56 protein-coding genes (2 of these 56 cut by a window edge) are annotated in these 56073 nt (G+C 69.3%); 28 read left to right on the plus strand and 28 right to left on the minus strand.

The features are described 5' to 3' along the window. From ASF71_RS01160 to pepF, 4 genes are all read left to right on the plus strand, one after another. A protein-coding gene (locus tag ASF71_RS01160; protein ID WP_056293634.1) for a hypothetical protein crosses the window boundary here: on the plus strand, positions 1-807 show its 3' portion. The gene continues 165 nt to the left of window position 1, outside the view; the window shows 807 of its 972 coding nt (coding positions 166-972); its start codon lies beyond the left edge, outside the window; the stop codon is at positions 805-807. 34 nt (positions 808-841) lie between these two features. Then, complete coding sequence (locus tag ASF71_RS01165) at positions 842-1528, plus strand: outer membrane lipoprotein carrier protein LolA (RefSeq protein ID WP_056293637.1); 687 nt, start codon at positions 842-844, stop codon at positions 1526-1528. A gap of 109 nt (positions 1529-1637) precedes the next feature. Beyond that, positions 1638-2687, plus strand: a complete 1050-nt coding sequence (argC, locus tag ASF71_RS01170) for an N-acetyl-gamma-glutamyl-phosphate reductase (protein ID WP_082505289.1) — start codon at positions 1638-1640, stop codon at positions 2685-2687. 347 nt (positions 2688-3034) lie between these two features. Next, the gene (pepF, locus tag ASF71_RS01175) at positions 3035-4852 is read left to right on the plus strand and encodes an oligoendopeptidase F (RefSeq protein ID WP_056293640.1); all 1818 of its coding nucleotides are present in this window, start codon (positions 3035-3037) and stop codon (positions 4850-4852) included. Between the two features lie 49 nt (positions 4853-4901). Here the strand turns inward: pepF and ASF71_RS01180 are convergent, their stop codons facing one another. The 4 genes from ASF71_RS01180 to ASF71_RS01195 form a co-directional block, all read right to left on the minus strand. After that, positions 4902-5294, minus strand: coding sequence for a hypothetical protein (locus ASF71_RS01180; protein ID WP_056293643.1), 393 nt, complete (start codon positions 5292-5294; stop codon positions 4902-4904). 109 nt (positions 5295-5403) lie between these two features. Beyond that, entirely contained in the window at positions 5404-5865 is a 462-nt protein-coding gene (locus ASF71_RS01185) for a YbjN domain-containing protein (protein WP_056293649.1), read from the minus strand. Between the two features lie 142 nt (positions 5866-6007). Then, entirely contained in the window at positions 6008-6358 is a 351-nt protein-coding gene (locus tag ASF71_RS01190; RefSeq protein ID WP_082505291.1) for a septal ring lytic transglycosylase RlpA family protein, read from the minus strand. Then, positions 6355-7416, minus strand: a complete 1062-nt coding sequence (locus tag ASF71_RS01195) for a Xaa-Pro peptidase family protein (RefSeq protein ID WP_056293650.1) — start codon at positions 7414-7416, stop codon at positions 6355-6357. The genes ASF71_RS01190 and ASF71_RS01195 overlap by 4 nt, the downstream gene beginning before the upstream one ends. A 173-nt stretch (positions 7417-7589) precedes the next feature. Between ASF71_RS01195 and sucC the strand changes: the two genes are divergently transcribed. The 3 genes from sucC to ASF71_RS01210 all read left to right on the plus strand — a co-directional run bounded on the left by sucC (position 7590) and on the right by ASF71_RS01210 (position 10351). Beyond that, entirely contained in the window at positions 7590-8747 is a 1158-nt protein-coding gene (gene sucC / locus ASF71_RS01200; protein ID WP_056293652.1) for an ADP-forming succinate--CoA ligase subunit beta, read from the plus strand. Position 8748: 1 nt separating this feature from the next. After that, complete coding sequence (gene sucD, locus ASF71_RS01205; RefSeq protein WP_056293654.1) at positions 8749-9654, plus strand: succinate--CoA ligase subunit alpha; 906 nt, start codon at positions 8749-8751, stop codon at positions 9652-9654. Between the two features lie 127 nt (positions 9655-9781). After that, complete coding sequence (locus tag ASF71_RS01210) at positions 9782-10351, plus strand: hypothetical protein (RefSeq protein ID WP_056293656.1); 570 nt, start codon at positions 9782-9784, stop codon at positions 10349-10351. A 19-nt stretch (positions 10352-10370) separates the two neighbouring features. On the opposite strand, the gene bshA is transcribed toward ASF71_RS01210, so the two are convergent. Next, positions 10371-11525 carry an N-acetyl-alpha-D-glucosaminyl L-malate synthase BshA gene (bshA, locus tag ASF71_RS01215; protein ID WP_056293657.1) on the minus strand — a complete coding sequence of 385 codons (1155 nt, stop codon included), beginning with the start codon at positions 11523-11525 and terminating at the stop codon, positions 10371-10373. Positions 11526-11618: 93 nt separating this feature from the next. Between bshA and ASF71_RS01220 the strand changes: the two genes are divergently transcribed. Next, positions 11619-12455 carry a DegV family protein gene (locus tag ASF71_RS01220; protein WP_056293660.1) on the plus strand — a complete coding sequence of 279 codons (837 nt, stop codon included), beginning with the start codon at positions 11619-11621 and terminating at the stop codon, positions 12453-12455. 20 nt (positions 12456-12475) lie between these two features. Here ASF71_RS01220 and ASF71_RS01225 read toward each other — a convergent pair whose 3' ends face one another. From ASF71_RS01225 to ASF71_RS01245, 5 genes are read right to left on the minus strand one after another with little or no spacing between them, the layout of a single operon-like run. Then, positions 12476-13693, minus strand: a complete 1218-nt coding sequence (locus tag ASF71_RS01225) for a Gfo/Idh/MocA family protein (RefSeq protein WP_056293661.1) — start codon at positions 13691-13693, stop codon at positions 12476-12478. Beyond that, complete coding sequence (locus ASF71_RS01230; RefSeq protein WP_056295010.1) at positions 13693-14730, minus strand: dipeptide epimerase; 1038 nt, start codon at positions 14728-14730, stop codon at positions 13693-13695. Before ASF71_RS01230 ends, ASF71_RS01225 begins: the two co-directional genes overlap by 1 nt. Continuing rightward, positions 14727-15614 (minus strand): C40 family peptidase, encoded by an 888-nt coding sequence (locus tag ASF71_RS01235; protein ID WP_056295014.1) that lies wholly within the window; start codon positions 15612-15614, stop codon positions 14727-14729. Before ASF71_RS01235 ends, ASF71_RS01230 begins: the two co-directional genes overlap by 4 nt. A gap of 43 nt (positions 15615-15657) precedes the next feature. After that, positions 15658-16683, minus strand: a complete 1026-nt coding sequence (locus ASF71_RS01240; RefSeq protein WP_056293663.1) for a dipeptidase — start codon at positions 16681-16683, stop codon at positions 15658-15660. Further along, positions 16680-17357: an HAD family phosphatase gene (locus ASF71_RS01245; protein WP_056293665.1), complete on the minus strand. Its 678-nt coding sequence runs from the start codon at positions 17355-17357 to the stop codon at positions 16680-16682. Before ASF71_RS01245 ends, ASF71_RS01240 begins: the two co-directional genes overlap by 4 nt. 144 nt (positions 17358-17501) lie before the next feature. Between ASF71_RS01245 and ASF71_RS01250 the strand changes: the two genes are divergently transcribed. From ASF71_RS01250 to ASF71_RS01260, 3 genes are read left to right on the plus strand one after another with little or no spacing between them, the layout of a single operon-like run. Continuing rightward, on the plus strand, positions 17502-18269 hold the full coding sequence (locus ASF71_RS01250) for an alpha/beta fold hydrolase (protein WP_056293668.1): 768 nt from the start codon (positions 17502-17504) through the stop codon (positions 18267-18269). Next, on the plus strand, positions 18266-19084 hold the full coding sequence (locus ASF71_RS01255; RefSeq protein ID WP_056293671.1) for an alpha/beta fold hydrolase: 819 nt from the start codon (positions 18266-18268) through the stop codon (positions 19082-19084). The genes ASF71_RS01250 and ASF71_RS01255 overlap by 4 nt, the downstream gene beginning before the upstream one ends. A gap of 59 nt (positions 19085-19143) precedes the next feature. Further along, positions 19144-20316 carry an aminotransferase class V-fold PLP-dependent enzyme gene (locus ASF71_RS01260; RefSeq protein WP_056293673.1) on the plus strand — a complete coding sequence of 391 codons (1173 nt, stop codon included), beginning with the start codon at positions 19144-19146 and terminating at the stop codon, positions 20314-20316. Positions 20317-20374: 58 nt separating this feature from the next. Here ASF71_RS01260 and ASF71_RS01265 read toward each other — a convergent pair whose 3' ends face one another. Beyond that, entirely contained in the window at positions 20375-21079 is a 705-nt protein-coding gene (locus ASF71_RS01265) for a metallophosphoesterase (RefSeq protein ID WP_056293675.1), read from the minus strand. An 84-nt stretch (positions 21080-21163) separates the two neighbouring features. Here ASF71_RS01265 and lnt point away from each other — a divergent pair, with 84 nt between their 5' ends. Continuing rightward, positions 21164-22636 (plus strand): apolipoprotein N-acyltransferase, encoded by a 1473-nt coding sequence (lnt, locus tag ASF71_RS01270; protein ID WP_056295018.1) that lies wholly within the window; start codon positions 21164-21166, stop codon positions 22634-22636. Here the strand turns inward: lnt and ASF71_RS01275 are convergent. Both ASF71_RS01275 and ASF71_RS01280 read right to left on the minus strand, forming a co-directional pair. Beyond that, positions 22629-23615 (minus strand): tyrosine-type recombinase/integrase, encoded by a 987-nt coding sequence (locus ASF71_RS01275; protein WP_056293682.1) that lies wholly within the window; start codon positions 23613-23615, stop codon positions 22629-22631. The genes lnt and ASF71_RS01275 overlap by 8 nt on opposite strands. Positions 23616-23659: 44 nt before the next feature. Further along, positions 23660-24643, minus strand: a complete 984-nt coding sequence (locus tag ASF71_RS01280) for a diacylglycerol kinase family protein (RefSeq protein WP_369814941.1) — start codon at positions 24641-24643, stop codon at positions 23660-23662. A gap of 38 nt (positions 24644-24681) precedes the next feature. On the opposite strand from ASF71_RS01280, the gene ASF71_RS01285 reads away from it, so the two are divergent. The 4 genes from ASF71_RS01285 (at position 24682) to uvrC (ending at position 30190) form a co-directional block, all read left to right on the plus strand. Then, entirely contained in the window at positions 24682-25053 is a 372-nt protein-coding gene (locus ASF71_RS01285; protein ID WP_056293684.1) for an IPT/TIG domain-containing protein, read from the plus strand. Between the two features lie 101 nt (positions 25054-25154). Beyond that, positions 25155-26450 (plus strand): histidine--tRNA ligase, encoded by a 1296-nt coding sequence (hisS, locus tag ASF71_RS01290; protein WP_056293687.1) that lies wholly within the window; start codon positions 25155-25157, stop codon positions 26448-26450. Beyond that, positions 26447-28180 carry an aspartate--tRNA ligase gene (gene aspS / locus ASF71_RS01295; RefSeq protein WP_056293690.1) on the plus strand — a complete coding sequence of 578 codons (1734 nt, stop codon included), beginning with the start codon at positions 26447-26449 and terminating at the stop codon, positions 28178-28180. Before hisS ends, aspS begins: the two co-directional genes overlap by 4 nt. Before the next feature lie 162 nt (positions 28181-28342). After that, entirely contained in the window at positions 28343-30190 is a 1848-nt protein-coding gene (gene uvrC, locus ASF71_RS01300; RefSeq protein ID WP_056293693.1) for an excinuclease ABC subunit UvrC, read from the plus strand. Positions 30191-30260: 70 nt separating this feature from the next. Here the strand turns inward: uvrC and ASF71_RS23400 are convergent, their stop codons facing one another. Together ASF71_RS23400 and ASF71_RS01305 are read right to left on the minus strand one after the other, a co-directional pair. Further along, a complete protein-coding gene (locus tag ASF71_RS23400) occupies positions 30261-30416 on the minus strand; it encodes a hypothetical protein (RefSeq protein ID WP_156372544.1) in 156 nt (51 codons plus the stop codon). A 147-nt stretch (positions 30417-30563) separates the two neighbouring features. After that, a complete protein-coding gene (locus tag ASF71_RS01305) occupies positions 30564-31814 on the minus strand; it encodes an MFS transporter (protein WP_082505297.1) in 1251 nt (416 codons plus the stop codon). Positions 31815-31992: 178 nt separating this feature from the next. On the opposite strand from ASF71_RS01305, the gene ASF71_RS01310 reads away from it, so the two are divergent. Next, positions 31993-32697 carry a phosphatase PAP2 family protein gene (locus tag ASF71_RS01310; protein WP_056293699.1) on the plus strand — a complete coding sequence of 235 codons (705 nt, stop codon included), beginning with the start codon at positions 31993-31995 and terminating at the stop codon, positions 32695-32697. Positions 32698-32849: 152 nt separating this feature from the next. Here the strand turns inward: ASF71_RS01310 and ASF71_RS01315 are convergent, their stop codons facing one another. Continuing rightward, positions 32850-34262: an aspartate kinase gene (locus ASF71_RS01315; RefSeq protein ID WP_056293702.1), complete on the minus strand. Its 1413-nt coding sequence runs from the start codon at positions 34260-34262 to the stop codon at positions 32850-32852. A gap of 166 nt (positions 34263-34428) precedes the next feature. Here ASF71_RS01315 and ASF71_RS01320 point away from each other — a divergent pair, with 166 nt between their 5' ends. Both ASF71_RS01320 and ASF71_RS01325 read left to right on the plus strand, forming a co-directional pair. Continuing rightward, entirely contained in the window at positions 34429-36159 is a 1731-nt protein-coding gene (locus ASF71_RS01320) for an ABC transporter substrate-binding protein (RefSeq protein WP_082505299.1), read from the plus strand. A gap of 75 nt (positions 36160-36234) precedes the next feature. Further along, a complete protein-coding gene (locus ASF71_RS01325) occupies positions 36235-36795 on the plus strand; it encodes a YceI family protein (protein WP_056293705.1) in 561 nt (186 codons plus the stop codon). A 48-nt stretch (positions 36796-36843) separates the two neighbouring features. On the opposite strand, the gene pdxT is transcribed toward ASF71_RS01325, so the two are convergent. From pdxT to fsa, 5 genes are all read right to left on the minus strand, one after another. Further along, on the minus strand, positions 36844-37428 hold the full coding sequence (gene pdxT / locus ASF71_RS01330) for a pyridoxal 5'-phosphate synthase glutaminase subunit PdxT (protein WP_056293709.1): 585 nt from the start codon (positions 37426-37428) through the stop codon (positions 36844-36846). Positions 37429-37454: 26 nt separating this feature from the next. Then, on the minus strand, positions 37455-38345 hold the full coding sequence (gene pdxS / locus ASF71_RS01335) for a pyridoxal 5'-phosphate synthase lyase subunit PdxS (RefSeq protein ID WP_056293711.1): 891 nt from the start codon (positions 38343-38345) through the stop codon (positions 37455-37457). Positions 38346-38407: 62 nt separating this feature from the next. After that, positions 38408-38794, minus strand: a complete 387-nt coding sequence (locus ASF71_RS01340) for a response regulator (RefSeq protein ID WP_235514073.1) — start codon at positions 38792-38794, stop codon at positions 38408-38410. Then, positions 38787-40040 (minus strand): transcription termination factor Rho, encoded by a 1254-nt coding sequence (gene rho, locus ASF71_RS01345; protein ID WP_255354701.1) that lies wholly within the window; start codon positions 40038-40040, stop codon positions 38787-38789. The genes ASF71_RS01340 and rho overlap by 8 nt, the downstream gene beginning before the upstream one ends. A 20-nt stretch (positions 40041-40060) precedes the next feature. After that, positions 40061-40786 carry a fructose-6-phosphate aldolase gene (gene fsa / locus ASF71_RS01350; protein WP_056293717.1) on the minus strand — a complete coding sequence of 242 codons (726 nt, stop codon included), beginning with the start codon at positions 40784-40786 and terminating at the stop codon, positions 40061-40063. Between the two features lie 618 nt (positions 40787-41404). On the opposite strand from fsa, the gene ileS reads away from it, so the two are divergent. The 9 genes from ileS to ASF71_RS01395 all read left to right on the plus strand — a co-directional run bounded on the left by ileS (position 41405) and on the right by ASF71_RS01395 (position 50133). After that, positions 41405-44614 (plus strand): isoleucine--tRNA ligase, encoded by a 3210-nt coding sequence (ileS, locus tag ASF71_RS01355; RefSeq protein WP_056293719.1) that lies wholly within the window; start codon positions 41405-41407, stop codon positions 44612-44614. Positions 44615-44828: 214 nt separating this feature from the next. Then, positions 44829-45821: a type I glyceraldehyde-3-phosphate dehydrogenase gene (gap, locus tag ASF71_RS01360; RefSeq protein WP_056293721.1), complete on the plus strand. Its 993-nt coding sequence runs from the start codon at positions 44829-44831 to the stop codon at positions 45819-45821. A 143-nt stretch (positions 45822-45964) separates the two neighbouring features. Beyond that, entirely contained in the window at positions 45965-47134 is a 1170-nt protein-coding gene (gene pgk / locus ASF71_RS01365; RefSeq protein WP_056293725.1) for a phosphoglycerate kinase, read from the plus strand. Then, entirely contained in the window at positions 47131-47862 is a 732-nt protein-coding gene (gene tpiA / locus ASF71_RS01370) for a triose-phosphate isomerase (RefSeq protein ID WP_082505301.1), read from the plus strand. The genes pgk and tpiA overlap by 4 nt, the downstream gene beginning before the upstream one ends. A gap of 182 nt (positions 47863-48044) precedes the next feature. Then, positions 48045-48674 (plus strand): YggS family pyridoxal phosphate enzyme, encoded by a 630-nt coding sequence (locus ASF71_RS01375; RefSeq protein WP_056293727.1) that lies wholly within the window; start codon positions 48045-48047, stop codon positions 48672-48674. Next, entirely contained in the window at positions 48671-49381 is a 711-nt protein-coding gene (locus ASF71_RS01380) for a DivIVA domain-containing protein (RefSeq protein ID WP_056293729.1), read from the plus strand. Before ASF71_RS01375 ends, ASF71_RS01380 begins: the two co-directional genes overlap by 4 nt. A gap of 86 nt (positions 49382-49467) precedes the next feature. Then, the gene (locus ASF71_RS01385) at positions 49468-49686 is read left to right on the plus strand and encodes a hypothetical protein (protein WP_056293730.1); all 219 of its coding nucleotides are present in this window, start codon (positions 49468-49470) and stop codon (positions 49684-49686) included. 13 nt (positions 49687-49699) lie between these two features. Beyond that, positions 49700-49927, plus strand: coding sequence for a hypothetical protein (locus ASF71_RS01390; RefSeq protein WP_156372545.1), 228 nt, complete (start codon positions 49700-49702; stop codon positions 49925-49927). Continuing rightward, on the plus strand, positions 49924-50133 hold the full coding sequence (locus ASF71_RS01395) for a hypothetical protein (RefSeq protein WP_156372546.1): 210 nt from the start codon (positions 49924-49926) through the stop codon (positions 50131-50133). The genes ASF71_RS01390 and ASF71_RS01395 overlap by 4 nt, the downstream gene beginning before the upstream one ends. 64 nt (positions 50134-50197) lie before the next feature. Here ASF71_RS01395 and ASF71_RS01400 read toward each other — a convergent pair whose 3' ends face one another. The 7 genes from ASF71_RS01400 to ASF71_RS01430 all read right to left on the minus strand — a co-directional run. Beyond that, positions 50198-52006, minus strand: coding sequence for a diguanylate cyclase (locus tag ASF71_RS01400; RefSeq protein WP_056293739.1), 1809 nt, complete (start codon positions 52004-52006; stop codon positions 50198-50200). A 90-nt stretch (positions 52007-52096) separates the two neighbouring features. Then, on the minus strand, positions 52097-52495 hold the full coding sequence (locus ASF71_RS01405; protein WP_156372547.1) for a hypothetical protein: 399 nt from the start codon (positions 52493-52495) through the stop codon (positions 52097-52099). Positions 52496-52610: 115 nt separating this feature from the next. Beyond that, positions 52611-52823 (minus strand): hypothetical protein, encoded by a 213-nt coding sequence (locus ASF71_RS01410; RefSeq protein WP_056293747.1) that lies wholly within the window; start codon positions 52821-52823, stop codon positions 52611-52613. A 146-nt stretch (positions 52824-52969) separates the two neighbouring features. Then, positions 52970-54229 carry a phosphoribosylamine--glycine ligase gene (gene purD / locus ASF71_RS01415; RefSeq protein ID WP_056293749.1) on the minus strand — a complete coding sequence of 420 codons (1260 nt, stop codon included), beginning with the start codon at positions 54227-54229 and terminating at the stop codon, positions 52970-52972. Further along, complete coding sequence (locus ASF71_RS01420; RefSeq protein WP_056293752.1) at positions 54229-55155, minus strand: MBL fold metallo-hydrolase; 927 nt, start codon at positions 55153-55155, stop codon at positions 54229-54231. The genes purD and ASF71_RS01420 overlap by 1 nt, the downstream gene beginning before the upstream one ends. Continuing rightward, positions 55152-55325 (minus strand): hypothetical protein, encoded by a 174-nt coding sequence (locus tag ASF71_RS24645; protein WP_200939644.1) that lies wholly within the window; start codon positions 55323-55325, stop codon positions 55152-55154. The genes ASF71_RS01420 and ASF71_RS24645 overlap by 4 nt, the downstream gene beginning before the upstream one ends. A gap of 46 nt (positions 55326-55371) precedes the next feature. Beyond that, positions 55372-56073 carry the 3' portion of an alpha/beta hydrolase gene (locus ASF71_RS01430; RefSeq protein ID WP_056295038.1) on the minus strand. Its footprint extends 237 nt past the window's final position, so the window shows 702 of its 939 coding nt (coding positions 238-939); its start codon lies off the right edge, out of view — the gene reads right to left on this strand; the stop codon is at positions 55372-55374.

A 56073-nucleotide genomic window follows, 5' to 3' on the forward strand; every position in this document is an offset into this window, starting at 1 on the left:
ACCCGGGGCGCGGACCTGAGCTACGCGCGCGGTCTCGCCCTGCCTCCCCTGGGCGCGGCGTCGGCCGAACTGCGCGCGGCCCTCGCCTGGAGCGGCGGCGTGCGCCTCGGGGCTACCGCGACTGGTACCGCCGGCCCGGTCGCCCTGAATCTGGGGCTGGCGGGCTGGACGACCGCCGCCACCACCCTCGACCCCCTGGCCGCTTGGACGCTGGCCCCTGCCGACCTGCACGCCCGGGGCCTGAGCGCCGACCTGGGCGCGCGCTACCGTCTGAGCCGCGCCTTGGTGGCGACCGCCGACGGGCACCTCGGCGCGCAGCCGCAGCTCGTGCTGGGGGTCGAGAATCGCCGCGACCTGACCCGTACCCTGCCCCCCACCGAGGGCGACGACCCCGCCGCGCCCCCCGAGACCGAGACCACCGGCACTCTCACGCTGCGCGGCGGTGTGCGCACCGGCCAGGAGGTGCTGGGACTCACGGCAGGCGTAGCCTACGCGACCCCGGCGGGTACGGTGCTGGCCCTCGACGCCCAGGCTGGTCCCGCGCGTGGCGGGCGCAGGGGGCTGGGCCTGGTTGCCAGCGTCACTGCGCCGGACCTGCTGGGCGAGGGCAGCCGCGTGCAGGCCTACGCCGCCTACGAACCCTGGCGCCTGACCGCCGCGCCGCTGCGCCTGGGGGCCCAGGCCTCGTTGCCCCTCGGCCCCGGCACCGCCACTTTGGATCTCAGCGGCGGGCGCGACCCTGCCGGGGTGGCCGGATTCGGCGTGCGCGTCGGCTACCAGTTTCCGCTGGGCGGCAGCGGCGAATAGCTCAAGCCGGCATCAGCCGCCCGGCCGCCTTCTCATGAGAGCGGAAGCGATACTGCGAGGTGTGAAGACGCTTCTCCCCCTGACCCTGATCCTCTCGCTGGCCGGCGTCGCGGGTGCCCAGAGCGCCCAGGACATCCTGACCCGCGTGGACAACGCCCAGAAATCCGCCAAAGACGTCTCCTTCCGCATCAGCGGCACTGCCGCCCTGGAATCGGCCGCGCAGAAGGTGGATTTCACCGTGCGCGCCATTCCCGCTCAGAACCTTGCCCGGCTCCAGTTCGCTGCCCCTGACGCCCTGGCCGACAACGTGGTCGTGGCCGACAAGAACGAGGTACGTCAGTACCTCTTCCTGACCAATCAGGTGACGGTCACGCCCCTGAACAAGGCCTCGCAGGGCGCCGGGCTGGGCGGTCTGGACTTCACGCAGTTCAGCAACACGGCTTCGCTCCTCAAGGGCTACGACGTCAAACTCCTGGGCACGAGCGGCGCGGCCGGCAGCCGGGTCTATCAGCTCGAAGCCACGCCCCGCACAGGTGGCAGCACCGACCGCACCCGCGTCTGGATCACCGAGGCTGGCTGGCGTCCCACCCGCGTGCAGCTCGTGAGCACGGCCGGCAAGACGGTCGCCGACCTGACCATCAGCGCCTACAAGACCAACTCGGGCCTGAGCGCTGCCACCCTGCGCAACCTGCCTAAGGACGCCCAAGTCATCCGGCAGTAATTTCGGCTCTCCCGCCTTTCAAACGGCTCGCTCAGGTGGCGGGCCGTTTTCATTCGCTAGTTACACAATGCCTTTCCAGTCCGGCCCAGTTCGTGCTTTCCTGGGCAGGATGACTCCTTCCGAACGTCTGAGCGTCGCCATCGTGGGCGGCAGCGGCTATGCGGGCGGCGAGTTCCTGCGCCTTGCCCTGAGCCACCCTCACCTCGAAGTCACCCAGGTCACGAGCGAGCGCTCGGCCGGGTTGCCCGTCTCGATGGTGCATCCCAACCTGCGTGGGCGCACCAATCTCAAGTTCCGCAAGGCTGCCGAACTGGACGCTGCCGACATCGTCGTGCTGGCGCTGCCGCACAACTCGGCCGCCAAGCGCATCACGGAATTCACCGAAAAGGGCCGCATCGTCGTGGACCTCAGCGCCGATTTCCGCCTCAAGGACCCGGAGGTCTACCGCGCGACCTACGGCGAGGCCCACCCGGCGCCCGAGCAGCTGGGCGAGTGGGTATACGGCAACCCTGAACTGCACCGCGAGGACCTGCGCGGCGCGACCCGCATCGCCTGCGCCGGATGCTTCGCCACGAGCGTGATCCTGGCGCTCTACCCCCTGCTCAAGCTGGGCGTACTGCTGCCCAAGGACATCATCGCCACCGGGCTGGTGGGCAGCAGCGCGGCCGGAGCCAGCGCCAGCGAGGCCTCGCACCACCCCGAGCGCGCGGGCAGCCTGCGCGTCTACAAGCCGGTCGGCCACCGCCACACGGCCGAGGCCAGCCAGGAACTGCCGGGCAGGTTCCCGCTGCACCTGACTGCCATCAGCACGCCCCGCGTGCGCGGCATCCTGACCACCGCCCAGGCCTGGCTGCCGGACGGCTACAGCGAGCGCGACATCTGGAGCGCGTACCGCGAAGTGTACGCGGCCGAGCCGTTCATCCGCATCGTGAAGGCGGCGCGCGGCATCCACCGCTACCCCGACCCCATGCTGCTCGACGGCACGAACTACTGCGATATCGGCTTCGAACTCGACACCGAGACCGGCCGCGTCGTCCTGATGAGCGCCATCGACAATCTGGTCAAGGGTACGGCCGGGCACGCCGTCCAGTCCCTGAACATCGCCTGCGGTTGGGAGGAAACCGCAGGTCTGGACTTCGCGGGCCTGCACCCGGCGTAAGTCAGGGGTAGAGAATAGGGAGTGGAACGTGGGGCAGGCGAGGTTGTGGCTTGTGGAGGAGGAGAGTGGGCAGCTCCCGCACCTCAATCGACCGAGTTCCCACGAAGGCCGTCGTGCGCGCTGCGCACGGGCCATTCCAACAGGGCCGAGATTGGCCCCGAACTGAGCCGTCACGTCGCAAGGCTGTGCAAAGCTTCTGACTTTCGGGACGACTCTTGCCGAGCGCAGCGCCCAGCTCCCCCTCGCCCTGGGAGGGTGGGCTGGGGGGAGGGAAAGTAGAACCCACCCGCCTCGCCTTCCGGGAAACTTCACCGCCCCCTGGGGCGGCGGGTGCTAGCCTGCCGCGCATGACCAACAACCAAAAAGGGGCGCTGCCCGCCCGCGCCGACGCGCCGCGCGAGCAGACCTGGGACATCGAGGCCCTCTATCCCAGTGTGGCGGCCTGGGAAGCCGAGGCCCAGGCCATGCCCGCCGCCATCGACGCCCTGGCCGCCTACGCGGGCACGCTGGGCAACAGTCCCGAGGCGCTGCTGCTGTACCTCAAGGTCAGCGACGACCTCGAACTGCGGCTGGCACGCTTCTTCTCGTATGCCAGCATGGGTGCGAGTGTGGACGGCCGCGACGCCGAGGCCGCCGCCCGCCGCGACCGTGCGAGCAGCGTTGCCGCGCGCTACGGCAGCGTCTCGGCGTTCATGAAGCCCGAACTGCTTTCGCTTGACGAGGCGAAGTTGCGCGGCTGGCTCGATACCCCCGAGTTCCGGGACCACAAGGTGCGCCTGGAGCGCGTGCTGCGCGGCAAGCCCCACGTCCGCTCGGCTGAGGTCGAGGAACTGCTCGGCGCGGTACAGGCCCCCTTTTCCAGTGAACGCGGCATCCACCCGGCGCTCGCCAACATGGACCTGCGCTTCGGAACGGCCGGTGGCGAGGCCGTCACCCAGGGCAACGTGGACCGCCTGACCTCCGCCCCGGAGCGCGAAGTGCGCCGCGAGGCCTGGGAGAACTACGCCGACGCCCACCTCGCCGTGCGGCACTCGCAGGCGGCGATGTACGCGACCAACGTGCGTCAGAACGTCTTTCTGGCCCGCGCCCGCCACTACCCCGACGCGATCACGGCGACCCTGGCGCCCGACCGTATCCCGACTGAGGTCGTGACGACGCTGCTCGACACCTACCGCGCCAACACGCCGACCTGGCACCGCTACTGGCGCGTGCGCCGCGAGTGGCTGGGCCTGCCTGAGCTGCGCGAGTACGACGTGAAGGCCGCCCTGGTCCCCCCCCGCGAGGTGAGCTACGCCCAGGCCGTGGGGTGGATCGCTGACGGTATGGCCCCGCTGGGCGAGGACTACGTGCGCGACATGGTCTCGGGCCTGACCACCGAGCGCTGGGTGGACTACGCCGAGAACGAGGGCAAGCGCCAGGGCGCCTACAGCAACGGCGGCGGGCGGGTCAAGCCGTACATCTTCATGACCTGGAACGGCACCGTGGGCAGCTACAGCACCCTGGCCCATGAGATCGGTCACTCGATGCACTCGCTCCTGAGCACCCGCGAGCACCCCTACAGCGTGCCGCGCTATACGCTGTTCCATGCCGAGGTTGCCAGCAATTTCAACCAGGCGATGGTGCGCTCTCACCTTATGAAAGAGGCCCGCGCCGCCGGCGACGTGGAGTTCGAGGTCGCCCTGATCGAGGAAGCGTTGGGCAACTTCCACCGCTACTTCTTCATCATGCCCACGCTGGCCGCTTTCGAGTTGGAGGCCTACCGCCGCGTCGAGGCGGGTGGTACTCTCTCGGCTCCCGACCTCATCGCCCTGACGGCCGACCTGCTCTCGCAGGGCTACGGCGACGGTGTGACGATGGACCGCGAACGCAGCGGCATCCTGTGGGCGCAGTTCTCCACCCACCTGTACGCCAACTTCTACGCCTACCAGTACGCCACCGGCATCAGCGCGGCGCACCAGCTTCTTGAACAGTTCACGGCCGCGCCCGATACGGCCCGCGAGACCTACCTGCGCTTCCTGAAGTCCGGCGGCAGCCTCGACCCCATCGACGCGCTGCGCGAAGCCGGCGTGGACATGCTCTCGCCCGAGCCGGTGCAGGCGACCTTCCGCACTCTGGCCGGCTACGTGGACCGCCTCGAAGAGCTGCTGCTGAAGCGCAGGAACTAGAGACGGCAGAAGGACGGCGCACAGGCAATAAACGGCCGGTGCGCCGCCTTCAGGCCAGGCCGTCGTTGGGCCGGTCCTCGGCGCGCACGGCGAAGACCTGATGCGACCAGAATGTGAACCCGCCCAGTAGGTGGCGGTGGGTGTGCAGGCACAGCGCCGTGTACCCCGCCCGCCGTGCCTCGGTCGTCAGCGCCTGCCCCACGCCTCGCCGCCGCGACGGAACAGCGTCCGACCCCGGCGTTATGTTCCAAGTCGTACACCCCTGCACCGCCGCGAGCCGGTCATCGTAGGGCTGCAGCGTGATGCTTCCGATCACCTTGGTTTTCCCTTCGAAGGCCGCCAGTAGCAGCGCCCGGACCTCCCCCTGCGAGAAGGTGCGTACTCCGGGAAGTTCGGCAGGGGCGGGCGGGCGGATCGTCAGGTCGAGTGTAGGATTGGGCATTAGAAGCACCTTGGCTAGAAAGAGAACTCAAAATTCACAATTTAGATTAATCGTGAAACTATTCACTTGAAGTAGGTAAGAAAAGAGAGGCCGAAGCCCCCCTTTTCATTCAGGCCTGGGGCTGCTGGAGCTGCGGGCCGGGCACGTAGCCTTCGAGGGTGGCGTAGTCGTCCTGGAAGTGCATCAGCACGCCGCCAAACAGCGTGTCGAAGGTTTCCTGGGGCATCTCGGCCAGGGTGGGGTAGAAGCCCACGTATTCCAGCCAGACGTTGCCGTCGCCGTCGATGCTGCGGGCGAAGGCGCGCTCGCGGTTGCGGTCGTTGAGCATCATGGCGATCTCTTCGCGGCGCTCCACGTACTGCTTCTGGGTCACGCAGGTGATTTCCAGGCGGCTGGTGTTGTTCGGGCCGTCGTTGACCGACACCAGAACGGCGGCGTCGCCCATCTCGAAGCGCCATCCCATGCGGATGAAGCGCTGGCCGTTGTTCTCTTCCATATCCAGCTGGACTTCCTTTTCCTTCAGGTACTTGGCCAGCGTGTCCAGCGTCAGCAGTGCAGTTTCCATCGTCATCTAGAACTTCCTCCTCGGTGGGGCAAGACACACCAGTGCAATCGACTTTGTGGCTGAAACCCGAACGATTCTACCACTCCTGCCCTCACTGCCGCGCCGCGTGTGGCCCGGTGAGGGCTTCCGGCCCGGTCACCGGCTCCGTTCAGGGCCGGCGAATCACCGTGACGGTGACCGGCGCGACACCCTGGCGGGTGATGCCCAGCTGCGAGGCGGCTGTCCGGGATAGGTCGATCACGCGCCGGCTATTGCCGAAGGGGCCGCGGTCGTTGATCTTGACGACCACGCTGCGCCCGGTCGTGCGGTGGGTGACGCGCACCCAGGTGCCGAAGGGCAGCGTGCGGTGCGCGGCCGTCATGCGGGTCGCGCGGTCGTAGCGGCCGCCGTAATACACCGCCTGGCCGTGCTGGCGGTAGCTCGCCGCGTCGGCGACCGGGGCGGCTCCCAGTGTCAGCGCCAGGGCCAGCAGCCCTTTGCGCAGCAGGCCGGTCCTCACAGGGCCTCGATGGGCGAGCGGCTGAGCACTTCATGCCCGTCGTCGGTGACGAGCAGCAGGTCCTCGATGCGGACACCGCCCAGCCCCGGCACGTAGGCGCCCGGCTCGATGGTGACGATCATGCCCGCCTCCAGTACGTCCTCGCTCATGGCGCGCAGGCCGGGGCGTTCGTGAACCTCCAGGCCGACTCCGTGCCCCAGCGAGTGTGCGAACGCCTCGCCCAGGCCGTGCGCGGTCAGGATGTCACGCGCTACCGCGTCGAGGTCGGCGGCCCGCACGCCCGGCTTCACGGCGGCGACGGCGGCGGCTTCGGCCTCGTGCACCGCGCGGTAGATGCGGCGCATCTCCTCGCTGGGGTTACCGACCGCCACCGTGCGCGTCATGTCGCTGTGGTAGCCGCCTAGACGCGCGCCCATGTCCACCGTCACGAGGTCGCCGTCCTCGATCACGCGGTCCGAGGCGTGCCCGTGCGGCAGCGCGCCGCGCGGCCCGCTCGCCACGATGATCCCGAAGGCACTCTCGGCCCCGGCGCGCAGCAGCCGCGACTCGATCTCGTACGCCACGTCCTGCTCGGTTACGCCGGCGCGGATCAGCGGGCGCACCTCCCCGAACACGCGGTCGGCCAGTGCCTGCGCCGCGCGGATCTGCCGGCTCTCCTCGGGCGCCTTCACGGCGCGCAGCCCCTGGACCACGCCGCGCAGCGGCACCAGGGTCACGTCCGGCCACGCCGCCTGCAGGTCTTCGAGCCCCGCCACGGTCAGGCTGTCGGCTTCAAATCCGACGCGCAGCCCGCCGAGTCCGGCCGCGGCGTGTTCGTAGGTCGCGGGCGGCCGGGCGATGAACGCCGGCAGCGCCGACTCCTGCTCGGCCTGCACCGTATAGCGCGCGTCGGTGTAGAGCGTCGCGCCGCCCCGGGTCACGAGCACCTTGCCGTCGGCCGGGCTGGTGAAGCCGCTCAGCGCGCGCACGTTGGCGGGGTCGCTGACCCACAGGGCGTCCACCCCGGCCCGCCCGAGGTCGCGGCGCAGGGCGTCCAGTCTGCTTTCTGGTCCAGTCATAACGGGCAGGGTAACACGGCCTGCCTGACGTACCCGCCCGCCCGGATCGCGTCTGTCTCCAGTCCAGGGACAAGGGCCGGGGCTGAACTTGTACGTCTATACTCATCTACCGGGACAAAGCAACAGGCCGCCCCCGAGTGGGGGAAGCCACTACCCAAGGAGGGAGAAAGACCGTGAAACTTCACGAGTATCAGGGCAAGGAGATTCTGCGCCAGTTTGGCGTGAACGTGCAGGACGGCAAGGTCGCCCGCACGCCCGACGAAGTGCGCGGCATCGCCCGCGAGTACGGCCAGCCGGTCGTGGTCAAGGCGCAGGTTCACGTCGGTGGACGCGGCAAGGCCGGCGGCGTGAAGTTCAGCCCCACCGAGGACAAGGCTTTCGAGAACGGCGAAAAGATCCTGGGGATGGACATCAAGGGTCTGACCGTCAACAAGGTGCTCGTGACCAAGGCTGTCGATATTGACGCCGGCACCGAGTACTACGTCGGCATGATCGTCGACCGCAACGTCCAGAGCTTCACCCTCATGGCCTCGGCCGAGGGCGGCATGGAAATCGAGGAAGTCGCCGCCGCGACCCCCGAAAAGATCATCAAGCACCGCGTCGACCCCGTCACCGGCCTGCGGCCCTACGAGGCGCGCGAGGTGGCGATCAAGGCCGGCTTCAAGGGCAACCTGAACAAGATCGCCGACATGATGGTCAAGATGAGCGAGGCCGCGCTGGCGCGTGACGCCGTGCTCGTCGAGATCAACCCGCTGTTCGTGGACGAGTCGGGCACCCCGCTCGCCCTGGACACCAAGTTCGAGATCGACGACAACGCGATGTACCGTCACAAGGACCTCGCCGACTGGCGCGAACTCGAAGCCGAGCACCCGCTGGAAATCGAAGCCAGCAAGTACGGCTTCGCCTACGTCAAGCTCGACGGTAACGTCGGCGTGCTGGGCAACGGCGCGGGCATCGTGATGACCTCGCTCGACGTAGTCAACCGCGCCGGCGCCAAGCCCGCCAACTTCCTGGACATCGGCGGCGGCGCCAAGGCCGACATCGTGTACAACGCGGTCAAGCTCGTCAGCAAGGACAGCGACGTCAAGGCCATCTTCATCAACATCTTCGGCGGCATCACCCGCGCCGACGAAGTCGCCAAGGGCGTCATCCAGGCCCTCCAGGACGGCATCCTGACCAAGCCGGTGCGTATGCGCATCGCCGGGACGGCCGAGGACGAGGCCAAGGCGCTGCTCGCGGAAGTGAACAGCCCCCTGATCCAGATGTACCCCACCATGTTCGAGGCTGCCGACGAGGCCGCCAAGGAAGCCAACAACGCGGAGGCCAAGTAAGATGGGCATTCTGGTCGGTAAGGACAGCAAGGTTATCGTGCAGGGCATCACCGGGCGTGAGGGCGCCAACCACGCCCGCGCCATGCGCGACTTCGGCACGTCGGTCGTCGCGGGCGTGACCCCCGGCAAGGGCGGACAGAACTTCGAGGGCTGGCCCGTGTACAACAGCGTGGCCGAGGCCAAGGCCGCCCACGGCGCCAACGTCAGCATCATCTTCGTGCCGCCCGCCGGGGCCGCCGACGCCGTGCTCGAAGCCGCGCACGCGGGTATGCCCCTGATCGTCCTGATCACCGAGGGCGTGCCCACCATCGACATGATGCGCGCCGTGCAGGAAGTGCGTGACCTCGACGCCAAGAGCCGCGCTCAGGGCGGCGAGGGCGTGCGCCTCATCGGCGGTAATTGCCCCGGTCTGGTCACCAACGGGGAAGCCAAGGTGGGCATCATGCCCAACCGCATCTACGAGAAGCCCGGCCGCATCGGCCTGATCTCGCGCTCGGGCACCCTGACCTACGAGGCCGCCAAGCTCCTGAACGACGCGGGCCTGGGGACCTCGACCACGGTGGGCATCGGCGGCGACCCCGTCATCGGCACCACCTTCGCCGACGTGCTCCCCATGTTCGAGGCCGACCCGGACACCGACGCCGTGATCGTCATCGGTGAAATTGGCGGCGCCGACGAGGAAGCCGCGGCCGAGTACATCGCCAAGAACATGAAGAAGCCCGTCGTGGCCTTCATCTCCGGTCGCTCGGCCCCCAAGGGCAAGCGCATGGGCCATGCCGGCGCCATCATCATGGGCGATGTGGGCACCCCCGAGAGCAAGCTCGCCGCCTTCGGGGCTGCGGGCGTGCCGGTGGCCGACACCATGCCCGAGATCATCGACCTCATCAAGCAGGCGCTGAACAAGTAAGTGCCGCGCGGGGGCCGGGGGAAGAGGGCGAACGGGCCTTCTTCCCCCGGCCCTCTTTCCGACTTCGCGCACGCCGCCCTTCATCCTCCGTCACGCCTGCGTCAGGCTGGCGCGTAGACTGTGGGGTATGAAACGCCGCCTGTCTGTCCTCACGCTCCTCTCGCTGGGCCTCGCAGGTCAGGCGGGTGCCCTGTCCCTGACCGGCACCGTACAGGGCGAGGTGACGCCGGACACGCGGCTGGGCGGCTGGGCCGTCACGCCCTTCGGTCAGCCGGTGCAGGAGCTCGTGAGCGCGCCTGTCACGGGGGGCCGGTTCACGCTGTCCCTGCCCGACGCCGCGCCCCCGATCCGCGCCCAGGTGCCGGTCGACGACCGCCTGAGCTGGCCGGGCCTCATCGACCTGACGCGGGTGAGCGCCCCCGCACAGGCCGCCGAACTCAAGTTCTACCTGTACCGCGACACCAACGGCAACGGCAGCCGCGACGACGGCGAGCCGCTGCGCGAGGTGCGTCTGAACGTAGGCCGGGGCGGCGTGTTCGTGGTGTGGGCCAGCGCCGCCACCACCGTCACCGGCAGCCGCGAGTATCAGGCGGCCCTGGAGCGCGGCTGGAACGCGCTGGTGGTGGAGGTCCGCAACACCGTGCGTGTGCAGCCCTACACGCCCCAGACCTCCGTGCAGATCGACCTGGGGCGCTGAGCGCTGCGGGCGGGGCGGCTCAGCAGCCGGCTGCCCCGCCCGCCCCGTCGACCGTGCGCCGGTAGGCCGCGAGGTACTGCGGCACGATCCGCGAGGGATGAAAGCGCGTCACGGCCGTCTCGCGGGCGGCGGCGCTCATACGGGTATACAGGTCGCGGTCACGCAGCACGCGCAGCGCGGCGTCGGCCATCGCGTCCACATCGCCCACGTCGGCCAGGAAGCCGTTCACGCCGTCCTCGACGACCTCGGGAATGCCCCCGGCGCGCGAGGCGACCACCGGCATCTCACAGCTCATGGCCTCCAGCGCCGCGAGGCCGAAGGATTCGTTGCTGCTGGGCAGCAGGAACAGGTCGCTGATGCCCAGCACCGTCTGCACGTCGGGGAAGGACCCCAGGAACTGCGTGCGCCCGATCACGCCGAGTTCGCGCGCGAGGTCGAACGCACGGGCGCGCTCGGGGCCGTCGCCGATCATCAGCAGGCGGGCGGGCAATTCGCTCGCCACGCGCGCGAAAACCTGCACCACGTCCTCGACCCGCTTGACCGGCCGGAAGTTGCTGACATGCACGATCAGGGCTTCTTCCGGGTGGGCGAATCGGGCGCGCACGGCGGGGTCGGTGATGCGCACGAAGCGTCCCGAGTCCACGAAGTTGTGGATCACCTCGATCTCGCGCGAGGTGCCGAAGACCTCGCGGGTCTGCTCGGCCAGGAACTGCGAGACGGCCGTGACATGGTCGCTGCGCTCGATGGCGTGCCGGGTGGTCTGCCGGAAGGCGGGCTCGGCACCCACGAGCGTCACGTCGGTGCCGTGCAGCGTGGTGATGACCCGGCCGCGCCCGGTGATGGCCCGCGCGTGGTTGGCGGCCGTGGCGTGCGGAATGGCGTAGTGGGCGTGCGTGAGGTCCACCCCATATTCCTGAATCACCTCGGCGAGCGTGTTGGCGGCCGCGAGTTCGGGATAGGGCTGGTCGAAGAGGGCGTAGGCGAAGCTGCTGATCTGGTGAAAGTAGGGCCCCTGGAAACCCTGATGGCCCATGAGGCGAAAGGGCATGGCGGGACCGACGAAATGGACCTCGTGGCCAGCGCGCGCCACCTGGAGGCCCAGTTCGGTCGCGACCACCCCCGACCCGCCTGCGCCGGTATGGCACAGCACTGCAACAGTAGGACGTTCCTGCATATCGCTGCGGAGTATAGGCCCGGTCCTGTCAGGGGCTCGTCCCCACGCTGTCCTCATCTGACACACGGCGCCGGCGCGCAGCATGGGCTCCTGATGCGCGTCGTCGTCGTGACCGATTCCACCTGTGACCTCGGGACGTCGGCAGCGCGGCGGTTGAGGCTGGGCGTCGTGCCGCTGCGCTTGACGCGGGTGGGCGGCGGCCGGGTCTCGCCCGACGACCCCGAAGCCGTGTACGCCCACCAGCGCGCGGGCGGCCTGGTGACGACCGCTCCGCCGGACACGGCCACCTTTGCCGAGCGCTACGCCCGCGCGCTGCGAAGCTACGACGCTGTCCTCAGCGTGCACCTCAGCAGAGGGTTGTCGCAGACGGTGGCGCGGGCCCGCGAGGCGGCTGCCCCGTTCGGGGACCGGGTCCGGGTGGTGGACAGCGGCGTGGCCTCGGTCGCCCTCGCGGAGGCCGCCCTGCGCGCCCGCGCCGCGCTGGACGCCGGTGGCAGCCTAGACACCGCAGAGGCCGCCGTCGTCCAGACTGGCGCGCAGGGACTGACCCTGTTCACGGTGCCCAGTCTCAACCACCTGCGTCTGGGGGGCCGCCTGGGACGCCTGGCGCATCTCGTGGGGACCGTGCTCGACGTGCGCCCGGTGTTGGGCTTCGGAGACGGCCGCCTGCGGCCTCTGCGGCGCGTACGCACCGACCAGGCCCTCGCCGAGATGTTGCTGACCCTGGAAGACCGCTACGGCGCCGAGCCGCTGCACCTCACGGTCGCCCACGCCGGCGCCGACCCCGCCCGGCTGCTCGAGCTGCGCGCCGCCGCGCTGCGCAGTCGCCTGCGGGTGGTGGGCGGCCGCGCGCAGCTTATCGGCGGCGTGATCGGCGCGCACGTCGGCCCCGGCATGTACGCGCTGGGGGCCTGTCCCGCCGACCTCTAAAGTAGTCCTCGCCCGTCCACCTACCCCAGCATCTGCACCGTCCCCGAGAGCCGCGCCCGCTCGGCCGCGAAGGCCATGCGGTGCGAGTCGAGCGACTCGGCCAGCGGGGTGGGCACCCCGGCCTCCCGGCGCAGGAAGCGCAGCCACGCCGCGACCAGCGCCGCGTCGCCGCCGCCGTGGTTGCCGGCCGTCTCTACCTCCAGGCGCGTGACCTCGCCGCTGCGGAAGTCGTGCAGCTCCAGTTCGCCGCGCTCCATGTGGGCGCGCAGCTCGCCGTGGGTGCCGCACAGCTTGAGGGTGCGCGTGTTGTTGTGGGTGAACGCACTCACCGTGAGCTGCCCTGTGACGCCGCCCGCGAAGGCCACCGTCACCGTCTGGTGGTCGGGCACGTCGTTGCCTCCAGCGTATACGCAGCGCCCATAGGGTCCTGAGGCGACGGCCTCTTCCAGCGTGACCCCGCCCGCCGTGAGGACCGTCAGCGGCCAGGCGTGCGGGTCGCGCCTGCCGTAGATGCGCCGCGCGTCGTAGGGACAGCCCGGCACCGCGCAGGCCACGCAGCGCGCCGCCGCCCCCACCGGGGCCTCCTCAGGCCGGAAGTGGTGCAGGCCGCCCTCGCTGCTCACGCGCAGCGGGGGAGAGGCGGCGAACCAGCGCAGCAGGTCGAGGTCATGGCTGCTCTTGGCGAGGATGAACGGCGCGGCGGGCGGGGACTGCGCCCAGTTGCCCCGCACGTAGGAATGCGCGTAGTGCCAGAAGGCCACGTTCTCGGCGTGGACGATGCCCACCAGTCGCCCCAGCCGGCCGCTGTCCAGTACCCCGCGCACCGCCCGGAAAAACGGCGTGGCCCGCAGCACATGGCACACCGTGACCTGCCCGGCCGAGGCCGCTTCCGCCGCGAGCAGCCGTCCCAGGTCGCGTTCGTCCAAGCACAGCGGCTTTTCGAGCAGCACGTCGTAGCCCAGCGCCAGGGCGCGCCGGCACGGCTCCACATGGCGGTCGTCGGGCGTGGCGACCACCACCGCGTCCGCGACCCGCCCAAGGGCGAAGAAGGCCTCCGCATCGGCGAAACAGGCCCCCGCCGGGACGCCGTGCCGCGCCGCGACCTCGGCCCGCCGCGCGGCCCCCGGCTCGACGAGGTGGGTCACGGCCACCCCCTGCGCCGCGAGGTGACGCGCGTACACGTCGGCGCCCCGGTTGCCGCAGCCGAGGATCGCCACCCGGATCGGCCTGGCCCGCATCATCCTAGTTCGGCGCCCCAGCCGGCACCCAGGGGCCGCGCGAGCTGCCCGGCCGTCCACTCCAGGCCGCGGTACGGGTCGTCCGCCAGCAGCAGCGCCCCGTCGAGGTCGGCCCAGTCGCACAGCCCCGCGAGGTGGGCGGCGGCGGCGATGCCCAGCGAACTCTCGATCATGCAGCCCATCAGCACCCCCAGGCCGTGTGCCCGCGCCAGCCGCAGGGCTTCCAGCGCCCGCAGCGGCCCCCCCAGCTTGGCGAGCTTGAGGTTCACCCCGTCGAAGGCCCCCGCCAGCGCCATGATGTCGGAGACGTGGTGCAGGCTCTCGTCGGCCACGATGGGCACCGCCGAGACGCCGCGCAGCGCCGCGTGTCCCTCCAGGTCGCCGGCTGCGAGCGGCTGCTCGACGAATTCCACCCCCGCCGCCTCCAGCACGCCCAGCATCCGGCGCGCCTGTGGGCGGCTCCACGCGGCGTTGGCGTCCACCCGCAGCGCCGCGACGGGCGCCTCCTCGCGCAGCGCCGCGACGATCTGTTCGTCCTGCGCCGTGCCCAGCTTCACCTTGAGGACGCCGTGCCCGCGCGCGGCCGCCTCGCGCGCCTGCCGGCGCATCTCTGGCAACTCGGCGATGGACACCGTGTAGCTGCTCTCGGGCAGCGCCGTGGGCGAGAGGCCCAGCAGGCGCCATACCGGCAGCCCCACGCGGCGCGCGCACCAGTCCAGCGCCGCCATCTCCAGCGCGCACTTCACGCTCGGGTGGCCCTGCGGCATCCGGGCGTCGAGCCGCGCGCGCAGTCCGTCCCAGTCCCAGGGGTCTTCCAGCGCGCCGGCGAGCAGCGGCAGCACCGCCTGCACTGTCGCGCCCGTCTCGCCGTAGAAGGCGTTCGGCGCCGACTCGCCCTGGCCGCGCACGCCGCCCGAGTCCAGCGTGACGAAGGTGCGCGGGTAGACGCTCTGGGTCCAGCGCGCGATCCCGAAGGGCTGCGCGGTATGAAGCTCGCGCGTCTCCCAGGTCAGCTCCCCGGTTACGGCACGGGTCACGCCGGCCACCGCCCGAAGCCCGTGCAACTCGCCCTCAGCCTCTCCCCGTACTCGCCCTCACCCAGCGTCTCGACCGTCACGCGCATGTGGGTGGCGTTGGCATGGACCATCCGCCGCCCGTCCAGCATGACCCCCACGTGGCCGGGAAAAAAGGCGAGGTCGCCGCGTTCCGGCGCCGACACGGTCACGAGCGCCGCCTGCTGCTGGTCGGCGTCGCGCGGCAGGGTCCAGCCACAGGCTGCGTAGGCCAGCCCGCTCAGCCCCGAGCAGTCGAGCCCCCACGCGCTGCGTCCGCCCCACACGTAGGGCGTCTCCAGGAACCGCAGCGCGAACTCGGCTGGATCGGCGGCGACGAGCGGCGCGAGGACGACCTCCTGAACCCAGGCCGCCTCTCCGTCCGCCAGCCGCACCGGCACCCAGCGGCGGCGCTCCTCGGTCACGACCTCGCCCTCCGCGCGCCATACCCGCGCGCCCAGGCACAGCTCGGCCACGACCGCGCGGCTCACCCCCGGTCCCGCGAAGGCGTGGGCCCGCAGCGCCGTGACCTCCAGAGCGTCTCCCTCCGGCACCTGTCCGAGCAAGGTGCCCTCCGGCACCCAACCCAGGTACCCGTCGCGGCGGGTCCGCACCCGGACCCAGCCGGCTCCGTCCCCATCCGTCTCCGGCCACAGGCGTTCGAGCGCCTCGCCGGGTAGGCCTTCGGTGACCTGCGGGCTGCCGGCGTCCGGCCGGGCGCGCAGGCTCAGGCGGGCCCGGCCCGCCCAGACGGCCTGCGGCGTGACGAAGGTCCAGTCGCCGTCGCCCACCCGGCCCCGCAGCGCCTCCTCCGCCCGCCGCTGCGCCGGATCGGCCGCGTACTGGCGCGTATCGAAACTGTTGTCCACGGCGCCCACTCTAGAGCAGTTCCCTCCACCCCCGCCTCCGGTCTCAGCCCAGCGCTCCCAGCAGCCAGCGGGCCCAGTTGCCTCCCGCCACTCCCGCACGGACCTCGGCGGGCAGCAGGTCCAGCAGCCCCGGCACGTCGGCGTAGCGCTCCACCCCCAGCGGCGTCTTCTCGGCCCCGAAGCCCCCGTCGAGGTCGGTGCCCAGGCCCACGTGCTCCCAGCCGACGAGCTCCGCGTAGTGCCGCGCGTGCTCCAGGACGGCTTCCGGCGGCACGCGCACGCGGTCGCCCACACCGGCGCGCAGGAACCGGCTGAGCAGCACCAAGCCGATGACGCCGCCCGAGTCGGCCACCGCGCGGGCCATCTCGTCGGTGAGGTGACGGTTGCCCGGCACGAGCGAGCGGCTGTTGGCGTGGGTGGCGATCAGGGCGGGCGGCGCCTCCATGACCCCCGCGAAGGCCGCATCGTCGAGATGCGAGAGGTCGAGCGTCACGCCCAGCTCACGCATCGCCGTGACGAGCTCGCGCCCGGCCCCGGTCAGCGGCCCCGGCGCGTCGGTGCCTCCCGCGTAGCGCGTCGCGCCCCACGCTGGCCCGATCACCCGGACCCCGGCCTCCACCCAGAATGGCAGGTCGGCCGCGTCTCTGACCGGGTCGGCGCCCTCCATCAGCAGCACGAGCCCCAGCGGCCCGTCCGGCGTAGCAAGCACCTCCCGCGCCTCGTTTGCGCGGGTCAGGAGCCGCACGTGACCCGCGTCCTCCCAGCGGTGGTACTGCTCGAGCTGCGCCAGCGCCTGCTTCCGCGCGCCCGCGTGGTCACGGTACCCTCCGGTCTCCCCAGGACCGGCCGGCATGGCGAACAGCGTCGCGAAGGCGGCGCGCACGCCTGCGGCGCGCAGTTCGGGAAAGCTGACGGTGGCGAGCTGCCCGGTCACGGGATCGGCCGCGCGCAGTTCGGGCAGGGGAAGGGTCAGGTCGCGCCCGAGTGAGGCGTTGTACGCGAGGTCGAGGTGGGCGTCGAAGATGGGGGAGGCGAACGGGTCGGCGGGCTGGTCACTCCCCCGGCTCATACGGCCGCCAGCGGCAGCACCGCGTGCAGGTCGCTCAACGCGCCGGGTGTCCGGCCCTGCAGGTCGATCAGCTCGGCCCTCATGCCGACCGCCCGCGCGCCCTCGACGTTCTCCGCCTTGTCGTCGATGAACAGCACCTCGCCGGGCGCGACGTCCAGAGCGTCGGCTGCCAACAGGAAGGCCTGGGCCTCAGGTTTGTGGACCCCCAGCGTGCAGGTCGCCAGCGCCACGTCCACGAGGTCGTCCAGCCCCACGGCGCTCAGCGTGCGCCCGATGCTCGGCAGGGTGTTGCTCAGCACCCCGATCTTCAGTCCACGCCCGCGCAGCTCGGCCAGGACGTCCCGCGCGCCGTCCACCGGCTTCATGTAGCGCTCGTAGGGAAAGGCCGCCATCAGGTCCGTAGCGGCTGAGGCAGGCAGACCCAGGCGTCCGACGAGTTCCTGTCCGTAGTCGTCCCAGAACCGGGTCTCGTCCTCGGTGCTGCGCAGATGCCACCAGCCGAACGCCCGTTCCTCCCACTGCGTACGTAGGGCCTGGCCCACTGTTGCCGGGTCGAGACCGAAGCGACCCCCCGCCCACATTGCCGCCTCGCGGTACACCGATGGGTCGGTCCAGGTCAGGGTATCGTCGCGGTCGAACAGCACAGCGCGCAGGGGGGATGGCGTTTCAGGCATGGAGTGCAGTCTAGCTAGAGCGAGCGAGAAGAGGGAAATAAGGAAGCCAAAAATTCACAATCTAGATTAATCGTGAATCTATTCACTTGATGCTATTTTTAGTTCTTTCTTGAGGCCATCAACTCCCGAGAACCCCCCGACACTATGCTGCGGCGCGTGCGGTCTGAGGAATTCCGATATGGCGGGGCCACCCTGCGCTACGAAGTCTCCGGCAGGGGAGAGCCGGTGGTCCTGGTTCACGGTCTGAGCGGCTCGGCGCAGTGGTGGCGGCGCAACGTGCCTGCCCTGGCGGCCGAGTACCGGGTCTACGCCCTGGACCTGGCAGGGTACGGCCACGCCCGCAGGCAGCGCACGCTCGGCGTACAGGAAAATGCCGAGCTCATCGCGCGCTGGATGGAAGCGCTCGATCTGCGCGGCGCGGCCCTGATCGGCCACAGCATGGGCGGCCAGATCGCCGTGCGGGTCGCCGCTCTCAACAGCGGCCGGGTGGACGCCCTGGTGCTGGCCTGCGCCAGTGGTCTCCTGGCGGGCAACCCCGTCAGGGTGGCGCTGCAACTCCCGCGCGCCACCCTGACGGGCCGGCCCACCTTCCTGCCGCGTATTCTGGCGGACTCGGTGCGGGCCGGGCTGCCCAACCTGTGGCGCAGTGCCGTGAGCCTGCTCGGAGACAGCGTGGCCGACCTTCTCCCCGCCCTCGACATCCGCACGCTGGTGATCTGGGGCCGGCGCGACGCCCTGGTGCCGGTGGCCCTCGGGCGCCAGCTCGCGGCCGCCATTCCGGGCGCCGAGTACCGCGAGATCGCCCGCGCCGGACACGTGGTCATGGTGGACGCGCCGCGCGAATTCAACGCGGCGGTGCTGGACTTCCTGCGGCGCCCCGGGGCCGGCGTGGCCCCGGAGAACCGCTCGTGAGCGGGCAGGCTCCTGCCCCTGCTGGACAGGCCTACTACACCGTAGTCCGGGGCCTGCGGACCCACGCCTGGGTGCGCGGCGACGGGCCACCCCTGGTCATCGTGCCGGGACTGGGCTGCGCCTCCTGGATGTATGCCCGGCTGGCCCGCGAGCTGTCGCGGACGCGGCGCGTGTACGTGTACGACCCGCCCGGCCACGGCGACAGCGAGGGGACGCCCGACTATCCCCGGTCCATCTGCGACCTCACCGACCACCTCGCCGCGTGGCTGGAGGCGAGCGGGCTGCGCTGCGCGCCGCTGCTGGGGCATTCGCTCGGCGGCGAGGTGATCTTCGACCTCGCGGCGCGCTACCCGCACTGCACCACGGCTCTCATCGCGGCCGCGCCCACCGGCATTCCCGAGAACCCCAACGTCCCAGCCCAGCTGTTTCGGCTTGCCCGCGACCTCCCCCGCGAACGTCTAGGGCTGCTCGGGCCCGGCCTGCGGGCCTACGGCCGGGCCGGTCTGGTCCGGATGTTGCGGCTGGCGGCCGACCAGCGACGGCACAACACCGGGCCGCTGCTGGCGCGCGTCCGGGTGCCCACCCTGCTCCTCGACGGGGACCGCGACCCCGTCATCCGGGCATGGACCGTCCGCGAGATCCGGCGCGAGATCCCCGAGGCGGTCGTCCGGGTCGTGCCGGGCGGCACCCACGCCGTTACCGACACCTTCCCGCTGACCATCGCGGCCTCGGCCTTGGAATTTCTGGACTGGGTCGAAGGGCCGGACACATCGCCTATAGGAGATTTTGAGCAACTAGATTGCGAAAATGAGTGAAACTCGTGGTTATATAGCAATAAAGTTGCCAAAAAAGACTAGGGTGATAGACTCGCCTCATGTTCGAGGACACTCACGACCACCATGTGCTGCTCACGCCCGGCCCGACCCCGATCCACCCCCGGGCCATGCGGGCCCTGATGCGCGGCATGCTGGGGCACATGGATCCGGAGGTCTTCGCGCTCAACCGCGAGATCCAGCAGGATCTACGCGTGATGTACGGCACTGAGCCCGAGGCCTTCACGGCGCTGCTGGCCGGGACCGGCAGCCTGGGCATGGAGGCGGGCTTCGCCAACCTCGTCGAGGCGGGGGACGAGGTTCTCGTGTGCGCCAACGGCTCATTCGGGCGCCGCATGGCCGAGATGGCCGCACGCTACGGCGCCCACGTGCGCCTGGTCACGGCGCCGCTGGGCGAGGCGATCGACCCGGCCGACGTGGCCGCCCACCTGGACGGCGTCAAGATGGTCGCGGTCGTGCACGGCGAGACGAGTACCGGCGTCTTGAACCCCGTGCCCGAAATCGCCGCACTCGTGCGCGGCAGCGGCGCCCTGCTCACGGTGGACGCCGTCACGACCGCCGGCATGGAGCCCTTTCACATGCAGGACTGGGGGGTGGACTACGCCTACACCGGCGCCCAGAAGTGTCTCTCGGCCCCCCCCGGCCTGGCGCCCATCGCGGTGAGCGCGCGCGCCTTCGCCCGCTTCGCCGCCCGGCGCACGCCCACGCCGCTGTGGTACTGCGACCTCGAAGGCCTGCGCGACTACTGGGTCGACCACACCTACCACCACACCGTGCCGGTCAACCTGCACTACGCCCTGCACGCCGCGCTGCGGGCCGCGCTGGACGAGGGCCTGGAGCGCCGCCAGCGCCGCGTCCGCCTGATGGGGCAGGTCATCGAGCGCACCCTGGCACCGCTGGGCTTCTCGCCCTACGTGCGCCGCCCCGAGGACCGGCTGCCCACCGTACTGGCCCTGCGGCTGCCCGAGGGCTTCGACGACGCGGGCGTGCGCAAGGCCCTGCGCGCCCGCGAGATCAGCGTGACCGGTGGCCTCGGCCCCACGGCCGGCGTCATCTGGCGCCTGGGTCTGATGGGCGAGTCGGCCCGCCCTGCGCCCTACCGCGCCCTGATGGTGGCGCTTGAGGACCTGCTCGGCGAGCCGGGCCTGGTGCGCCGCTACGAAGAAGCTCTCGAGGCCCTGATGTCTGAGGAGCTGCGGCCGGCCCTGGCGTGACCGCCCCAGCAGGGCCGGCGGCGAAGGGTCATCCCACGCCGCCGCCCTGCTGTGCCTGTTATTCCATCTTGCCGCTGCGGATCACGTCGGCGATGACCGGGGGCAGGTTCCAGGCCATGATGTCGAAGGCGCTCGACGAGTAGTCGTAGGGCACCTTGTGCAGCGAGACCTTGGGCCGTCTGCCTTGGCAATCCACGATGGCCACGTCGGCACCGGGTTCGTGGTTCAGGCTCAGGCCGACGCTGCCGGGATCGACGAAGATCGTGTCTCCCACCGTCCGGGTGAAAGGAACGTGGGTTCCGCCCACCACGAGGACGCGCGCGCCCATGCTGTCGGCGAGTTCCTCGAGTTCGGCCTCGGGGGCCATCAGGTCCACCCGGCCTTCGGGGTCATGGGGGCTGCCGTGGAAGTAGCGCACGCGCCCCACCGGGGTCATCAGGCGCCCACCGGTGGGTAGGCGGCGCAGGTACTCGAGCTGCTCGGGCAGAAGCGTGCCCTGGGTCCACTGGAGCACCTGATCGGCAATGCCCTTGCGCCCGGCGCGCTCACCGAAACTCAGCGCCACCCGCAGGTCGCTGCTGCCCAGGCCGACCTTCCAGTCCTCACGGCGAACGAAGTCGATGACCGGCCCTGGAGACGCGCCGTAGCCCACCAGATCTCCGACCACCACGACCTGACTCACGATCTGCTCGGCGAGAAAGCGCCGAACCGAGGTCAGGGCATGGATGTTGCCGTGTAAGTCACTGATGAAGGCGATCCTCAAAGTGCCCTCATGGTATGCCAAAGCGGACGCCGACGCATCCCACCTGCGCGGGGGCAGTGGGGGAGGCCCGCTATGATCGCGGACGTGCCCCGCGTTTCTCCCGCCCTGCTCGCCGCCCTGTGCGGCGTCCTGCTGGCCCTGACCCTGCCGCCGCTGCCCACCGGTGTCCTCGCCCCGCTGCCCCTGGCGGCCCTGCTGTGGCTGGTGGCGAGCGCGCCCACGGCCCGCGCAGGCGCGGCGCGGATGCTGGCCGGCGTGACCGCCCTGAGTGCCGTCCACCTGTGGTGGCTGGTGCCGTTTCTGGTGCGCATCTTCGAATTGCCGCCGCTGGGCGCATTGGCCGGGTTACTCTACGTGCTGGAGGGCGGATTCTTTGCGGTGATGGCCTACCTCGCCTACCGCGTTACGCCCACTCCGGCCGGGCGGGTCTGGGCACTGGCCGGGGGCTGGGTGCTGCTCGAATGGCTGCGGACTCTGGGGCCGCTGGCTTTTCCCTGGCCTACCCTAGGGTCGGTTCTGCTGTCCACGCCGCTCATCCAGGTGGCGGACCTGGGCGGCGTCCTGCTGTGCAGCCTGGTGATCACGGGGGCGGCAGCGGCGCTCGTCCAGGCGGCTCAGGGCCGGCGTGTGCCGTTGCTGGTCATGGCTGTGGTGTGGCTCGCCGCACTGGGCTACGGCCTGACGCGTACCCCCGGCGAGGGCCCGACCCAGCCCATGCTCGTCATGCGCTCGGACTTCGACGCCTTTGGGCGGGCGGCCGGTAGCCTGGGCCCGGAACAACAGTTTGCGCCACTCCTTCAGGCCACCACAGCCGCCCGGCAGCCCGGCGAGGTGGTCGTGTGGAGCGAGACGGCGACCTCGGCGTTTCCCGGTCAGCCGCAGATTCCGGCTTTTCCGGGGCCGGGGATCACGGGGCTCGGCACCAGGGCGTCGGGCGACGAGCCGGCACGCAACTCAGTGGTCAGTGTGGACGCGGCCGGTATGATCCTGAGCCGCAGCGAGAAGGCCCGCCTGGTGCCGTTCGGGGAGTATTTCCCCCTGTATTCGGGCCCGCTGCGTCCGGTCTACTCCGCGATCGAAAACACCCTGGGATTTCGGCTGCCGGCCATCCCGCCTGCACAGAGCATTCGCCCGCTGTCTCTTCACGGCATTCTCTACGGCACCTATGTCTGCTACGACAGTGTGTTTTCCTGGGTGGCGCGCGACCTCGTGCGGCAGGGCGCCCAGGTGCTCGTCAACCCCAGCAACGACGGCTGGTACAGCGGCTGGGGCGTAGCCCAGCACTTCTGGATGGGCCGCGTGCGCGCCATCGAGACGCGGCGGTGGCTCGTCCGCAGCGTGAACGACGGCGTGGCCGGTGCGGTAGATGATCTGGGCCGGCCCGTGGAGACCGTCTCGGCAGGGGAGGGCCTCCAGACCCTGCACGTGCGGCCCCGGCTGCTGAGTGGGCAGACCCTCTTCGTACAGTTCGGGCATGTTCCAGCGCTGCTCATCGCGGTGTTGCTGGTCGGGCTGGGGTGGAAGATAGGGCGACGCGCCGGGAGCCCAGTCACCTGAAGTGTTCCACCACGTCGTTGAGGTCGTCCTCCGGGAGCTCGACATAGCGCCGGGTGGTGTCCACCTGCTCATGGCCCAGGAACCCGGCCACACGGGTAAAGTCCTTCGTCGCGGCGTAGAGCTGGGTTCCGGCGTACTTGCGCCCGGCATGGAAGCCCCGGAACTCGTGTTCCATGCCGGCCCGCAGCGCCACCTTCTGAAGCCGTTCGTAGGCGCTGGAGTAGGCGCGGAAGGTCAGGACGGGGGTCTGGAGCAGGGCTGGAGTCAGGGCACGCCATGTCTCCAGCGCTTCCCGGAGCCGGGCACTGAGCGGCACCCAGCGGGCCTTGTCGCCCTTGCCGTGCGCCACCAGCAACCGCCTGCGCCCCAGGTCGAGCTCGGCCCAGGTCAGTGCCAGGGCCTCGGCGATCCGTAGACCTCCATGGGCCAGAAGCAGGAGCAGCACCTGTTCCTGAGGGTCGGCCTGGGCGAGCATGGCAGTCACGAAATCCTGGCGGTAGGGCGGATTCTTGACGATGCCTCTGGTCCGGTCCTTGGGCCGTTTCACGTCCGTGAAGGGGTCGGCGTCGGTCGCGCCTGCCCATCGCAGCGCCCGGTACAGGGCCGAGGCCGCCGCGACGCGTGCCATGACCGTCGCCGGCTTGAGCCCCGACGCGCTGAGTGAGGCCACGTACACCCCCGGTTCGCGGTGGCCGGGGTGCAGCAGATTCCAGGCGTGGGCCGAGGCGTGCTCCAGCAAGACTTCAGTGCCCTTGCGATAGGCGCGCAGGGTGTGAGGGCTGGTCCGTACCCCGGCGCTGGTGTCGGCGGTCAGGTAGGCCTGCGTGAGTGCCCAGAGTTCAGTGGCATTCCTGTCCCGGGCCGCCGTGACCGCCCGGACCCGCAGCGCCGTGTCGCTCAGTCCCGTCCAACCCCGGGCCTCGCTCAGCCGGTCGCCGGTGTAGAGGGCCAGGGCTGATGTGGAAACGGTCTCGGACATGGCCGATGATAACATGCCTTATCAACGCCCCAGTAATTCTTCGCTCAGGTTTCGAGTTCTTTCGCCTTGACCGGCGTCAGCATCCGCAGCGCGCCGGGCAGGATGCGGGCGGTGAACGGCGTGGTCTCCACGTGCAGTTCGCCGTCGTACTGCAGTGGGAACGGCTCGGTCGCGTCCACCTGCACCTCCCGGGCTTCGAGGGTTTCGAGGTTGCTACTGAACAGCGGGTCCCCCAGGTTCAGCTTGGCGCGCACCGAGTCGAGCAGATTGGGCAGCAGGCGCAGGATGTTGCCCGCCTGCATGAGGATGACCGTGAAGCGGCCGTCGCTGGGGCTGATGTCGCTGGTGATCGGCAGACGGTAATTCGCCATGCCCAGGTTGGCGACCATCACCCCGATGCCCTCGAAACTGCGTTCCTGCCCGTCGATCTTGAGATTGAAGGTAGTCTTCTTAGGGTTGATCTGCCGCATGGCGCTGATGGCGTAGGCCAGCGCCCCGAAGCGTTCCTTGAGGTCTTCGCTGTCCCGGATCATGGCGGCGTCGGCACCCGCGCCGGCCAGCATGCAGAAGCCGCTCTTCTCGCCCTTGACCTCGACCTCACCCATGTCCAGTCGCAGGGCATGTCCGGCTAGGACTACCCCGACCAGGCCTTCGGGGTCCTTGGGCAGGTCGAGGTTCTGGGCGATCAGGTTGGCGGTGCCGGCTGGGTAGGCCAGCAGAGGCACGTTGCGGTACCGCGCAGCGTAGGCGAGGCTGCTCACGGTGCCGTCGCCGCCCGCCCCGACCAGGGTCTGGAAACTTTCCAGGTCCTCGACGTAGGAGGTCATCGGCACGTCTTTTTCCAGTTCACGCTCGACGACCTCCAGACCGGCGGCGCGCAGACCGTCCACAAAGGCAGGCAGGCCGCTGTCGCCCTGGCCGCTCTTGGGGTTGAAGACCACCAGAACCCGGCGCAGACCGGCAGACCGTTCAGGGGTGGAGGCGGGCGTGGGGTTCTGCACATCGGGGGGGGGAGTTTGACCCTGCATTTGAGCCGACATTACACTGCCCGCACGGAGGCTCAGCCATGCAACGGATCTTTCTCGCTTCTTTACTGTTCGCCGGGGCGCTCGCGTCCTGTGCGCCGCGCACCGGCAGCGTCGCCGGAGTCACGGCCGCGCCCATGCTCGTCAAGGTCTCCGAGGCGGCCACCCGCGGCGGGACCCTCACCATTCAGGGCCGCTACCTCGGCGGCCCCACGACCGGCCGTGTCCTGCTGGGCGTCACCGAGGACGGCCACGGCGGCTACGCGGTGCCGGCCTCGGCGGTGCAGTCCTGGACCGACAGCCAGATCGTGCTGACCATTCCCGACAATGCCCCCATCGGCGGCTCGTGGCTGTTCGTGGAAGTCGGTGGCAAGAGGTCGGCCAACGGCCTGCCCTACAGCGTCCGGCAATAGGCCAAGCGGCCCATACAGACGCCCTCTCCCCTGCGCCGCTTGCCCTATCTGCCCGCCCGCAGCGCGCCTGACACGCGCCGGGCGGGTAAACTCTTGAGGTTATGGCGATTCAACGCCCCAAGGGCACCCAGGACCTGCTGCCGGAGGGCAGTCCCAAACTCAGTCTAGATACCCAGGCCTCAGCCTTCACCCATGTGCAGGACATGGCCCGGCGCGTGCTGGAGCGGGCAGGCGCGCAGTTCATCGCCACGCCCATCTTCGAGGACGCCGAACTCGTCAAGCGCGGTGTGGGGGGCAGCACCGACATCGTCCGCAAGGAGATGTTCACCGTCACCTACTTCGGGGACCACGGCGGGTTCATCCTGCGCCCCGAAGGTACGGCGGGCATCGTGCGCGCCTATCTCCAGGCGGGACTCAAGCAGTTGCCCGCGCCCCTGAAGCTCTGGACCCACGGCCCGATGTTCCGCGCCGAGAACGTGCAGAAGGGAAGGTTGCGCCAGTTCCACCAGGTGGACTACGAGGTGCTCGGCTCGGCTGACGCCCTGGTGGACGCCGAGGCCATCGCCCTGATGACCGAGGTCGTGCGCGAACTGGGATTGACCGGTGTGCGGGTCAAGCTCGGCAGCATCGGCGACCCCGAGGACCGCGAGGCCTACAACACCTACCTGCGCGAACTGTTCACGCCGCACGTCGAGCGGCTCTCAGACGACAGCAAGGACCGACTTGAGCGCAATCCCATGCGGATTCTAGATTCCAAGAGTGCCCAGGATCAGGACCTCATCCGTGAACTGGACGTGCGGCCCATGCTCGACTCGCTGGGCGAGGAAGCCGCCGCGCACTTTACTCAGGTGCGGGCCTACCTCGACGACTGGGGCGTGACCTACGACGTGGACCCGGGCATCGTGCGCGGGCTCGACTACTACCGCCGTACCGCCTGGGAGCTGCACCATGAAGGCGTCGGTGCGAAGTCGGCTCTGGGCGGCGGTGGGCGTTACGACGGTCTGGCCGAACAACTCGGCGGGCCGATGGTCCCGGGGATCGGCTGGGCGTTCGGGATCGAGCGGCTGCTGCTCGCGCTCGCGGCCGAGGGGGTGGCCCTGCCGGCCGCCGCCGGCCCGCTGCTGTACCTCGCCGCGATGGACGAGGCCCAGGTGGCGTTCGCCGCCCGAGTGGCGATAGGCGCGCGCGCCGCCGCGCGGGTCGAGTTCGCCTACCGTCCCCAGAAACCCGGCAACGCCTTCCGGGACGCCGAACGCCGCCGCGCCCGCTACGCCGCCGTGATCGGCAGCGACGAGGCCGAGCGGGGCGTCCTGAAACTCAAACACCTCGGCACGGGCGCCGTGCGGGACGTGGCGCTCGCCGATCTCAACACTTTTCTGGAACAGGAGAACGCATGAAACGCACCGCCCTCATCGGCCAGCTCGGCGAACAGCACCTCGGTCAGACCGTCACCCTGCAGGGCTGGGTGAACCGCCGCCGCGACCTCGGGGGATTGATCTTCGTCGAGCTGCGTGACCGCTCCGGCGTGGTGCAGGTGCAGGTCGAGCCGGACTCGGCCGCCTTCGCCGAGGCCGATCAGCTGCGGGCCGAGTACGTCGCGGAGGTCGAGGGCCACTTCCAGCCGCGCCCCGAGAGCCAGCGCAAGGGTGGACTGGCCGACTACGAGGTCATCGCCACGCGGGTCAAGGTGCTCAACGCGGCCAGGACTCCGGCGTTCGAACTCGATAAGGGCGACGCTGTGGCCGAGGATATCCGCCTCAAGTACCGCTACCTTGACCTGCGCCGTCCCGAGATGCAGCGCGCGCTGATGCTGCGCAGCAAGGCGGTCGCGGCCGTGACCTCGTTTCTCCACGCCGAGGGCTTCATTCAGGTCGAGACGCCGATGCTCACGCGCAGCACCCCCGAAGGCGCACGCGACTTCCTGGTGCCCAGCCGCCTGAGCGCGGGCGAGTTCTACGCGCTGCCGCAGTCGCCGCAGCTGTTCAAGCAGCTCCTGATGATCGCGGGCTTCGACCGCTACTACCAGCTCGCGCGCTGCTTCCGCGACGAGGACCTGCGCGCCGATCGCCAGCCCGACTTCACGCAGCTCGACATGGAGATGAGCTTCGTCGAACAGGACGACGTGCTGGAGATTCAGGAACGCCTGATGGCCCACGTGTTCCGCGAGGTGCTGAATGTGGAACTGCCTCTCCCCTTCCCACGTCTGAGTTACAAAGGCGCGGTGGACCGTTACGGCTCGGACAAGCCGGACCTGCGCTTCGGGCTGGAGTTCGTGGAGGCGACGGACCTGTTCACGGGCGGCGGCTTCAAGGCTTTCGCCTCGGCGGCGAGCGTCAAGGCCATCGTCGCTCCCGAGCTGACCCGGAAGCAGATCGACGAACTCGAGCGCGTCGCCAAGCAAAACGGCGCGGGTGGGCTGGCGTGGCTGCGCCGCGAGGGCGAGGGCTTCACAGGCGGCATCAGCAAGTTCGTGGGCGAGTTGAGCGCCGAGCTCATCGCCCGGACCAGCGTCCCCGAGGGCGGCACGCTGCTGTTCGCGGCGGGCGAGTGGAAGAAGGCCACCGCGGCCCTGGGCGCCGTGCGGCTCGCGCTGCGGGACCTGTTTAACCTCGCGGCGGCCGGCTCGGCCTTCCACGTCTCCTGGGTCGTGGACTTTCCGCAGCTCGACTATGACGAGGAGTCGGCGAGCTGGACCTACATGCACCACCCCTTCACCGCGCCGCACCCGGACGACGTGGCCCTGTTCGGCACCGCGCGCCAGGGCGAGATCCGCGCGCAGGCTTACGACCTCGTGCTCAACGGCTTCGAGGTCGGCGGCGGCAGCGTCCGTATCCATGACCCCGAGGTGCAGGCACAGATGTTCTCGGCCATCGGCATGAGTGACGAGGACGCCCGCGAGAAGTTCGGGTTTTTCCTCGATGCCCTGGCTTCGGGTACACCCCCGCATGGCGGCATTGCCTGGGGCTTTGACCGCCTGATCATGGTGATGGCCGGGGCCGCGAGCATCCGCGAGGTCATCGCGTTCCCCAAGAATAACCGTGGTGCCGACCTCATGGCGGGGGCGCCCTCGGTAGTAGACGCACCGCAGCTTGCGCAGGTCGGGGTGGCAGTACTGGCTGGGGACTGAGGAGAGTGAGGCCTATGGGCCTCTTCTTTTTTACTCGTGAATATATTCACGAGTAAACCAGTTCGTGAGTTTTTGGTCTATTTAGCTCTATCATCCCGACTCGGCCTTTAGTTCGTGCTGTTCAATCCGGTGCGTTGGACGCAGGAGTTCTATGCTAAGCACGTGCATTTCGACGACCTGCCTGTACTACCCACCACCCCCGGCGTGTATATCTTCCGCAGGGGTGGAGTGCCGATCTATATCGGCAAGGCGAACAACATCCGCTCGCGGGTCGGGCAGCACTTCAAAGCGGGGGGCAAAAGCGGCAAATTCACGGCACTGGCCGAGTCGCTGGAGTTCATCACAGCCAGGAACGAGGTCGAGGCGCTCATTCTCGAGGCCAACCTCATCAAGCAGCACCGGCCGCACTACAACGTGCTGCTCAAGGACGACAAGCACTATCCGTTCCTGAAACTGACAAACGAGGCGTTTCCCATGCTCATCGTCACGCGGCGGGTGCTCAAGGACGGCGCGAGCTACTACGGCCCCTACCCGGACGCCTCAGCGGTGCGGCGGGTCAAACACCTCATCGACACCATGTTTCCGCTGCGCAAGAATTCGGGGCTGCCCATGCAGCGCAAGCCCCGTCCCTGCCTGAACTACCACATGGGGCGCTGCCTCGCGCCGTGCATCGACGCCGCCGACCCCGAGGCCTACGTGCGCGTGGTGGACGACGTGAAGGGGCTGCTCGAGGGCCGCGCCGGGCACGTCGTCACCCGGCTGCGCCAGGACATGGGCGCGGCGGCGCGCGGACAGGACTTCGAGCAGGCCGCGCGGCTACGCGACCGGGTGGCGGCAGTCGAGAAGCTGTTCGGAACCGAGCAACACGCCTTTGTCAGCGACGAGACTGACCTGGACTTCCTAGGCGTGGCGCAGGCGGGCGAGTACGCGATGGTGCAGCTGTTCCGCATGCGCGGCGGGCGGGTCGTGGGCCGCGACAAGCGCTTCCTGACGGGGGCCGAGGAGAGCGGCACGGGCGAAATCATCGAGGCCTTCGTGCAGGACTACTACACCCAGGCGACGCATGTCCCCCCCCTCATCCTGCTGCCGGCCGACTTCGAGGACACGCCGGTCTGGAGCCGCTTTCTGTCGGACAAGGCCGGCCGGCGGACCGAGATGCGCACGCCCAAGCGCGGCGACAAAGTCGACCTGGTGGACATGGCGCAGCGCAACGCACAGACGGGCCTGGAGTCCGAACTCGCGCTGCTCGAGCGCCGGGGAGACCATCCGGGCCTCGACGCGCTGCGTGAGGTCCTCGCCCTGCCCGAACGGCCCTGGCGTATCGAGGGCTACGACAACTCCAACCTCTTCGGCACGAACATCGTCTCGGGGATGGTGGTCTTCGAGGGCGGGCGCTCGCGCCGGGGCGAACACCGCCGGTTCAAGGTCAAGGGCCTGGATCACCCCGACGACTACACCTCGATGCGCCAGACGATCACGCGGCGCTTCACGGGCAGCCTCTCGGACAAGCTGCCGCTGCCGGACCTGCTGCTCATCGACGGGGGGCGCGGGCAGGTAAACGCGGCGCTCGACGCGCTGAAGGAGGCAGACCTCCAGATTCCGGTCGTGGGCCTCGCCAAGCGTGAGGAGCGGCTGGTCCTGCCGGGGCGCTACGGCGCGCAGTGGTGGCTGGAGGGCGGCAGTGAGGTCGGCGTGGACCGCGAACTGCTGCTGGCGCACACGCACCCGGCGCTGCGGCTCCTCATCGGCGTGCGCGACGAGGTCCACAACTACGCCGTCACCTACCACCGCAAGCTGCGCGGTGAGGGCATGCTGCGCAGCGTGTTCGACGACCTGCCGGGCATTGGGCAAAAACGCCGGGACGCCCTGCTGGAGCACTTCACCAGCCTCGAGGACCTCGCCGCCGCGCCGGTCGAGCAGATCGCGGCGGTGCCGGGCATGACCGCGCGCGCCGCGCAGAGCGTCAAGACCTTCTTGCAGGCGCGGGAAGACAACGCCGCGCCGATCTGAGCCGCCCCTTCCAAAGAAAGGCCGCCCACTTCCTTCGGAAGGGGCGGCGCGGGGGTCGGGACGGCTGCGATCATGCGGCGCGCAGGCGGGTGCGGGCCCAGGGCCAGCGGAAGGCCGGGCGGGGTGTAGGAAGCGCAGCCCGGCGGGCCTGGCGGTCGCGCTCGGCTTCCTGGCGGAGATCGGCGGCGTGCTGGACAGCAAATTCGAAGTGCAGGGCAGTATTCATGGTCGGTCCTCTGGCCCGGCCGCCGCTGCCGGGAGGCAGAAGGGGACCGGCGGGTTCGGGCCTGAGACCATGGTGCCCCGGCAGGGGGCCGGCGCACATGCGCGGGGTGGCGGGGGCGGCGCTGCGCCGAACGGCCTAGCGGCAGGGTCAGGCCGCCTGAGGGGCGCGCCCCTCGCGGCGGGCGAGCTGGGCCGCGAGAACCAGCAGGGCGGCGCACAACACGGCGATCAAGCCGAACAGGCCATGCGGCGAGGAGGCGAAAACCAGGCCCGCGAGACCGGCGGCCGGAATCGAGCACAGCAGGGTCAGGGTCTGCACCGCCGAGTACAGGTCGGCCGTGCCCTCCCCCACCGGCAGGCGCGCGAAGAGGGCCGCGTCGCGGTAGGTCTGCGTGAGAAAGGTCGCGCCGCCGATCAACCCGACGACCGCCAGCATGGGCGCTGTCTGACCGGCCGGCACAAGCAGCAGCGCCACGGCCCCGACCAGGGCTAGCGCGCGCACAGCCACCAGGGTCTGTCCCAGCGGCAGCCGGCCCAGCCGGGGCAGCGCCGCGCCGTAGAGCAGGGCGGTGACGAGAGCCCCCACGACCGGCACGTACGAGAGGGTCTGGGCGCTGAAGCCCAGCGTCTCGCCCAAGAACAGAATCTGAAAGAGGCTGAGCTGCTCGATGAACACGGTCAGGACGTAGAACACCGTGACGCCGATGAGGCCGGGATGCCCGCGCATTCCCGCGACGCGCTGCAGGGTCTGGCGTAGGCTCTGGCCCAAGCTCAAGTCACGGTGCTGGAGCATGGCCTCCTGGCCGCTGCGGGTCTCGTCGGTGATGGCGTTGCGCCACAGGAACATGATCGTCATGCCCAGGCCGCCCAGGGCGTAGAAGACCCGTAGGGTGGGCACCACGCCGTAGCGGGAGATCAGCAGGCCCAGGAGCGGTGTGAGCAGGCCGCAGAAGGTCACGATGAGATTCATGATCCCGAAGACGCGTGGGCGCTGCGGCGGGTCCACGTCCTCGATGACCAGCAGGCTCCAGGACACTGTGACGATGCGGTTGACGGCGTTCAGCGCGGCCGCGAACACGAAGGCCCCGAGGGACTGGGCCAGTGCCCAGACGAACATGGGCGCCGTCCAGGAGATCAGGTCGCCGATCAATGTGGTGCGCTTGCGGCCCAGGCGGTTGGTGATGGGCGCGGCGAAAGCCTGGCACGCGAAGGACAGGGCCAGCGTGACCGACCCGAGCAGACCGATCTCCGTGCTCGACAGGCCCACGCTGCGCAAATAAAGCGGCGCGTAGTACAGCACGACCGTCCCGAATACCGCCCACAGCGGCTCGAGCAGGATGGAATTGCGGGCATTGCGCGGCAGGTCGGCCAGCGACCGGAACTGGAGCCCCCGGCTCATGCGGCGAACCGGGCAGAAAGCGGACGCAGGCAGGCGGGCATCGCGGCCACTATGGCACGCCGAACTGAAACGGTACAGAGGGGCATGTGGGGCGGCTCATCGTGCCAGCCCTCCGTCAGGCCGACTAGGTTAACTTTGGCCCAAGTCGCGCCGGGCGTCAGGCCTATGTAATGGGCGGATGCGCCTCCCAACCCGCCGTCCACCTCCTCCGGGGCTCTCCGCCCCTCCCCGGCGCTGGAATGCCGTGGCCCTGCTGCTGCTCGGGGTGCTGCTGCCCCTGCTGGCAGTGGCCGACCTGACCGAGGACGTGTTCCGTGAGGGCGGCTTCACCTGGGACCAGACGGTGCTGGCGTGGTACCGGGCGCACCGCACCCCCGAACTGACCCGCATTGCCGAGGCGCTGGCTGTGATCGGCGGCGTGCAGGTGCTGCCCTTCGTCACGCTGGCCGTGGTGGCCGGACTGTACCGGGCAGGTGCGCGGGCACACGCGCTGTTTCTGGCACTGGCGGTGTGCGGCGCGACCCTGCTGAACGTCGTGACCAAACTGATCTTCCAGCGGCCCCGGCCCGATGTCCTGGAGGCGGTGTTGCGCGAGCCGGGCTTCAGCTTTCCGAGCGGTCACGCGATGGCGAATGCCGCGTTCGGGATCGCCATCACCCTGATCTTCTGGAGATCAAGGGCTGGCTGGCCGGTCGCCATACTCGGCGCGCTGTGGGCCGTACTCGTGGGGATCAGCCGGAATTATCTGGGCGTCCACTACCCGAGCGACGTGCTCGCCGGCGCACTGAGCAGCCTCGTGTGGGTGGTCGGGCTGTACCTGCTGATGGGGCAGTTCCGGCCGTCGCTGCGCGGCTCGCCGGCGGGTGAACGCGATAACCGGTGAAGGAGAGGGAGTGAAATCCTTTTCTTATTTCCAATAAATGAATAGATTCACGACCACTCTAAATTGTGAAAAGGAAATTCTCTTTTGATTTGAGTAATTTCCTGGAATTGGGAAACCTTTCTATACGGCTCCCCAACCTATCTGGCCACCCCTCAGTCAGCAACCTGAACTGCCGCACCCAGACCAAAAGCTGCATGGACCGCCTGGGTGGCGCGGTCGACCTCGGCACCGTCGAGGGCCACGCTGATATTGAGCTCGCTGCTGCCCTGCGAGATCATCAGGATGTTCACGTCCTCGGCGGCCAAGGCGGTGAACAGCCGCGCGGAGACGCCCTTCTGCCCACGCATGCCGCTGCCGACGATGGCCAGGACCGCCACGCCGCCCTGCACCTCCACGTTCAGCTCGCCCGTGATCCCGGCGCGCAGGGCTGCCACGGTCCGTTCTGCGTCGACCGAGGGCACGGCCAACGAGACGTTGCTCATGCTGCTGCTCTGGGACACCATAAGCAGGGTGACGTTCTCGCGGGCAATGGCCGCGAACACGGTAGAGACGACCTCGGGCACCCCCAGGGCGCCGGCGCCGCTCACATTCACGAGGCTCACGCTGCGGATCGCCGTGACGGCCTTGACGGGGTGGCCCTCCTCCTCGTGCGGCTGAGCCTGGACCAGCGTGCCGGGAAAATCGGGGTCGGCCGCACTCTTGACGCGCAGGGGAATGCCGCTTTCCTGAAGAGGCGTGACCGCGAGCGGATGCAGCACCTTGGCCCCGAAATAGGCCAGCTCCATGACCTCGCCGTAGCTCAGGACGCCGATGTTGCGGGCGTCCTTCACGACGCGTGGGTCAGCACTCATGACGCCGTCCACGTCCTTCCAGGCCCAGACCTCGTCGGCGCCCAGCGCCTTGCCCACGATGGTCGCGGAAAAGTCGGTCCCGCCGCGCCCCAGGGTGGTCAGGGCGCCCTGATCGGTCTCGCCCATGAAACCGGCGATGACCGGGGTCACGTCGGCGGCGAACAGGCCGCTGAGGCGGTCGCGGATGCGCTCGTAGGTGGTGGCCGTGGGACGGGCGTTGCCGAAGTGCGCGTCGGTGAGGATGCCGGCCTCGCCGCCGGTCAGGTGCCGGGCGCGCAGGCCGGACTGTTCGAGCGCGAGACTCATCAGGGGCGCGCTGAGACGCTCCCCGAAGGCCACGATGAGGTCCCGGCTGCGCGGAGTCAGTTCGCGCAGGAGGTACACGCCGTAGATCGCCTGCCGCAGCGTCTCGTGCATCTCCCGGATCTCGCGTACGGCGGGGCTGTCGGGCGCGGCGCCGAGTTCCTGGGCCGCCGTGAAGTGGCGGGTGCGCAGGGCAGCGATCTCGTCGTTGGCGCGGGCGATGTCTCCGGTCTGCGCGGCGTCGGCGAGCTGAAGCAATTGGTTGGTCACGCCGGCCATCGCCGAGACGACCACCACGACGCGCACACCTTCCCGGATGCTGCGCGCGGCCAGCGAGGCGCTGTGGCGAATGGCGCGGGCGTCCTGCATGTTGGTGCCGCCGAATTTCATGACCAGAAGCGAGTAAGCCATATCCGCTCCAGTATGCCCGGCGCGGCGCATGGGGGCGGAGGAGGTGTCTGGGCAGTGTGCAGTGATGCCGGCGCCGGCCGCCAGCATCCGGCCATCTGCGCCCCTGGGGAGCAGGATGTGTCACACTTCGGCCAGTCTTCACCGCTCTCTCACCTGGAGGTCCGCCATGAACCTGCGCCGATCCGCCCTTTTTCTGAGCCTGATGCTGACCCCCGCCGCCCTGGCCGCCACACCGCGCGACACGCTGGTCATCCAGCAGGCCGCGACGATCACCACGCTCGACCCCGGCATTGCCTACGACTCATTCAGCCTGATGATGATCGAGAACATCTACGAGCCGCTGTGGACCTACAAGGGCGCCAGCCTCACGCAGATGACGCCGCTGCTCGCCGCGAAGCTGCCGACCTACACGAACGGCGGCAAGACGCTGGTCGTGGATCTCCGTAAGGGCGTGAAGTTCCACAGCGGCAACACGATGACCTGCGCCGACGCCGAGTACACCTACCGCCGCGACCTCGTGACGAACCACCCCGAGTCGGCAAACTGGTTCCTGAGCGATTCGCTGCTGGGCACGCCCGACAACGCGGCCAAGAATAAGGCAGTCACCTGGGCCAAGATCGCGGGCGCGGTGAAATGCAACGCCGCCGGGCAACTCGTGTTCACGCTGCCCCGGCCGGACCCGGCCTTCATGGCGAAGATGGCGTTCACGGGCGCGGGCGTCGTGGACAAGGCCTGGGCGATTCGTCAGGGCGACTGGAACGGCACCGAGGCGACCTGGCGCGCGTGGGTGAGCAAGGACCTGAACGAGGGCAACCTCAGCAAGAATCCCAGCGGAACCGGGGCCTACCGGCTGGTGAAGTGGGACGCCAACAACGTGCTGCTCTCGGCCTTTCCGGGCTACTGGGGCGGCGTCCCGGCGATCCGCAACGTCGCCATGCAGAAGGTCTCGGAACTGGCCGTCAGGCAGCAGGCCTTCCTGCGCGGCGACGCCGACCTGATCGAGGCCGGCACCCGCGTGAACGTGGAGACGCAGCTCCGGGGCCAGCCGGGCGTGACGGTCCTGGACAACCTGCCCACCACGGGCGCGGGCGCGCTGTTCATGAACCAGAACATCCGCGCGGCCGGCGCGCTGGGCAGTGGCAAACTGGACGGCAAGGGCATTCCGTCGAACTTCTTCAGCGACGCGAACGTGCGCCGGGCGCTGGCCTACGCCTTCGACTACGACGAGTTCATCCGCGACGTGCAGCGCGGCAAGGGCCAGAAGCGCACCATGCTGCTGCCCGACACCTTCCCCGGCTACGACAAGCGGGTGAGCACCTACAGCTACGACCCCGTCAAGGCGGCTGAGTACTTCAAGAAGGCCTGGGGCGGGCAGGTGTGGCAGCAGGGCTTCGTGATCAACGCGAACTACCGCACCGGGCACATCCTGGGACAGACGGCGCTGGAGGTCCTCAAGCAGGGCGTCGAGGCCATCAATCCCAAGTTCCGCATCAACATCGGCGTGGAACCCTGGACCGAGCAAAGCGCCAAGATGCAAAAAGGCGAGGAAGTCATGCTGCCCATGAGCTGGGGCGCGGACTACGGCGACCCCGACAACTTCATGTACACCTTCTACAGCAGCGGCGGGTTTTTCTACCCCACCCACAGCTGGAAGGACGCGCGGGTGGACCGCTGGCTCGACCAGGCGCGTACCACGACCGACGTGGCCGCCCGTAACCGGCTCTACCGGCAGGTGGCCGACGTGGCCGCCGAGCAGAGCCCCTACCTGCTGCTGCCCGCCGACCTGAACGTGCGCCCCCTGCGCGCCAGTCTCCAGGGCGTGAACGCGGCGACCTACAACCCGCTGCGCAACTTCAACTTCACCGGCACGTTCATTCGGGAACTCAGCAAGAAGTGAGGCGTGAGGGCGGGTGAGGAGGCCGCGCGGGCGGACCTTCACCCGCCCTTCACCGGAGCCGGTCAACATGCGGGCATGCAGCGACACGCCGGCTGGACCCGCTCGCCTGTTCTGGCCCTACTCGCCGGGGCGGGCTCCGTGTGGGCCGCGCCCTACACGGCGGCGCAGGGCCGCGCGACCTTCGAGCACCGGGTCCTGATCGTCAATGTCAGAGGCACGGTCGAGGGCGTGACGGCCAGTGTACAGCTCGACCCCAATGACCTCGCGGCGACGCGGGGGCAGGTCAGCGTGCCGCTGACGAACCTGCGGACCGGCATAGGCCTGCGCGACGACCATGCCCGGGGCGAGTCGGCGCTGAACACTGCCCGCTTTCCGAACGCGGTCTTCGTGCTGGGCAGCCTGACGGGCGGCAAACTGACCGAGGGACAGACCCTGAGCACCACCGCCAGTGGGCAGTTCACGCTGAGGGGCGTGACGAAGACCCTCAGCGTGCCAGTCAAGGCGACCCTGACGGGCGGTCAGGTCCGGGTGGCGACGCAGTTCCGATTCAATCCGCACGACTTCGGCGTGAACTATGCGGGAAGCAGCGACAGTGCCTCGGTGGACGTGAACTTCACGCTGACGCCGGGCACGTAAGGAGAAGGGCGACGCAAGCGCCCTTTCCCCTGTCGGCCGGACGGCGGCTCAGTCCAGCAGACCCAGGAACAACTCGTGCAGCCGGACATCGGGGGTCAGCTCGGGGTGAAAGGAACTCGCCAGGACGCGGCCCTGGCGGGCCAGCACCGTCTCGCCCCCGTGGCGGGCGAGCACCTCGACGCCGGGGCCGGCATGTGTGATGACCGGCGCACGGATGAACACGGCCGGAAAGGGCGCGTCCAGACCCGCGACCTCCAGCGGCGTGGTAAAGGAGTCGAGCTGCCGCCCGAAGGCGTTGCGCTGCACGGTCACGTCAATCAGGCCCAGGCTGGGCTGCGCGGGCGCGGCGGGGCTGGTGCCTGTCACCTCGGCGGCGAGGAGGATGGCCCCGGCGCAGGTGCCCCACAGCGCGCCGCCCCGCGCGTGGAAGTCGCGCAGCGGCGCCCACAGGGCATATTCGTTCATCAGCCGGACCATCGTCGTGGATTCGCCACCGGGCAGCACCAGTCCGGCCAAGCCGTTCAGGTCGCCCGGCAGCCGGACCTCGCGCACGGAGGCGCCCAGACCGCGCAGCCTCGCGGCGTGCTCGCGGTAGGCGCCCTGCAGGGCGAGCACGCCAACCTCAAGGACCATGCCGCCTCTGGGGACTGGGGCGCACATTACCAGCCGCGCGCGGCGAGGCGCTCGGCGGGAATGAGGTCGTCGATATTGATGCCAGTCATGGGCGCGCCGAGGTCCTCGCTGATCTCCGCGAGCAGTTCGGGGTTCTGGTAGTGCGTTACGGCCTTCACGATGGCCTGGGCGCGGCGCTCGGGGTTCGAGGACTTGAAGATGCCGCTGCCCACGAACACGCCGTCAAGGCCCAGGTACATCATCAGGGCGGCGTCGGCGGGGGTGGCGATGCCGCCCGCCGCGAAGTTCACGACCGGCAGTTTGCCGTTCGCGTGTACGTACTTCACGAGTTCGTAAGGCGCCTGAAGATCGCGGGCCACCGTCATGAGTTCCTCGGCCGGGCGGGCCTGGATGGCACGGATCTCGCCCAGCACAGTGCGGGCGTGGCGCACGGCCTCGACCACGTTGCCGGTGCCGGCCTCGCCCTTCGTGCGGATCATGCTCGCGCCCTCGCCCATGCGGCGCAGCGCCTCACCTAGGTTCTTGGCGCCGCACACGAAGGGCACGCCAAACTCGCTTTTCAGGATGTGGTACTGCTCGTCGGCGGGGGTCAGCACTTCGGACTCGTCAATGAAGTCCACGCCGAGCGCCTGAAGGATCTGCGCCTCGACGACGTGCCCGATCCGGACCTTGGCCATGACGGGAATGCTCACGGCGCCGATGATCTCCTTGATCATCTTGGGGTCGCTCATGCGCGCCACGCCGCCGTCCTTACGGATGTCAGCGGGAACGCGCTCGAGCGCCATCACGGCGGTCGCGCCGGCAGCCTCGGCGATGCGGGCTTGGTCGGCCGTGACCACGTCCATGATGACGCCGCCCTTGAACATCTCCGCGAAGCCATGCTTGATCTGGGGAGTACCGGTCTGCTGCTCGCTCATGCAGCTCAGGCTAAAACAGAACTGACCCCTGCGCAGGGGTCAGAAGCAGAGAGGTATTGGGGTCAGTTCTGCCGACTTGCCTGGACCTGCCGAATCACCGCGACAAGCTCCGAGGGCCGGAAAGGCTTGGTAAGGGCCGCAGCGATGAGTGGCTCGGCGGCCGGATCATAGTCCGGCAGCGAGAGCCCGGTGAGCAGCACGACCGGCGGCGCGGCGACGCCCAGGCAGGCGTGGATACGCCGCGCCGTCTCCAGACCGTCCCAGGGCGACATGAGCACGTCCATGATGACCGTGTCGAAGGTCTGGCGGCAGGCCAGCTCGAGGGCCTGCGGGCCGCTCAGGGCGGTGCAGACGTCGAATCCCTGCAGGGAGAGACTGAGGTCGAGCAGTTCCAGGATCTGGGCTTCGTCGTCCACCACCAGCAGGCGGGGTGGACGGGGATCAGCCACCGGCCAGCGCTTGCAGGAACTCGACGTTGTTGCGCGTCTTGCCCATGCGGGAGAGCAGCATCTCCATCGCGTCGGCGGGGTCCATATCGGAGATCACCTTGCGCAGCAGCCACATCTTCTTCAGGACTTCGGGCTGCAGCAGCAGTTCCTCGCGGCGGGTACCCGACTTGAGGATGTCCATGGCCGGGAAGATGCGGCGTTCTTCCAGGCGGCGCGAGAGCACGAGTTCGGCGTTGCCGGTGCCCTTGAATTCCTCGAAGATCACGTCGTCCATGCGCGAGCCGGTCTCGACGAGCGCGGTCGCCAGGATGGTCAGCGAGCCGCCCTCGCGGATGTTGCGCGCCGCGCCCAGGAACCTCTTGGGCCAGTGCAGCGCGTTGGAGTCCAGGCCGCCCGAGAGGGTCCGCCCGGTCGGCGGCGTCACGAGGTTGTTCGCGCGTGCCAGACGGGTGATCGAGTCGAGCAGGATGACGACGTGGCCCCCCTCCTCGACGATGCGCCGGGCACGCTCATGCACGAACTCGGCCACGCGGACGTGGTGCTGCGGCGGCTCGTCGAAGGTACTGGCGATGACCTGCGCGCCCTGCACGCTCTCGCGGAAGTCGGTGACTTCCTCGGGGCGCTCGTCGACGAGCAGCACCATCACCGTCACGTCGGGGTAGTTCTTGACGATGGAGTTGGCGATCTTCTTGAGCAGGGTCGTCTTGCCGGCCTTGGGCGGCGCGACGATCAAAGCGCGCTGCCCACGCCCGATGGGCACGAGCAGGTCCACCACGCGCAGGCTCAGGGTGTCGTCGGTGCCGGGGTCTTCCAGGACGAGCTGCGCGTCGGGGAAGGTCGGCGTGAGGTCGTCGAAGCGCGGGCGCTTGCGGGCGGCCTCGGGGTCCAGACCGTTGATGGCCTCGACCCGCACGAGCGAGCCGAAGCGCTCGTTCTCGCGCGGCTTGCGGGCGCGCCCGATGACCTCGTCGCCGGTCCGCAGGTGAAACTGCTTGATGAGCCCGGCGGTGACGAGCACCGTGCGGCTCTGGGGGTCAAGCAGGTCGGCCTGCAGGAAGCCGTAGCCGTCAGCGCTGATGTCGAGGTACCCGCGCGCGAGGCTCTGGCCCTCGGCGCTGGCCTGGCGCTCCATGATGGCGAGCGACAGGGTGTCTTTTTTCAGTTTGCGGTAGTTCTCGATGCCGAGACCCGCCGCGATGAGGTGCAGCTCCGGCAGGATCTTCTGCTGGAGCTCGTGAAAGGGCAGGGGCGGTGAGGCCGTGTCGGTCACTTCGTGCTTCCCCCCTGGGGCGTCACGCCGCCGGCCTGCGGGTTGGTGCCGGCCTCGCTGGCCGGGGTTTCGGCGCTGGCGCCCGCACGCTTGGCCCAGTCCTTCATGAAGCCGTCAAGGCCCGCCTGGGTCAGGGGGTGCTTGATCATCTGGGTAAAGACCTTGTAGGGAATGGTCGCCACGTCGGCGCCCGCGAGCGCGGCCTGCATGACGTGCGTGGGGTGCCGGATGCTGGCGGCGAGCACCTTGGTGGAGATGCCGCCCTGGACGTAGGCTTCCTTGATGTCGCGGATCAGCTCGATGCCGTCCCAGCCGATGTCGTCTACGCGGCCCGCGAAGGGGCTGACGTAGGTGGCGCCGGCGCGCGCGGCGAGCAGCGCCTGCGGCACGCTGAAGCACAGGGTCACGTTGGTCTTGATGCCCTCGTTCGTCAGCGCGCGGCAGGCCTGCAACCCGGCGGGGGTCAGCGGCAGTTTGACCACGATGTGCTCGTTCCAGCCAGCGATGTCCTTGCCCTGCTCGATCATCTCGCCGGCTTCGAGGCTGGTGACCTCGGCACTGATGGCCCCGCCCACCATCGCGGCGATCTCGCCGATGACCTCACGGAAGTCGCGGCCCGAGGCAACGATGAGGCTGGGGTTGGTGGTGACGCCCGACAGGACACCCCAGGCGTTGATTTCCTTGATCTCGTCGATGATAGCGGTGTCGATGAAAAATTCCATGGTTTCTGACTCCTTCGCTGGGCCTCCCGGCGGCGGGCCCCTGCCCACGCGCCGGCAAAGCGCACGGATGATGACTCGGGTGCGTTGCCCTGAATGCTGATCAGCATAACCCTCCGGGGGCAGCCGGGGCCACCGGCCTTGTCAGGGTGACGCGGCGCATTGACCCTGCTCAGGGTGACGCCTTAGCATGAGGAACGTTTCCGGCACCGGAAACGCACAGTGTTCGAGGCGAACGAGAGGACAGTAGGCGGTGAACGCGGCACAGAGAGCGAGCCGGGGGCGGTGAGAGCCCGGCGTGAACGCCCACCACCGAAGATCACCTCCCGCGCCGGGGGAAGAACGGCCCACCCGCGGCCCACTAGACCCCCCCGCCCGCTCCACGGCACGGAGCACATGAGGTCTGGCCCACAAGGCCGGATGAAGCTTGGGTGGTACCACGCACTGAATGCAGCGCGTCCCAGCATGAAGCCTGGGGCGCGCTGTCGCCGTGCTCCGGGCGAGGGAGGAAGGCATGAAGGAGTCCACGTATTCCACGGCCGCCCGGCGAATTTCCCTGGCGGCGCGGCCCGCGCTCGCCTGATCCCCAGTCCCCATCTCACCCTTTTTTCTGGAGCCCTCATGACCACTGATCCCCGAACCACCGGCCCCCGGCTGCCCTTTGCCCCCGTGCCCCAGAACCCCAGTTTTCCCGAGATGGAACTCGCGACCCTGAAATGGTGGGACGAGCGCAAGATCTTCGAACGCAGCCTGGAGCAGACCGCCGGGCACGAGCAGTACACCTTCTACGAGGGCCCGCCGACCGCCAACGGCCGCCCCGGCATCCACCACGTGCAGGCGCGCAGTTTCAAGGACCTGTTCCCGCGCTTCAAGACCATGCAGGGCTTTCACGTGCCGCGCAAGGCGGGTTGGGACACCCACGGCCTGCCGGTCGAGCTCGGCGTCGAGAAGAAGCTGGGCCTGAACTCCAAGCGCGATGTGGAAGCCTACGGCATCGAGAAGTTCAACGCCGAGTGCCGCACGTCGGTGTTTGAGTACGAGCAGGAGTGGCGCAAGTTCACCGAGCGCATGGGCTACTGGGTCAATCTCGACGACCCGTACATGACCCTCAACCGCGACTATGTCGAGAGCATCTGGTGGAGCGTCAAGGAGCTGGACACCCGCGGGTTGCTCTACAAGGGCTTCCGGGTGGCGCCGTACTGCCCGCGCGACGGCACCACGCTGAGCAACGCCGAGGTGTCCGAGGGCTACAAGGACATCCAGGACCCCAGCGTGTACGTGACCTTCACGCTGCGGGACCCGGCCAGCCTGGGGCTCCCGGACGGCGCGGCCTTCCTGGTCTGGACGACGACCCCCTGGACGCTGCCCTACAACGTAGGCGTGGCGCTGCACCCGGACTTCGAGTACGTGGCGGCGCTGGACCGGGAAGGCCGCGCGCTGATCCTGGCCCGCAGCCTGCTGACCGAGGTGCTGGGCGAGGGGGCGGAGGTCGTCAAGACGTTCCGGGGCACCGAGCTGGAGCGCGTGGCTTACGAGCCCCCATACACCGAGGCCTACGGCGCCGAGGGCGAGGGCAAGCCGGTGTGGATGAGCGGCCTGGACACCTACGTCTCGGACTCGGACGGCACGGGCATCGTGCACACGGCCCCGGCCTTCGGCGAGGACGACATGCGCCTCGCGCGCAACTACGGCTTCCCGGTTATCGTGGGGGTGGACGCTGAGGGCAGGCACCGCTTCGGGCCGTGGACGGGCGTGTTCTTCCGCGACGCCAACACGGAGATTGTGCGCGACCTGCGGGCGCGGGGCGTGATGTGGAAGGAGAAGAACTTCGTCCACTCCTACCCGCACTGCTGGCGCTGCGGCACGCCGCTGATGTACTACGCGACCGAGAGCTGGTATCTGAACAACACGAGCCGCAAGCAGGACCTCATCGGGCTCAACCAGACCATCGACTGGCACCCGCCGCACATCAAGAACGGACGCTACGGCGGCTGGCTGGACAACCTGATCGACTGGAACATCAGCCGCAGCCGCTACTGGGGCACGCCGCTGCCCATCTGGGAGGCCGAGGACGGCGAGTACAAGGTGGTCGGCAGCTACGCCGAACTCGCGGAGCTGAGCGGCCGGCCGGAGCTGACGGGGGAAGACTTCGACCCGCACCGGCCCTTCGTGGACGACGTGACCTTCGACCTCGGCGGCAAGACGTTCCGGCGCGTGCCCTACGTGATGGACGTGTGGTACGACTCGGGCTCGATGCCGTTCGCGCAGCACCACTACCCCTTCGAGAACAAGGACGTGTTCGCGCGCAGCTTCCCGGCCGACTTCATCGCGGAGGCCATCGACCAGACGCGTGGGTGGTTCAACAGCCTGCACCAGATCGGCACGATGGTCTTCGACAGCGTGGCGTACAAATCGGTCATCTGCTCGGGGCACATCCTCGACGAGAAGGGCCTGAAGATGTCCAAGAGCAAGGGAAACATCGTGGACCCCTGGGACGTCTTCTCGCAGTACGGCGCCGACGCGACGCGCTGGTACATGTACGTCTCGGCGCCGCCCGAACTGAGCCGCCGTTTCGGGCCGAATCTGGTGGGCGAGGCGTTCAGGGGTTACTTCCTGACGTTGTGGAACACCTACAGCTTCTTCGTGCTGTACGCCAACCTCGACCAGCCGGACCTGCGCGCCGCGCCGCCCGTCGCCGAGCGCCCCGAGGTGGACCGCTGGCTGCTGGCCAAGGTGCAGGCCCTCGTCTCTGTGGTGACCGAGCGGCTGGAGAACTACGACCCCACCGGCAGCAGCCGGGCCCTGCAGGATTTCGTGACCGAGGACCTGAGCAACTGGTACGTGCGGCGCAACCGCCGCCGGTTCTGGAGCGGCGACGGCACGGTGGACCTCGCGGCCTACGCCACGCTGCACTCAGCCCTGGTGACGGTGGCCCAGCTCACGGCCCCCTTCACGCCGTTCCTGGCCGAGACGCTGTGGCAGAACCTCGTGCGGGGCGTGGACGCCGGCGCGCCCGAGAGCGTGCACCTCTCGAAGTGGCCCACGGTGGACGAGGCGCTGGCCGCCCCGACGCTGGTGGGCGAGATGGACGCCGTGCTGCGCGTCGTGTCGCTGGGCCGGGCCGTGCGCGGGCAGACCGGTGTGCGGGCGCGCCAGCCGCTGCCCAAGGTGATGGTGCGGGCGCGGACCGCCGAGCAGACGGCCGCGCTGGGCCGCTTCGGAGCACAGCTGCGCGAGGAACTGAACGTCAAGGAGGTCGAGCTGATCGACCAGTACGCCGAACTGGTGAGCTACGCGCTGCGCCCCAACCTGCCGCTGCTGGGCAAGAAGTTCGGCAAGGCGGTGCCGCAGGTGCGCGCCGCGCTCAATGCCGCCGACACGTCCGAGGTCGCGCGGGCAGTGCGCGACGGCAAGCAGTTCGAGGTGATCGCGCCGACCGGCGAGCGCTTCGAGCTGGGGCCGGACGAGGTCCTCGTGGACGCCAAGAGCCCCGAAGGCTTTGCGGCGCTGGAAGAGGCCGGGTATCTCGTGGCCTTCGATACGGCCCTCTCGCGCGACCTCGTTCTGGAGGGTCTGGCGCGCGACCTCGTGCGCGGCGTGCAGGACGGGCGCAAGCGCGCGGGCTTCGAGGTCCAGGACCGCATCACGCTGCACCTCGACCTTCAGGGCGACGCGCGTGAGGCGGCCGAGGTCTGGCAGGAATACCTGATCTCGGAGACGCTGGCCGAGGCGCTCGTGTTCGGCGTGGCCGACGGCTTCGCGGCCGAGGTCGAGGGCGGCGTGGCCTACCTGGAGAAGGTCGAGCGCGACGGGCAGACGGGCCCGGCGTAACCTCACGGAAAGGAAGCAGGCGGGCCGGCGCCCATCGTCCGGCCCGTTTTTTCGTACTGCGGCAGCGTGCCAGGCGCGAAACATCCTCCGAAATCCTTCAGATTCCGCTTGGTGTCCAGAGGACACGAAACATGGAAGCGTTTCAGGGCTTAGACTGCGACATGCGAGGTGAGTCTCTCCGCCGTGGAGGGGCCCTCAAGACTGGAGGCACAGCATGAAAGTAGGCATCAACGGGTTCGGCCGCATCGGCCGTCTGGTCTTCCGCAACCTGGTCGAGCGTGGCGTGGAGGTCGTGGCCATCAACGACCTCACCGACAACAAGACCCTGGCGACCCTGCTCAAGTACGACTCGACCGCCGGGCGCTTTGCCGGCACCGTCGAGTACGACGACACCAGCCTGACCGTCAACGGCCAGAAGGTGGCCGCCCTGGCCGAGCGCGACCCCGCCGCGATTCCCTGGGGGGAACTGGGCGCGGACATCGTGATCGAGTCGACCGGCATCTTCACGGCGCGCGACCAGGCCAGCAAGCACCTCACGGGCGGCGCCAAGAAGGTCATCATCACCGCGCCCGCCAAGAACGAGGACATCAGCATCGTGCTGGGCGTCAACGAACAGGACTACGACCCGGCCGCGCACCACATCATCAGCAATGCGAGCTGCACGACCAACTCGCTGGGCGCCCCCATGAAGCTGCTCGACGAGGCCTTCGGCATCGAGAAGGCCATCATGACCACGGTGCACAGCTACACCAACGACCAGCGCGTGCTGGACCTGCCGCACAGCGACCTCCGGCGCGCCCGCGCCGCCGCCGTGAACATCATCCCGACGAGCACGGGCGCGGCCAAGGCCGTCTCGCAGGTCTACCCGGCGCTGAAGGGCAAGTTCGACGGCACCTCGCTGCGCGTGCCCACGCCGGTCGGCTCGATCAGCGACGTGGTGGTCATCCTGGGGCGTGAAGTCACGGTCGAGGAAGTCAACGACGTGTTCCGCAAGGCCGCCGAGGGCAGCCACAAGGGCATCATCAGCTACACCGAAGACCCCATCGTGCTGCAGGACATCGTGGGCGATCCGCACAGCGCGATCATCGACGGCGGCCTGACGATGGCGATGGGCAGCCTCGTCAAGTTCTTCTCGTGGTACGACAACGAGTGGGGCTACTCCAACCGCATCGCCGACCTCGTGCAACTGGTTCAGCAGAAGGGCTGAGCGGTAACGTCGAGTGGCCGACTGTCTGGTGGAACCTCCACCCCACGGTCGGCCATTTTCGCTGTCGGCCGGTTCCCGGACCCCCGCAACCTCCGTCACCACAGGGCGGCGGCCCCTCTTTCGGGCCTCGCCAGGAGAAAGATATGCAGAACATCAATTCGCTGGACGTGCAGGGCAAGCGTGTGCTCGTGCGCGTGGACTACAACGTGCCGGTCAAGGGCGGCGTGGTGCAGGACACCACCCGCGTCACCGCCAGTCTGCCCACCATCCGCGCCCTTCAGGCCGCGGGCGCGCGCAACATCATCCTCATGAGCCACTTCGGCCGCCCGAAGAACGGCCCTGAGGAGAAATACTCGCTCGCGCCGGTCGCCCCGGTGCTGCAGGATGCTCTGGGCCAGTCCGTGACCTTTGTGCCGGGCCTGCCCGACAGCGACGAGACATTGAGCGCCGTGCAGACGCTCCCCGAGGGCGCGATCGCCCTGCTGGAGAACGTGCGCTTCTCGGCCGGTGAGGAAAAGAACGACGCGGGCCTGAGCAGCCGTTTCGCGCGCCTGGGCGACGCCTTTGTACTCGACGCCTTCGGCAGCGCCCACCGGGCGCACTCGTCGGTCAGCGGCGTGGCGGCCGAGCTGCCCCACGCGGCCGGCACGCTGCTCCAGACGGAAGTGGACGCCCTGTCGCGCCTGCTGGAGAACCCCGAACGGCCCTACGTGGTCATCATCGGCGGGGCGAAGGTGAGCGACAAGCTCAAGGTGATCGAGAACCTGCTGCCCAAGGTGGACCGCATGCTCATCGGCGGCGGCATGGCCTACACCTTCATCAAGGCGCAGGGCGGCAAGATCGGCAACAGCATCCACGAGGACGATCAGTTGGGCCTCGCCGAGCGCCTGCTGGCCGAATACGGCGACAAGCTGATGCTCCCGACCGACGTGGTGGCCGCCGACCGCTTCGCGGAGGACGCGCAGACGCAGATCGTGGCGGCCAACGCCATCCCCGACGGCTGGGAAGGCCTGGACGCCGGTCCCGAAACGCGTCAGGCCTACGCCGCAGCGTTGCAGGGCGCCAAGACCGTGTTCTGGAACGGGCCGCTGGGCGTGTTCGAGTTCGCAGCCTTCGCGGGCGGCACGAACGCCATTGCCGAGGCGGTGGCGAACCTGCAAGGCGCCTACACGGTCATCGGCGGCGGCGACTCCGTGAGCGCCATCAACCAGAGCGGCCAGGGTAACCGGGTGTCGCACATCAGTACGGGGGGCGGCGCGAGCCTGGAACTCCTCGAAGGCAAGAAGCTGCCCGGCGTGGAGGCGATGCGGTGAAGACGTTACTGGCCCTGAACTGGAAGATGAACAAGACCCCCTCCGAGGCCCGCGCCTGGGCCGAGGACCTCGCCGAGCGCCTGGAGCCCGGCGACGCCGAACTGGCTGTGATGGCCCCGGCCATCGCCCTGCCCGCGCTGGCGGCGCACCTGCCGGCCGGCGTGTCGGTCGGCGCGCAGGACCTCTCCGCGCACGAATCGGGCGCGTACACCGGCGAGATCAGCGCGGCGATGCTGGTGGACGTGGGCACACGCTACGCAGTCGTGGGTCACAGCGAGCGGCGCGAATACCACGGCGAGAGTGACGCTACGGTCGCGGCCAAGGCCCGGCAGGCCCAGCAGAACGGCATCACGCCCATCGTGTGCGTGGGCGAGGGCCTGGACGTGCGCGAACGCGGCGAGCAGGTCGCCTACACCCTGGCGCAGCTCGCGGGCAGCCTGGAGGGCGTAGGCGAGGACGTGGTCGTGGCCTACGAACCCGTCTGGGCCATCGGCACCGGCAAGACGGCCACCGCCGACGACGCCGAGGAACTCGCCTCGGCCATTCGCGGAGCGCTACGGGAACGCTACGGCGAAGCGGCCGAAGACGTGCGCGTGCTGTACGGCGGCAGCGTGAAGCCCGACAACATCGCGGCCCTGTGCGCCAAGCCAAATGTGAATGGTGCCCTGGTCGGCGGCGCGAGCCTCAAGGTCGCCGACGTCGTGGGAATGAACGACGCCCTGAAGTAACATCTCTGTCTCTCCCCTTTCTTGGGGAGGCAGAGAAGATGAATAAGTGAAAGTATTCACGATTATGTCTGATCGTGAAACTTGGGTTCTCTATTCATTCCATCCTGACTTGAGTCTCATCGTCACACGTTCCACAATGCCGGAGTGCAAGACGACAAGCAGAAGATACGCAGGGAACCGGGATGAGCCTGCCGGACGTTCTGGCCGGAATCCAGGCCGCAGAGCGCGCGGCGGGACGCCCGGCGGGCAGCGCGCGGCTCGTCGCGGTGACGAAAGGGCAGCCGGTAGATGTCATCCGCACGGCCATTCTCCCGCACGGCGACTTTCCGCTGGCGGAAGGGCGGGCGCAGGAGGTGCGCGACAAGGCCCGTGACCTACCGGAAGCCGAGTGGCATTTTCTGGGCGCGCTGCAACGCAACAAGGTGAAGTATCTCCGGCCTGTGTCACTGGTCCACGCCCTGGAAGCGACCTGGCAAGCCGAAGCCATCGCTGAAGCGGCGCAGGGCTGGGGCCACGCACCGGACGTATTGCTTCAGGTACAGAACGGTGAGCCGCAGAAACACGGCGTGGCGCCGGAAGACCTCACGCGCGTGCTGGCCGAGGTCCGCGCCACCGGCCTGAACGTACGCGGGCTGATGGTGATGGCCCCCTACGACCAGCCGGAAGCGGCCGGCGCGCTGTTCCGAGACACCGCGCGCCGGGCCCACGACTTGGGCCTGAGCGAACTGAGCATGGGCATGAGCGACGACTATCCGCTGGCAATCGCGGCCGGCGCGACCTTGGTCAGGGTCGGAAGGAGCCTCTTCACATGAAATATTCTCCGCTGGATATCGCCCATCAAACCTTTCGCGGTCGGCTGTTCGGCTATGACAAGGCCGCCGTCCATACCTTCCTGAGCGAGGCGGGCTCTCAACTCGAGGACCTACTGCGTGAAGCCCAGCACCGGCGGGAGACGCTCGAACGGCTGGAGCAGGAATTGAGCGAGAAGCGCGCGGCCGAGGACGAACTGCGCCGGGCCATCGTGTCGGCCGAGCGCATCGCCCACGAAATGCGTGACAACGCTGTGCGGGAAAGCGAGCTGATGGTCGCGCAGGCCCAGACCCAGGCCCAGGACCTGCGCCGCGAGCAGGAGGTCCGCGCCGCGCAGTTCGAGGCTGAGCATCAGGAGCGGGTGACTGCGCTGGAAATCGCCTTCCGCGAACGCTTCGCCGCTCTTGAGCGCGAGGAAAACGACCGGGCGCGGCAGCGCGAGCGTGAACACGCCGAGCGCACGGCCCACCTGGAGGCACAGTACAGTGCCCGCGCGCTGGAACTCGCCACCCGCAACACGGCCGCGCGGCAGGAGTACGCGCAGTTCATCAGCGGTTACCGCGCCCTGGTGGGGTCTTTCGCTGACCTCAGCCGCCGCCACCGCCTGCCCGACGAGACCCCGCCCCTGGACCTCGACCTCAGCGGCGGCCCGGCCTCCGAGGAGGCGTCTCCCCCACCGGAAGGCATACGCGAGCAGGCGCAGGCCTGAGGCACAAAGGCCCGGTCAAGACTCGGCCAAGCTCCTGGGAAGGCAGCTCTCACACCGGAACCGTCCCAGAGGCGGCAGCATGGAGCATGACCAGAAACGGAGACCAGATCAACGAGAACATGCTCGTGCCGCAGCCCGACGACACCACAGAGGTTGAGGACGGCCAGGAGAACGCCATGAATATGAAGCCGGGACGCGGGGCGCGGCAGGAGCCCGGCGCGGCTGCCAGCGACGAGTACGTCGAGGAACATGTCGCCCGCGATACCACCCCTGACCTTCCCGACGTGGGCAACGATGAGCGCTGAGGGTACGTTCCAGATGAAGATCGCCGGAGGCAGCGAACCAGCGACCCACGTGACCCTGCCGGGCGGTGAAGCGGGCGTGGAGGTACGGGGTGTGGCCTTCGCCCTCGTACAGGACGCGGCCGGGCAGAGCCTGAGTGGCAACACCGACGACCAGCGGCGGGTCCTCGACGAGCTGCGCCGCGACTACCGCCTGACGAGCGAGACGCCCACCCTGGCGTTCGAGACGGAGGCGACAGCATGAGAATTACTGCCGGCATGCCGTTGGAACCGATCCTGGACCGGCTGGGGGCGCAGGGGACCAGTCTGGCCGAAGCCGAGGCGATGCGGACTGTTCTGGTGCGTGACCACGCCGGTGAAGACGTGACGGCCCTCCCCGAGGACCAGTGGCTCGCGGCCCTCGGGCAGATGGAACTGATCAAGGACACCGGCGACGAGGGGATGCGCTAGGTAGGCCCCGGCTTCCACCAACGACTCCGGCCCCTGTCTACGCGACGGGGGCTTTTTGCCGTTTTCAGTTCCGGCCCAGGGACAGGTCGGGCAGATCGGAGACGGGCGGACGGCACACCCGGTTGCGGCCGCTGCGTTTGGCGAGGTACAGGGCCTCGTCGGCCACGCGGGTCAGGGTGGCGGGCGTGCCGTGCTCGGCAAGCTCGGCGACCCCCAGCGACAGGGTGATCTGCCCGAGCGGGGTACCGGCATGGGTCAGGGTCCAGCCGGCGACCTGGGCGCGCAGCGTTTCGGCGACCTCCTCGGCCTGCGCCAAAGAGGTATCGGGCAGGACCACGGTAAATTCCTCGCCGCCTGGGCGGGTCGCCAGGCCGTGCTGGGCCGTCAGGTCGCGCAGGGCGATCCCGATACGCACGAGCACCGCGTCGCCCGCGTCGTGCCCAAACGTGTCGTTCAGGCGCTTGAAGTGGTCCACGTCCAGCGCGATCAGGCTCAGGGGCTGGGGCCGACTGTGGGCCAGCGCGACGGCCTGCGTGAGCTGTTCTTCGAGGTGGCGGCGGTTGAACAGGCCGGTCAGCGGGTCGCGGATGGTCTGCTGGCGCAGCCGCTCCTGAAGCTGCAATCCGGCCAGCGCCAGCGACAATTGCCGGGTCAGTGCCGGCAGGATCTGCGCGGCGGCCGGCGGCAGCGCGCTCCCCTCCTGCGGGTAGAGTTGCAGCGTGCCCAGCGTCTCACCGTGCGAGAACAGCGGAATGCAGGTCAAGCAGTGCGGACCGCCGCCGCTGAGGCAGCGTGGCGCGAAACTCTGCTCCTCGCCGCGTCTCGGCTCGCCGCGGCGCAGTGCCCAGCAGCCGTCGGCCGGCTGATAGCTGGTCTCCAGGCCGCCCCAGCTCACCAGCGGCAGGAGCAGGTTGCGTGAGGCGTTGTGCAGCTTCAGGACGCCCTGGGTGCCGGGCAGCAGAACGGGCAGGGCGCGTCCCAGCACGTCGGCACCTTCCTCCAGACTGCGGGCAGCCTGCATCCAGTCGCTCAGTTCGCCCAGCCAGGTCATGTCGGCGTTGCGGCGGGCCAGCGCCTCGGCACGCACCCCGGCCTCCTCACGCGCTTTTTCGAGCTGACCGCTCATGATGTTGAACGCCCCGGCGACCTGCCGCAGGTCCCGTGCCCCGCGCAGGGGCAGACGCACACCGGGCGCGCCGCCGGCAATGTCGCCGGCCGCCCGCGAGAGCCGGCCCAGCGTGCGGGTCAGCCACTGCGAGAGCGCCAGCGTCAGGGCAGCGCTGGCCGAGAGCACCAGCAGGGCCAGGCCCAGCAGCAGCCAGCGCAGGCGGCGCAGTTGCAGGTCGGCCGCTGCCTCCGCCGCACGCAGCCGCGCCGTCTGATCGCTGTCGTAGGCGTCCACCTCGGTGCGGATAGCGTCCACGATCTGTTTGCCGCGCCCGCTGGCGACCAGGGCGCGGGCCGCGTCGGGCTGGCTGCGGCGCAGGTTGATCTCGGGCTGCGCGATCTCCTGCTGCCAGCGGGTCGCCAGCGCGCCGATACGGTCAATACGGGCCAGCGACTGTGCGTCCGGCGCGTCCTGCGCCGCCTGGGCGCGCAGCTCGGCCAGGAGGCCAGGCAGAGCGGCCTGCGCGTTGCGGTAGCCCGCCAGATATTCGTCGCGCCCGACGATCACAAACCCGCGCACACTGGCCTCCATGTCGAGGACCTGCCGAAAGGCCGAGCCGAGTTGCAGAGACTGTGTGCGGGTACGGGCCGCCTGCGCCGTATCCGCGACGCGGGCATTCAGGGTGAAGTTGAGCAGGGCAAACGACAGAAGCAGGATGAGCCAGAACGGCACCTGCGAAAGAAGGAGGAGGCGGCGCAGCGACATCTGCCGCCCACCTTATGCTGTGAAAAAACGCAAGAAACTTACAGCCGGTGGGGGTAGGGCACCCTGATCTCCCCCTTGACTCAGGTGGCTTCAGCCCCGGTAGGGCCGCCCAGCGCGCAGAACAGTCAGTTTGCCACTCGTGACCCCCAGTGCCCGCGCCCGCGACACACCGCTGACCAGGATGTCGGCTGTGCGGTTGTAACGCGCGTTCATGGTGTCGTTCACGACGTAGACGTGGCTCTTGCCCCGCACGGTGACGCGCACGCGGGCGCCGCAGCCCACCTTGCGCAGCAGATCGCGGCTCAGGGCAATCTGCCCCTTACGGGTCGGCCCACAGGCCGAGATATGGGGGGTACTGTCCGTCTGGGCGCGCACCGCGTTGTAGTGACTCACCCGTTTGAGGGTGTAGGTCTTGGATCCGGCCGCATGGACCTGGGGAAAGGCCGGGGGCAGCAACACGACCAACAGGCCAAGGACGATGGCTCTCACACCCGGCAGCCTAACGGACTGCCCCCCTCACGACCGTGACGGCGGCACCGGTCCACCGGAGCAGACGCGCCTACAGGAAATCGTCAGGAGGTCAGGGTCAGATGAAGGGCCTGGGTCAACGCCAGCGCAATTGCCAGTCGGTCGCGCGGCCCTGCCGGCTGGCCCGGACCTGTCGGCCGTCGGCGAGCTGCCAGATCTCGACCTCCTCCGCCTCCTGCCAGAACCAGCGGGGCGGCTTGGTGTACCGGTCGACTCGCCGCGCAGGCTGCGCAGCTTCACCGGGCATCTCCAACCTGGCTCCTTCACTGTCCATGAAGACGAGTCTCATCTGACCAGTGTGCAGGAAAGTGGTCAGGACTGTGTGAAATGGCACACGAATGGGACGTACCGCGGCCTGGACCGGCCCAGCCGCGTACCCAGACGTGCAGCCTGTCGGAGGATGGATAGACAGGCTGCACGGAGAAGCGGCTCAGCTCAGCGCTGCCCAGAGTCCTCGGGGTGGCCCAGCCCCAGGCGGAACCCGATGTCCCGGCGGTACTGCGCTTCCGGGAAACCGATCCGGCGCACGAGGGCGTAGCTGCGGGCCAGGGCACCGGGGAGGGTGGCGGCGGTGGCGGTCACGGCAAGCACGCGCCCGCCGCTGCTCACGAGCTGCCCGCCCTGCTCGGCCGTTCCGGCGTGGTAAATGAAGTCGCCGCTGTCCGGCTCGGGCAGGTCGAGGAAGATGCCCTTACGCGGCTCGGCAGGATAGCCGGGTGCGGCCAGGATAACCACGGCACTCGCGCCCTCGCGGAAGCGGACGCTGGCCGGATCGAGCTCTCCCCTCGCGGCGTCCAGGGCATGTTGGGCGAGGTCGCTCTCCAGCAGGGGCAGCACGGCCTCGGCCTCGGGATCGCCGAAACGGGCGTTGAACTCGACGACCTTCGGCCCCTGGGGCGTGAGCATCAGCCCGGCGTAGAGCACGCCCCGGAACGGCTCGCCGTCAGAACGCATCCCAGCCAGGGTACGCTCGATGACCTCGCGGCGGATCATGCCGAGTTGTTCGGCGCTTAGGGGAAAGGGGCACACCACGCCCATGCCACCGGTCATGGGACCGGTGTCGCCCTCGAAGATGGTCTTGTGGTCCTGACTGGGCGGAGTGAGGGCATAGCGCTCGCCGTCGCACAGGGCCAGCACGCTGACCTCCTGACCGGTCATGAAGTCCTCGATGACCGCCTGGGCCTGCGGCTGCGTGAAGATCTCGCGCAGCGCCGCCTCGGCCTCGGCGCGCGTGTGCGCGATGGTCACCCCCTTGCCTGCGCGCAGGCCCGCGTCCTTGACGACGGTCGGGAAGTCCAGACCGCCCAGGTGCGCGAGCGCTGCTCCGAGGTCCGCGAACGAGTGGTACGCGGCCGTGGGCACGCCGTGGCGCACCATGAAGGCCTTGCTCCAGGCCTTGTCGCCCTCCAGGCGGCTGGCGGCCTGCGTGGGGCCGAAGGCGGGCACGCCCCGCGCCGCGCAGGCGTCCACCACCCCGGCGGCGAGGTAGGCCTCCGGGCCGACGATGACCACGTCGGCCTCCTCGCGCACGGCGAGGTCAGCCAGGGCGGCGGGGTCCTGCGGGCCCGAGAGAATGCGGGCCAGCCGCGCGATGCCGGGGTTGCCGGGCGTGCACAGCACATCGTGGCCGCGGCGGACGCAGGCGTCCACGATGGCGTGCTCGCGGCCGCCGCCGCCGATGACGAGGACGCGCATCACTTCTCCCTCCCCTGGGGTTCGGCGCCGCTGCGGGCCGCGCGCCGGGTCCAGTAGCGCGCGAGACCCTGCACGCTCATCCAGGGCGGGCAGGCGAACTCGTAGCGGTCCGGGAGGCCGGGGTCCTGGGCCGCGAGGTCTTCGAGCAGTTGCTCAGTGAACTCGGCCGCGAGGCGCTCGGGGCTGTGCCCAGCGTCCAGACCGGCCTTCACGCGCTCGGCATCGGTGGCGAGCGTATCGAGAAGGCCGTCCCAGTGGGTGTCCGACTGCGGGTACGCCCCGAAGTGGGCGAGGTGCAAGGTGCGGGCGTCGAGGCCGCGCAGGGTGTCGATACTTGTCCGCCACGCCTCCAAGTCGATATCCGGCGGCGGGGTGGGGGCGCGGGGCGTCTGGCGCTCCGAGAGGCGGATGCCGCCCACGTCGCCCACGAACACGTCGTCGCCCGCCACGTAGGCGAGGTGGTGGACCGCGTGGCCGGGCGTATACAGGGCGCGCAGTTCGAGGTCGCCCGCACGCCAGTGCTCGCCGCCCGCGAGGATCTTCAGGCGGTCCGGGTCCACCGGCAGGAACTCACCCCACAGGCGCTCCATCTGGTCGCCGTAGATCTGGGCGGCGCTGGCGAGCAGCCGTTCGGGACGGTCGAGGTGCGCCGCGCCGCGCTCATGCACGTAGGCGCGGGCGCGGGGCACACGCGACAGCACGGTGCCCACCGCCCCCGCGTGGTCGAGATGCACATGCGTGAGCAGGACGTGCCGGACGTCGCGCAGCGAGGCACCCAGGGTGTCCAGGCCCGCTTCCAGAGCGCCGAGCGTGCTGCCGGGGCCGGTGTCCACGAGCGCGAGACCGTCGCCCGTGTCGAAGACGTAGGCGGCGATGACGCCTTCCACGTCCTGGAAGTGCAGATCAAGCAGGGAGACGCCGCTCACGCCTTGCCCAGGGCGCGCGCGCCGGCGAGCAGGACCGCCGCCAGATACTGCACAGCGGCGAAGGCCCGGATGGTGCCCACATTGGCCGCCGTTTTCAGCGGCCCCATCGCGAGTGCGAGAACGAGGGTCGCGCTGAAGAGAATGGCGACCACCACGAGCCAGAGAATCATGCGGCCCAGCATACCGGCCCCGCGTGACCCGCGGGGCCCGGCGCGTCTAGGCCCGTGGTTCCCGCGCCCGCAGCGCCTCGCCCAGCCAGGCCCCGGCGCGGTCCACGAGGGCGGCGGCAGCGGGAATCACGCCCGTCATGTTGGCGAAGCCGTGGATCAGGCCGGGGCCAGCGAGTTCCTCTACGCGGTTGCCCGCCGCGCGCAGGGCCTGGGCGTAGGCCACACCCTCGTCATGCAGGGGGTCGAACTCAGCGGTCAGGACCAGGGCGGGGGGCAGGTCGTGCAGCTCGGCCAGGATGGGCGAGACGTGCGGGTGCGACAGGTGGGCGGGGTCGGTGATGTACGCCCGGCCGAACATCCTCATCATGTCGCGGGTCAGGAAGTAGCCTTCAGCGTTGGCGCGGCGCGACTCGGACTCGTTCAGGAGGTCGCTGGCCGGGTAGATCAGGAGCTGGGTCTGCGGGGCCGGCCCGCCCTCGTCGCGGGCACGCAGGGTCACGGCGATGCTCAGGCTGGCGCCGGCGCTGTCGCCCGCCACCCCCAGGCGCGAGGGGTCGGCACCCAGTTCGGCCGCGTGCGAGGCCGCCCACAGGTAGGCCGCGTAGGCATCGTCTACCGGGGCCGGAAAGGGAAACTCGGGAGCGAGACGGTACTCGACACTGAGGACCGCTACGGCGCCAGAGGCGCATAGCTCACGGCACAGGCTGTCGTGGCTGGCAATGTTGCCCAGCACGAACCCCCCGCCGTG

Origin of the sequence: Deinococcus sp. Leaf326 (assembly GCF_001424185.1) — a bacterium.
Lineage (GTDB): Bacteria > Deinococcota > Deinococci > Deinococcales > Deinococcaceae > Deinococcus.

Coding starts and splice junctions, on each gene's coding strand:
- ileS (WP_056293719.1), top strand. CDS start 41,405: ATGACCACTGATCCCCGAACCACCGGCCCCCGGCTGCCCTTTGCCCCC.
- gap (WP_056293721.1), top strand. CDS start 44,829: ATGAAAGTAGGCATCAACGGGTTCGGCCGCATCGGCCGTCTGGTCTTC.
- hisS (WP_056293687.1), top strand. CDS start 25,155: ATGGCGATTCAACGCCCCAAGGGCACCCAGGACCTGCTGCCGGAGGGC.
- ASF71_RS01210 (WP_056293656.1), top strand. CDS start 9,782: ATGAAACGCCGCCTGTCTGTCCTCACGCTCCTCTCGCTGGGCCTCGCA.
- ASF71_RS01195 (WP_056293650.1), bottom strand. CDS start 7,416: ATGACTGGACCAGAAAGCAGACTGGACGCCCTGCGCCGCGACCTCGGG.
- sucD (WP_056293654.1), top strand. CDS start 8,749: ATGGGCATTCTGGTCGGTAAGGACAGCAAGGTTATCGTGCAGGGCATC.
- ASF71_RS24645 (WP_200939644.1), bottom strand. CDS start 55,325: ATGATTCTCTGGCTCGTGGTGGTCGCCATTCTCTTCAGCGCGACCCTC.
- ASF71_RS01240 (WP_056293663.1), bottom strand. CDS start 16,683: ATGAGCCGGGGGAGTGACCAGCCCGCCGACCCGTTCGCCTCCCCCATC.
- ASF71_RS01375 (WP_056293727.1), top strand. CDS start 48,045: ATGAGCCTGCCGGACGTTCTGGCCGGAATCCAGGCCGCAGAGCGCGCG.
- ASF71_RS01325 (WP_056293705.1), top strand. CDS start 36,235: ATGCAGCGACACGCCGGCTGGACCCGCTCGCCTGTTCTGGCCCTACTC.
- ASF71_RS01250 (WP_056293668.1), top strand. CDS start 17,502: ATGCTGCGGCGCGTGCGGTCTGAGGAATTCCGATATGGCGGGGCCACC.
- ASF71_RS23400 (WP_156372544.1), bottom strand. CDS start 30,416: ATGAATACTGCCCTGCACTTCGAATTTGCTGTCCAGCACGCCGCCGAT.
- argC (WP_082505289.1), top strand. CDS start 1,638: ATGACTCCTTCCGAACGTCTGAGCGTCGCCATCGTGGGCGGCAGCGGC.
- ASF71_RS01285 (WP_056293684.1), top strand. CDS start 24,682: ATGCAACGGATCTTTCTCGCTTCTTTACTGTTCGCCGGGGCGCTCGCG.
- pgk (WP_056293725.1), top strand. CDS start 45,965: ATGCAGAACATCAATTCGCTGGACGTGCAGGGCAAGCGTGTGCTCGTG.
- ASF71_RS01395 (WP_156372546.1), top strand. CDS start 49,924: ATGAGAATTACTGCCGGCATGCCGTTGGAACCGATCCTGGACCGGCTG.
- ASF71_RS01385 (WP_056293730.1), top strand. CDS start 49,468: ATGACCAGAAACGGAGACCAGATCAACGAGAACATGCTCGTGCCGCAG.
- pdxS (WP_056293711.1), bottom strand. CDS start 38,345: ATGAGCGAGCAGCAGACCGGTACTCCCCAGATCAAGCATGGCTTCGCG.
- ASF71_RS01165 (WP_056293637.1), top strand. CDS start 842: ATGAGAGCGGAAGCGATACTGCGAGGTGTGAAGACGCTTCTCCCCCTG.
- ASF71_RS01220 (WP_056293660.1), top strand. CDS start 11,619: ATGCGCGTCGTCGTCGTGACCGATTCCACCTGTGACCTCGGGACGTCG.
- ASF71_RS01320 (WP_082505299.1), top strand. CDS start 34,429: ATGAACCTGCGCCGATCCGCCCTTTTTCTGAGCCTGATGCTGACCCCC.
- pdxT (WP_056293709.1), bottom strand. CDS start 37,428: ATGGTCCTTGAGGTTGGCGTGCTCGCCCTGCAGGGCGCCTACCGCGAG.
- ASF71_RS01225 (WP_056293661.1), bottom strand. CDS start 13,693: ATGCGGGCCAGGCCGATCCGGGTGGCGATCCTCGGCTGCGGCAACCGG.
- ASF71_RS01310 (WP_056293699.1), top strand. CDS start 31,993: ATGCGCCTCCCAACCCGCCGTCCACCTCCTCCGGGGCTCTCCGCCCCT.
- ASF71_RS01280 (WP_369814941.1), bottom strand. CDS start 24,643: ATGCAGGGTCAAACTCCCCCCCCCGATGTGCAGAACCCCACGCCCGCC.
- ASF71_RS01305 (WP_082505297.1), bottom strand. CDS start 31,814: ATGAGCCGGGGGCTCCAGTTCCGGTCGCTGGCCGACCTGCCGCGCAAT.
- fsa (WP_056293717.1), bottom strand. CDS start 40,786: ATGGAATTTTTCATCGACACCGCTATCATCGACGAGATCAAGGAAATC.
- ASF71_RS01380 (WP_056293729.1), top strand. CDS start 48,671: ATGAAATATTCTCCGCTGGATATCGCCCATCAAACCTTTCGCGGTCGG.
- ASF71_RS01410 (WP_056293747.1), bottom strand. CDS start 52,823: ATGAGACTCGTCTTCATGGACAGTGAAGGAGCCAGGTTGGAGATGCCC.
- ASF71_RS01185 (WP_056293649.1), bottom strand. CDS start 5,865: ATGACGATGGAAACTGCACTGCTGACGCTGGACACGCTGGCCAAGTAC.
- ASF71_RS01400 (WP_056293739.1), bottom strand. CDS start 52,006: ATGTCGCTGCGCCGCCTCCTCCTTCTTTCGCAGGTGCCGTTCTGGCTC.
- ASF71_RS01390 (WP_156372545.1), top strand. CDS start 49,700: ATGAAGATCGCCGGAGGCAGCGAACCAGCGACCCACGTGACCCTGCCG.
- bshA (WP_056293657.1), bottom strand. CDS start 11,525: ATGCAGGAACGTCCTACTGTTGCAGTGCTGTGCCATACCGGCGCAGGC.
- ASF71_RS01260 (WP_056293673.1), top strand. CDS start 19,144: ATGTTCGAGGACACTCACGACCACCATGTGCTGCTCACGCCCGGCCCG.
- pepF (WP_056293640.1), top strand. CDS start 3,035: ATGACCAACAACCAAAAAGGGGCGCTGCCCGCCCGCGCCGACGCGCCG.
- ASF71_RS01245 (WP_056293665.1), bottom strand. CDS start 17,357: ATGCCTGAAACGCCATCCCCCCTGCGCGCTGTGCTGTTCGACCGCGAC.
- ASF71_RS01275 (WP_056293682.1), bottom strand. CDS start 23,615: ATGTCCGAGACCGTTTCCACATCAGCCCTGGCCCTCTACACCGGCGAC.
- ASF71_RS01315 (WP_056293702.1), bottom strand. CDS start 34,262: ATGGCTTACTCGCTTCTGGTCATGAAATTCGGCGGCACCAACATGCAG.
- purD (WP_056293749.1), bottom strand. CDS start 54,229: ATGCGCGTCCTCGTCATCGGCGGCGGCGGCCGCGAGCACGCCATCGTG.
- aspS (WP_056293690.1), top strand. CDS start 26,447: ATGAAACGCACCGCCCTCATCGGCCAGCTCGGCGAACAGCACCTCGGT.
- ASF71_RS01180 (WP_056293643.1), bottom strand. CDS start 5,294: ATGCCCAATCCTACACTCGACCTGACGATCCGCCCGCCCGCCCCTGCC.